Source organism: Hylemonella sp. W303a (assembly GCF_046452315.1).
Classification (GTDB): Bacteria; Pseudomonadota; Gammaproteobacteria; order Burkholderiales; family Burkholderiaceae_C; genus Hylemonella.
The window spans coordinates 113,947-170,002 of sequence record NZ_JBKFDG010000003.1 but is presented as its reverse complement, the minus strand read 5'-3'; the positions used below and the strand labels follow the sequence as shown (position 1 = coordinate 170,002).

Genomic DNA, 56,056 nt, shown 5'->3' with positions numbered 1-56,056 from the left:
CCAGGTCATCGCCACCGAACCCCTGACCGAGGATCTAGCGCGCAGCCTGCTGCCGCAGGACCATTGCGTGGAGGATTGCAATTACTTGCTGGACTATTTCCGCCTCTCCGCCAATGACCAGGGACGAGGCCGTCGACTGCTGTATGGCGGCGGCGTGGTGTACGGCGCGAGGGACCCAGCCAACATCGAGGCAACCATCCGGCCCAAGATGCTCAAGACCTTCCCGCAATTGCGAGGCGTGAAGATCGACTACGCCTGGACCGGCAACTTCCTGCTGACGTTGTCGCGTCTACCGCAGATGGGCCGACTGGGGGACAACATCTATTACTCCCAGGGCTGCAGCGGGCACGGCGTGACCTTCACGCACTTGGCTGGAAAGGTACTGGCCGAGGCCCTGCGCGGGCAGGCCGAACGCTTTGATGCTTTCGGGGCCCTACCGCACTACCCATTTCCAGGTGGACGGCTGTTCCGAGTGCCCCTCACCGCCTTGGGGGCGTGGTATTACAGCCTGCGCGACAAACTGGGCGTGTGAGCCTGATTGCATACTCCGGGCACAGCCACCACACTGGTCTCTTCAGATTTGGCCTTGCGTGAGCGACGCCAGCAGGCAAGGCGCAGCCAAAGTTCACGCATCAGCCAGCAGCACAACCACATCAGGGCGGCCGAGAACAGCACGTCGCTCAGGTAATGCCCGCCTTGCAGAATACGCCCGCCCCCAAGCACACCGCCCGCGAGCCAACCGATGCCGCGCCAACGGCGGCGCGTCGCGACCGAGCCCCACAGGCCCCAGGCCATGTAAACGAAGCCGCCGGCCGCGTGACCGCTGACGAAGGAGACGCATTCCTCGCACTGAACACCCGTGCCGAGCGTGGGAACGAAGGTGTAGCTGCCTCCGAAATTCTGAGTCTGGTTAGGGCGGGGACGGTTCGATAGCTCCTTCACGACGTCGTGCACCAGCCATCCGACGCCGAGTGCGGCTGCCAGCAGCAGCGCCAGACAACGTCGCCGCCAGGAGCGTGTCACACGCCAGCGCCCCGGTAAAAAGCGCCCGAAGAAGAGAACCAACAAAGCGGCCACGACGATCCACTGTCCCACTTTGGGGTAGTCATAGAGCGCCCGCACCCAAGCCCATTGCTTGGCAGGAAACTGACCATCGCCAGCATAAAACCAGCCACTGACTGTCAGATCCAAGGTCGGCCACAAGCCGAACAGCAGCGCCAAGGCCAGTACGAATCCGACCAGATGCAGCAGTTCCCGATGACGCGCACGGCGCATCCTCGGGAACATGGAGGAGAGAAACGTGACGCGCATTCTTTTCCCTAGCCGAATTCAGTTTTTGCTGCCAAACCAGCCCCGATTCTCCCCTACCTGTCTCGGGACAAAACAGGGCCAGCGGCCGATATTGTCCGGGTATTCCCGAGATATCGACGCATCCCGACACATCCAGAAACATTTCATCGAAAGAGAACCCGTGGCAGCGAAGGCACATGCCCCGGCTAGTCTTGGGATAAAGCCTGGCTCGGTGGGAGCTCATGCACGCCTCGTACCAAAGGCTTGCGGCAATCAGGCCGATTCCGCCAAAAAGTTCCGTTTTTTTGCAGAAATGCACGCTTTGTTTTGTGAACGCCGGTGCCTTGCAACTCAGGGCCGTGATTTGATTGGGTCCCAGCATGCCGGCCCCATCCAAGACTGCCGACTGACTGGCGCTTAAATCCCGCGGAGTGGCTTTGAATCATCCTGCGTAGGGGGCATCGTGACCGCATGCACAAGGCCTCTGCCAAAACGGCAACGGCAATTGGTGTGGGTGCTGCTGACCATCGGCATGGTCACGATGTCGCATGCGGAGCCTGTCCTGCGCGTCGTTACCGACAACAACTATCCCCCTTATGTCGTCTTGCGCGCGGACGGTCAGGCCGAGGGCTACATCGTTGATCTCTGGCGCCTGTGGGAAAGCAAGACCGGGGTCCGCGTGGACTTGCGGGCCATGGAGTGGTCGCAGGCACAGCGGGCCATCCGCGACCGTGAGGCCGACGTGATCGACATGATGTTCCGCACCCCGGTGCGCGAGCAGCTCTACGACTTCTCCCAGCCCTATGCCACGCTGCCCGTCAGCATCTATGTCGACAGCTCCATCCAGGGCATCCATGACGCAGCCTCACTCGGTGGATTCACGATCGGGGTGCAACGCGGCGACGCCTGCGTGGACGCGCTGACGAGTCGAGGGGTGTCTGACCTGGCCGCGTACCCGAACTACCAGAGCATCCTGGCAGCGGCGAAAGCTGGACAGATCAAGATGTTCTGCATGGACGATGAGCCCGCCAACTACTATCTCTACCTGCATCGAGAGCAGTTGAATTTTGGCCGGGCGTTCAAGCTGTACGAGGGCCAGTTCCACTGGGCAGTCAACCGAGGCGACGTCGCGACCTTCGAGCTCGTCGAGCGGGGCATGCGCCTGATCAGCCCTGAAGAGCGCGCGCTGCTGCGCGACAAATGGTTCAGCCAGCCTTTTCAGTACCGCCCCTATTTACGCATCGCGATGATGGCCGTGCTGTTGGTGCTGGGCTTGGGCGCAGCGGGCGGTCTCTGGATTCGAATGCTGCGGCGTTCGGTCAAGCACCGGACGGCGGAGATCCAATACAAGCACCACCAGTTGGAGGCGGCGGCGCAGCAACTGCGCGTGGAACGGGCGCTGTTGCGCGCCATCATCGAAAGCAGCCCGGACGCCATGATGCTCAAGAGCCCGGCAGGGATCTACCTGGACTGCAACGCTGGCGCGCTTGAGTTGCTCAAGCTGGAGCGCCAGGAGCTGTTGGGCAAGACCGACGAGCAATTGCTTGATGACCCCGACTTCGTGCAGGTCATCCGCGGCCATGATCAAGAAGTTCTGCACGGCGGCAAGCCTCTGCAGTACGAGAGCACTTTCAAAGCCCAGGACGGGAGCACGCGCGACCTTGAGATGGTCAAGGTGCTGGTGCACGATGCCCAAGGCGCGCCCGCGGGCATTCTGACCATAGGGCGCGACATCACCGAGCGGCGGCGCGCGGAGCGTGAATTGCGGATCGCCTCGGTGGCGTTTGAAAGTCACGACGGCATGATGATCGCGGACGCCAACGGCGTCATTGAACGCGTGAACTCGGCTTTCACCCGGATCAGTGGATACACGCCCGAGGAAGCGATCGGCAAGACCCCCAAGCTGCTGCAATCCGGCCTGCACGACGCGCCCTTCTACCAAGCACTCTGGGCGGGTCTGAAGCGAGATGGACATTGGCAAGGGGAAGTCGTGAACCGGCATCGGGAAGGCCGTCTTTACACGGCACGCCTGTCCATCACCGAAGTGACAGACAAAATGGGCCGAACCTTGCGTTACATCGGCAACCTTCAAGACATCACCGCAGAGCTTGATGCGCGGGCACTGGCAGAACGGCTGAGATTTTTCGACACCCTGACGAACCTGCCCAACCGGGTGCAAATCGAAGATCGCATGAGAAGTCACGCGGTCGATCCAAGCGGCGAATCCCTGGCCTACGACGCCGTGATGATGATTGACTTGGACTTGTTCCAGAAGGTCAACGATTCTCTGGGCCATGTGATTGGCGATCAGCTGCTGATCGAAATGGCGCGACGCATCAGCCAGATCGCACGCGAAGGCGACACCGTCGGACGCTTCAGCGGCGACAGCTTCGTGATCGTCGCGCAGGATCTGGACCCCCATCGGCAAGAAGCGGCGCAACGCGCCCAGGCGCTCGCCGAGGCGGTCCGGCGCGCCATCGAAGCCCCTGTGACGCTGGACGGTCATCGCCTCGTCTGCACTGCTTCGGTGGGCATTACCCTGTCATCCGGTCAGCGATCTGATCCAGGCACCCTGCTGCGCCAAGCCGAGCTGGCGATGTACAAGTGCAAGAAGGAGGGGCGCAACACCGTGCGCTTCTTCGAGGAGGCGATGCAGACCGAGATCAACCGTCGCCGCGATCTTGAGAATGAGCTGCGCGAAGCCATCGAGCGGGGGCAGCTCGTGCTCCATTACCAACTTCAGGTGGATGCGCAGGGACAAGCTCTGGGCGCGGAAGCGCTGGTGCGCTGGGCTCATCCGCGCCGTGGGCTCGTTCCGCCTTCGGACTTCATTCCCTTGGCCGAAGAGACCGGACTGATCGAGCCGATCGGTCAATGGGCGTTGTCCACGGCCTGCCATCAATTGGCCCGGTGGGCCGATCGACCCGAGACGCATCACCTGACCATGGCGGTCAACATCAGCCCGCGTCAGTTCAAGTCGCCGACTTTCGTGGAGGACGTGCTCTCGAAAATCCGAGGCGCGGGCATCTCGGCCGACAAGCTCAAGCTCGAGGTGACGGAGAGCACCGCCATCGACGAGTTCGATGTCTCCATGAGCAAGCTGCAGACCCTGCGCACCTGCGGCTTCATGATCTCTCTGGACGACTTCGGGACCGGCAACTCCTCGCTCAATTACCTGACCAAGCTGCCACTGACGCAGCTGAAGATCGACAAGTCCTTCATCGACGATTTGCCGGCCAGCCATCGTGACGCCATGGTGGCGCAGACCATCATCGCCATGGGCCGGGGCTTGGGACTGGACGTCATCGCCGAAGGGGTGGAAACGGAGGAACAGCACCACTTCCTGGTGGAACAAGGTTGCCAGGCTTTTCAGGGTTACCTGTTCGGACGACCGCAGGCCGTGGAGGCCTTTGAAGCCAGCCTGCTGGCGCAAGGCGGCAGAGGCCAGGAACACGCGCTGGAAGGACGCGCATGATCCGTCCCGCCGCGGTCTGGGCTGGTCTTGGTGCACTGCTGATGGGCCTGGTGTCGCCGCTGCACGGGCACGCCATCACCTTGGTGGTCGCGACGGTCAACAACGGGCACATGCTGCAGCTGGCCTCGCTGAGTCCGGAGTTCGAGCGCACTCACGCGGACATCAAGATCCGCTGGGTCACCCTGAGCGAAGCCCAATTGCGCAAGGCGGTCAGCAGCAACATCGCGACGCAGGGACGGCAGTTCGACGTCGTGACGGTGGGCATGTACGAAGTGCCGATCTGGGCCCGACGGGGCTGGTTGACGCCCATCCGCGCCACACCAGAACTGGACGCCCAGGATTTGCTGCCCAACATCCGGGAGGGTCTGTCACACAAAGGTCGGCTGTACGGAGCGCCGATCTATGGCGAAAGCTCCATGCTGTTTTACCGCAAGGACTTCTTCGTCCGCGCCGGTCTGACCATGCCCGCGCAACCCACTTGGTCGGACATCGCCGGTTTCGCGGCCCGGCTGCATGCCCCGCAGGACCAGGTTCATGGCATCTGTCTGCGTGCCAAGGCGGGCTGGGGAGAAAACATGGCCCTGCTCACCACGATCGCCAACACCCATGGGGCCCAGTGGTTCGACATGCAATGGCGGCCACAATTGCAAAGCCGGGCTTGGCACGAGGCGGCCAGCCTCTACGTGAACCTGCTGCGCCGCTTCGGCCCCGAGGATGCGATTCAGCGCGGCTACAACGAGAACCTGGCGCTGTTCCTGGCCGGACGGTGTGCGATCTGGGTCGATGCCACCGTGGCGGCGGGCTTCCTGGCCGACCCCGAGCAGAACCCGCACGCGCAGCAGGTTGGCTTCGCGCCAGCCCCCATCGGCACCACCCCCAAGGGCGCGCGCTGGCTCTGGGCCTGGGCCCTGGCCATTCCGGCCGACATCGACGCGGCGCACACGGAGGCAGCCCAGACCTTCGTGTCGTGGGCCGCGTCCCGCGCCTACATTGAACGGGTGGCAGCTCTGCGAGGCTGGGGCCTGGTGCCCTCGGGCACGCGAGCCTCAACCTACGCCAACCCACGCTTCCAGCGCGCCGCCCCCTGGGCCAGCCACGAGCTCGCGGCCATCCGCGGCGCCGACCCGCGCAACGCCACGCTACCACGCAGTCCCTATCTCGGTGTGCAGTTCGTCACCATTCCGGAATTCGCAGCGATCGGCGACGAGGTCGGTCAGCGGATCGGGGAAGCCGTGGCGGGCCGACTGAGTGTGGACGAGGCCCTTGCCCTCGGTCAGCGCGCCGCACAGCGGCGCATGCTGAGCGCGACACCGCCCTGAAACCCGGGATCAGGCCACTCATCCCGATCGGTGCACGAGGCACAGAGCCGTCATCCACCGCGCTGCCCCCGCCGCACCTGCAGGGCCGTTCAGTGGAAGTCCCGGCTCTGCGTGGCCAAGCGCCCGAGCCAGGGCGTCTGGTCTTCCAGATGCTTCGCGATCAAGTGGCAGACCGCGCCCTGGCGCTGCCAGGTGCCCTGCACGACCATCAGGCGAGCGGACAGCAACACCTCACGCTGCTGGTCGCGCAAGGCCTTCCACACGATGACCTGCACCGCGCCGGTTTCGTCCTCCAAGGTGACGAAGACCACGCCCTTGGCCGTGCCCGGCTGTTGCCGCGCCATGACCAGGCCGCAGGCCCGGGCGGGCCGTCCGTTGGGCCAGGCCAGCAGGTCTTGCGCGGTCTGCACGCCCAGGCTTGATAGGCGCGGGCGCAGCAGCGCCAGCGGATGTCGCCGCAGCGTGAGGCCGGTGGCGGCGTAGTCGAACACAATCTCCTCGCCCTCGGGCGCGGCGGGCAGGGCCAGCGTCGGTTCATGCACCGGGGCTTCGCGCAGCAAGGCCGGCGCCGCGTGCAAGGCCGAGGCGTCCCAGACCTGCTGGCGCCTGTGGCCTGACAGCCCCGCCAAGGCATCGGCGCTGGCCAGCGCATTCAAATCCGAGGCATCGAGCCGCGCGCGCAGGGCGAGGTTTTCGGTGCTGAGAAACAGCCCCTGCGCGCGTGCTTCGACGATGCGATGGGCGCTCTCTTTCTTCAACCCCGCCACCAAGCACAAGCCCAGCCGGACGGCCGCTGGCGTGGCGGGGCGATGTTCAAGCTCCCCGTCGTCCCGCGGCTCCAGCGTGCAATCCCAATCGCTGTGGCACACGTCCACGGGCCGCACGGTGACGCCATGGCGCTGCGCGTCCTGCACCAGTTGCGAGGGGCCGTAAAAGCCCATGGGCAAGGAATTGAGCAATCCCGCCAGGAAAGCCGCGGGCTCGTGGCGCTTGAGCCAGGCACTGGCATAGACCAGCAGTGCGAAGCTGGCTGCATGGCTTTCAGGAAAGCCGTATTCACCAAAGCCCTCGATCTGCCGAAAGATGGCCTCGGCGAATTCGCGCTCGTACCCGCGCGCCGTCATGCCTTCGATCAAGCGCTGCTGGAACTTGTCCACGCCGCCCCTGCGCCGCCACGCCGCCATGGCACGGCGCAATTGATCGGCCTCGCCGGGCGTGAAGCCCGCGGCGAGGATGGCGATCTGCATCACCTGCTCCTGGAAGATGGGCACGCCCAGGGTGCGCGCCAACGCCGGGCGCAGTGCTTCGTTCGGCAAGGACAGAGGTTCACCGCGCCGCTGGCGCTCGCGTTGCTCCAGGAAGGGGTGGACCATGCCACCCTGGATGGGGCCGGGGCGCACGATGGCAACCTCGATCACCAGGTCATAGAAGCAACGCGGTCGCAGGCGCGGCAGCATGCTCATCTGCGCGCGGCTCTCGATCTGGAACACGCCCACCACGTCGGCGCGGCAAACCATCTCGTAGGTCTCGGGGTCCTCGGGCGGAATGTCTTGCAAGCGAAACGGTTGGCCGCGCCACTGGCTCACGAAATCCAGCGTGCGGCGGATGGCGCTGAGCATGCCCAAGGCGAGCACGTCCACCTTGAGCAGGCCCAGCGCGTCGATGTCGTCCTTGTCCCACTCGATGGTGGTGCGCCCTTGCATGGCTGCCGGCACCACGGGCACCGTGCGCGTGAGCTTGTCGCCGGTGAGCACGAAACCACCGCTGTGTTGTGACAGGTGGCGCGGAAAACCAAGCAGCGGACGCGTGAGCTCGAGCAGCAGGCGAATTGGGCGGCTGCCGACATCCACGCCCAGCGCGCGCAAGCGCTCGTGGTTCACCTCGCGCCCGTCCCACCACTGATGCGCCTTGGCCAGTGCGTCGATCACGTCCTCGTCCAGGCCCAGGGCCTTGCCCACGTCGCGGATCGCCCCGCGTGCGTGGTAGGTGTGCACGGCCGCCGTCAGCGCAGCGCGGTCGCGACCGTATTTCTTGTAAAGGTATTGGATGACCTCTTCGCGCCGCTGGTGCTCGAAATCCACGTCGATGTCGGGCGGCTCGTTGCGCTCCTTGCTGATGAAGCGCTCGAACAGCACGCTGGTGCGCGCCGGGTCCACCTCGGTCACGCCCAGACAGTAGCAGACGGCCGAATTGGCGGCGGAGCCACGGCCCTGGCAGAGAATTTTCTTGTCGCGCGCGAAACGCACGATGTCGTAGACCGTGAGGAAGTATTTCTCGTAGCGCAGCTCGCTGATCAGCGCCAGCTCGTGCTCGATCTGCTGGCGCACGGTCGTTGGCATGCCTTGTGGGTAACGCAGCTCTGCGCCTTCCAGCGTGGCGCGGCGCAGGTAAGAAGCCGGTGTCTCACCCTGCGGCACCACTTCTTCGGGGTACTCGTACTTCAGCTCGTCCAGGCTGAAGTGGCAGAGCCCGGCCAGGCGCACCGTTTCGGCCAGCAGCGCCGCCGGGTACAGCGCGGCCAGGCGCTGGCGCGAGCGCAGATGGGCCTCGGCATTGGGCTGCAGCGCGAAGCCGCATTCGGCCACGGGCCGCCCGAGGCGGATGGCCGTCATCACGTCCTGCAGCGGCTTGCGCGAGCGCAGATGCATGTGCACCCCACCCGTCGCCACCAGGGACACGCCGCAACGCGCGCCTGCCGCTTGCAGCTCGCGCAGCCAGCACTCGTCGTCCAGGCCGTGCAGCCGTTCCACCGCCAGCCAAGCCCCGTGCGCAAAGTGCTCCCGCAACCAACGCAGTTGCGCGTCCAGGTGGGCCGCGAAGTCCACCGACTCGGGCGGCAAGCCGTCGCGCTGGGGCAATAGCAGCGCCAGCACCTCACGGCTGTCCAGGTCCGAGGGGTGCCAGCCGTCCACGGGCCAGCCCTCCCTGCGCAAGCGGTACCGCAGGCCGCGCTCCCGCTCGCGCGGCGTCACCGTGTGGCTGCACGCCTGCGTGATCAGCTCGCACAACTGCCCATAACCCGCGCGGCTGCGCGCCAGCAGCACCAGCGTGAAGTGCGTCTCGTCGTTGACGTCCACCCGCAACTCGGTGCCGATCAGCAGGTTCAGGCCCAGCCGCTTGGCCTCGCTGTGCGCGCGCACCACGCCCGCCATGCTGCATTCGTCCGTGATCGCCAGCGCGCTGTAGCCCAAGGCATGCGCGCGCGCCACCAGCTCTTGCGGACTCGATGCGCCACGCTGGAAACTGAAGTGGCTCAAGGCATGCAGCTCGGCGTAGGCAGGCAAGGTCGAAAGGGCCGTGGCCATGGGCCGGAGACCGTCAACGCGGCTATCCATACACGCCTTGCAGAAACCACGCGGGCTCCCCCGCACTGCGGCGCCGGTACACCCACAGCAACCCCGCTTGTGGGCTGTGGGCGACGTAGTAATCGCGCAAGGCCAGCGCCTCGCCCTCCCGTTCGGCCGCGGCGGAGAAACTCCACCAGCCGGTCTCCAGTCGTTCGGGGCCAGCCAGCATGCGCAAGGGCCCTTGGTAGTACGGGCGGTCGCCCTGCATTTCCAGGCGCAACGGTTCGCGCAAAACCCAGGGCGGGTGCAGGCGCAGATGGGGAGGCAGGTGCCGCAGCAGTGCAGGCGCGGTTGCCTGCGCCATAGGCTCGCTCGCCGCGAACCAGGCCTGCATGTGCTGCGGCCGGTGGTCGGCCAGGACACGGCCGCGCAGCACGCGGTGCGGGCCCAGGCGCGCCGATAGCCGCTCGATGAGTTGTGCCAGCGGCTCGCCCTCCTTCAGCTCCTCGGGCAGCAGGCTGCTGTTGTCGGACTGGAAGGCTTCGGTTTCGGTGGCATCGAGGCGGATGGCCTGCACCGGCGCGGGCAGTTGGACGCGGGCCAGGTGCTCGCCCAACAGCCGGGCCAGGTGGCGCGTGTCGCGCGTGGCAGCGCCGGTGCGCAAGTCCAAGTGGCCGTTGCTCAGCTCACCGCGGCGCACCAGGTCATGCTCCCAATGCAGCGTCAGCGCCAGCACACCCCGCTGCCGCGCTTGCAGCCAGCCGGCCAGTTGCCCCAGCAGGCGCCGCGCGCCGAAGAGCAGGCCTTCCGCCGTCTCGACGCGCCCGGTGAACTCCAGCCTGGCGCTGAAGCGCTCGGGCAGCACGACCCAATCCTGCGTGTCGGGCCGCTGACCATAGGCGCGGTCCAGCGCCTCCAGCAAGGCCGCGCCAAAACGGCGCGAGACACCGTCGCGCGGCAAGGCCCGCAACTGCCCCAGGGTGCGACAGCCCAATCGCGCGAGCACGGGCGCATGCGCGCGCGCCGCGCTCAGGTGCGTGAGCGGCAAGGCATCGAGCATGGGAATGAGCTGGCGTGTGGCACACACCGCAACCGGAATCGATTCAGGAACGATCTGCGCATCGGGCGCGGCGTCTGGCGTGGCGTCTCCCGCAGCATGGGGCTGCGGCAAGCTGCGCAGCAAGGCCAGCGCGGCCAGCGCGGTGGGGGCCACGGCCAGGCCCGTGCCCCCGGCCTGCGGCAAGGCCGCGTGCACCTGCCACAGCAGCGCGCGTCGGCCCCCGAAGAGCCGCTGGCTGGCCTCTGCCTCCAGCAGCACCGCGTCTTCCACCAGGCAGACCCGAGGGCTGAACTGCAAGGCCCACCAAGCCAGGGCTTGCTGTTCAGGACCGGGCTGGGGTTCACGCGGTGACGGGCTGGGCACGCTACCCGAGGCGATGCGTGGACGCAGGGCGCACCACAGCATGAGCGGCTTCCTCCAGAAGATGACGCTGGCGCAGCACCGCCGTGACGGGCAGGGGCGCGGCGAGCGTGAGGGGATGATCCAGGGTCGGACCGCGGCGCTTGAGCAAGGCCACGCTGAGCCCAGGCGCCTCACCTGGCACCGAGCCGACCTTGAGCAAGGGCTTGGCGCTTGGCACGCTCTGCAAGGCCAGGCGCAGCGGCGCAGGTGACGATTCGTGCCGTGCGACCCACGGACGAAAGGCGAACACCAGCGCCTGCGTGGCCGTGCTGGCCAGTTGCAAGCGGCGCAACTGCTCGGACCGGGCCTGCGGCAACCAACACAGCAAGGCCCCCAGCTCGCGACCGCGCAGCACCTGTTCGGTGGCCCAGAGGCGTTCGGCCGCGGAGTGGGCATCCACGCGCAGCACCTGCCGGGCAGGGATGCCGAGCAAGCTCAAGGCGGGGAGGTTCGGCAACCGAGGTGCCCCCACCAGCACCAGGGGACCTTGCGCCACGGCCTGGCGCAAGGCAGGCAGCAGCAGCCGCCATTCATGCAAACCCGGCTGGGCCTGGAGGATTTCGGTCAACTGGCCCAGGGGCCAGCCTTGGCCGGGCAGTTCGGGGTCCAACTCGCCATGACCGCTGGGCACGTAGCTCTGCCGCATGCGGGCCAGTTCGTCCGCGCGCCACACCCCGTCCAGCGTGTCCAGACGAGGAGGCGCCAAGGAGTGGAACGATGCGGCGAGGGCCATGGATTTGAGCTGAATCAATACTGTATTTATATACAGTATAAATCCATCGAACCCGGATGCGTCAAGGCCCCGTGGTCAGGCACCTTGGACAGGGGCCGTGGACAGAAATTCCAAGCCCCAGCCCTTTCGACCGCACCTCAAGCGGGCAGCTTGGCGATCACCTTGATCTCGAACTGGAAGCCGTACGGCCGAGTCCCGCCGGGAGGGAAAGAGCGTAGTCAGTCAAGGCTGCGCGACCTTGAGCAAGGCACGTGCAAAGGCCTGTGGTTGACTCAAAAAGGGCAGATGCGCGGTGTTCAAGGTCTCTTTGCGATCCACGAACTCACCGCGTGACACCATCCATAGCTGCGCTTCATACCCCAGAGCCTTGTCATCACGGGTGAAGATGTAGGACTTGGGAACTTTGCCGAAGCGCTCCGCGCTCAGAGTCACGACATCGGCGAAAGGCTTCATCGGCTCGATCCGGTCGTTCCCTGCGAGGGCGTCTTGAATCTCGGGAGGGCAATCGGCACAAATGGCCAAAACACGTCCGCCAGGACGAATGCCTGCGCTGGCGTGATCGCTCGATACATTCAGGTAACGCCCGAGGATGGATTGCTTGTCATGCTTGAGTAGCGACAGCGCATTGTCTCCATTGCGCGGCAGAAAGGCCGCAACGTACACAAGACGCGCAACCTTGTCCGGGCGGTTCTGAGCGACTTGACTGATCGACATGCCGGCCAGGCTATGGCCGACCAGAACCACGCGGCCGCTGAGTTTCTCCAGCTCTTTTTCAATCGCTTGGACATGCGTGCCCAGCCCAATGTCCGAGACTGCAGTGTGGTCCCGACCCTGACCAGGCAGGTTGATGGTTTTGACCTCGTGCCCTTGATTTTCCAGTTGCGCTTTGACCAGGCCCCACACCTGGGCATCGGCCCAAGCGCCGTGGACCAGGACATAGGAGTCAGCTTGAGCCATGGCGCTGCCAAACAAGCTCAGGGAAATGATGATGCGGCGGACAGTGTGTTTCATTGAGTACTCTGTTTGTGTGTATCAAAACCAAAACTTCAGGCGTTCACCGCAGGAAAGTCCACTTCCGTCTGCGCAGCCAGATTGATGAAATTGGTGAATACGTTGGCGCTGATGACAGCCATGACTTCCACCATGTGGCCCTCGTCAAAGCCAGCCTGGGCAAAAGACTGCAGATCAGCATCGCTGAGGCGGCCCCGCTGCTCCAAGACGGCGTGGACAAAGCGCGCCAAGGCCTGATCGCGAGGTTCACTGGCCGCCCCCTGCAGCCAGGCCACGGCCTGCGCCTTCGATACGCCGGCCTTGCCAGCGGCGTACACGTGGTAGGCGCTGCAATAGGGACAACCATGAAATCCGGCCTGCGTCAGAGCGATCAGTTCGCGTTGTTCCGTGGACAGACGGGTGGCGCCCAGCGCTCCATTAAAAGCGGCAAAGGCACGCCCCATCGCCGGTGCATGGGCAATCGTGCGGAAGAAATTGGGCGTTGCGTTGAACTTGCCCTGGATAGCGGCAAGAAAGTCTTGAGCATCACCTTGGGCTTGCTGTGGATCGATGGCAGAAATGCGTGGCATGGAATGTTCCTGAAAATTTAAAAAAAGGGGATCGAGTTCGCTTGATTCAAAAGCCTTCGAGCACGAGTTTTCCTCGGGTATGTCCTGCTTCAACCAAGGCGTGTGCGCGGCGCAGGTTGGTGGCGTCGATGCGTCCCAGGTGTTCGCCCACGGTTGTTCGCAACCGTCCCGCGTCCACCAACAGGGCGACTTGCGTCAGCAACTCATGCTGGGCTTGCATGTCTGTCGTGCCAAACATCGAGCGCGTGAACATCAGTTCCCAATGAACCGAGACGCTCTTTTTCTTGAGCGGACCGATGTCCAGAACATCTGGGTCATCGATCAGCCCAAAGCGTCCTTGCGGTGCAATCAGTTCAGTGATCTGCGGCAGGTAGGCGTCACTGTGAGTCAAACTGACCACATACTGCGGCGCCTCCAGACCTTGCGCCTTCAGTCCTTGTGCCAACGGCTGACCATGGTCGATCACGTGGTGCGCTCCCAGTTCCTGCACCCAACTCGATGTTTCAGGACGAGAGGCCGTACCGATCACATTCAGCTTCGTGAGTTGTCGTGCCAGTTGCACCAGAATAGATCCGACGCCACCCGCAGCGCCGATGACCAACAGCGATTCGCCCGCGTGCGCGCCCTGGCGCAGTCGCAACCGATCGAACATCAACTCCCACGCGGTGATGGTGGTCAGGGGCATGGCAGCCGCCTGTGCATGGTCCAGTGTGTACGGGGCGTGACCCACAAGGCGCTCGTCCACCACGTGCAGTTCGCTGTTGCTGCCCGGGCGCCGAATGTCACCTGCATACCAAACGCGATCACCAGGCTTGAAGAGTCTGACTTCCCCGCCGACGTCGCGGACGATGCCACTGGCATCCCAACCCAGCACTCGCCACTGACCGGGCTCAGGCTGAGCTCCAGCGCGCATCTTTGTGTCTACCGGGTTGACCGAAATTGCCTTGACCTCAACCAACAAGTCACGGGGACCTGGCATGGGTTCAGGCAAATCTCGATCTTGTAGGGCAAGCTCATTCTGGATAGGCAATGCATGCTGATAGGCAATTGCTTTCAAGGAACGTCCTTTCAAAAAGTGTTGATGAAGGACGTCACTATCGAGATTCAGAGCTCGTCTTTGAAGTAGATAATCAATGAATCAGTTTCAAATGAAAATTGAAAATGAGCCTCTTAGAAGACATCGATTTTTTCGTCCAGGCGGGACGTGCCAATAGCCTGTCGGAAGTGGCGCGTCGACTTGACGTCAGCCCCGCAGCGGCCAGCGCCAGCCTCAAGCGCCTGGAGGCCGAACTGGGCACCAAGCTCATGGTGCGATCCACCCGAAATCTACGGCTCACGCACGACGGCGAACTGTTTCTGGCCCAATGCGCACAAGGCCTGGAATTGATACAGAGCGCACGAGAAAGCCTGTTGGCAGGCCGAGACATCATTGGCGGGCAAGTGCAACTGTCACTGCCCTCGGATCTGGGCAGGCAACTCGTGCTTCCTTGGTTGCATGCATTCCGCCAAAAGTATCCTGGCGTTCATCTGCGTCTGCAGTTGTCGGATCGGCTGGCGGGCATCTACCGTGAGCACGTGGACGTGGTGCTTCGCTACGGCGAGCCTTCTGATTCATCCTTGATCAGTTTGCCGGTCGCCCCAAAAAATAGGCGTGTTTTGTGCGCCTCCCCCTCGTATGTGCGCCAGCACGGGGCACCGCGCACGCCGGAGGAATTACGTCACCATGCCTGTTTATGCTTTCAGCTCAGCGACCGCATCCATAACCGCTGGCAGTTTGAACGAAGAGGTCTGGCGACCACGGTTGAAGTAACCGGCCCCATCGTCAGCGACGATGGTGATGCCGTGCGTCAACTGGCCCTCCTGGGGGAGGGCATCGTCTACAAATCCAACTTGGACGTGGCTCATGATCTGAGCAAGGGGCGATTGGTCGCACTCTGCACCGACTGGCGCGGGGAGCCTGCCCCCCTCTACCTAGCTTGCGCCGACCGCAGTCAGTTGAGGCCGGTTGTCAAACTGCTGCGCGAGTTCCTAATTGAGCGTCTTCAAACCTTGACCTGAATGCCGCCCTTCATCGAGTTGGCACGGCTTGTCCAGATCAGTCCGGCAGCTTGGCGATCACCTTGATCTCGAACTGGAAGCCGTAGAGCCAGGTCACGCCGATACCGGTCAGCGTGGGGTGCGGCGCCTCGCCCCAGTACTCGGGCCAGATGCGCCAGACGCGCTCGAAGTTCTGCTCCGGGTTGACGATGAAGACGGTCACATCCACCACGTCGTCGAAGCTGCAATCGGCCGCGCTCAACACCGCATTCAGGTTGTCGAAGGCACGGCGCACCTGGGCCTCCAGTTCCGGCTCGGGTGAGCCATCCTCGCGGCTACCGACCTGGCCCGAAACGAACAGAAAGCCGTTCGACCGCACGGCCGGTGAGTAACGGTTGCGCTCGTAGAGGGCCTGGCGGCCAGCGGGGAAAACAACATCGCGTGGGGTCATCACATGCCTTTCATTGCGTGCAGCGTTGAGTGAAGCAGGCACTGTAGGCAAGCTTATCGTTTGAATAAACAGGATTGTTTGTCCAAGACTGTTTGCATAATCCACACAATCCAGTCCCAGACCCGTCCCACCCATGGACCGTTTTGATGCCATGCAGGCTTTTGCCCGCGTCGTGGAGACCCGCAGCTTCACCCAGGCGGCGCAGACGCTGCACATGAGCAAGACCACCGTGACCCAACTGGTGCAGCAGTTGGAGGCGCGCCTGCGGGTCAAGCTGTTGAATCGCACCACCCGCCAGGTGAACGTGACGGCCGACGGCGCCGCCTATTACGAACGCGTCGTGCGCTTGCTTGCCGACCTGCAGGAGACCGAAACCAGCCTGAGCAGCGCCTCCGCCGCGCCGCGCGGCCACCTGCGGGTGGACGTGCCCAGCCCGCTGGCGCGCCTGATCCTGGTGCCGGCCTTCCCGGACTTCCACGCGCGCTACCCCGACATCCAGCTGCACCTGGGCGTGAGCGACCGGGTGGTGGACCTGATCGGCGAGAACGTGGATTGCGTGGTGCGTGGCGGCGAACCAGGTGACCCCTCGCTGGTGGCGCGGCACGTGGGCGATCTGGCCATCCGGCTGTACGCGGCCCCGTCCTACCTGGCGCGTGCTGGCATGCCCACGCACCCCAGCGACCTGGAGGCGCCACCCCATCAGATCGTAGGCTTTTTGTGGTCAAGCACCGGGCGCATCCTGCCCTGCAGCTTGCAGCGCGGCGACGAACGCGTGGAGGTGCGGGGCCGCTACGCCCTCGCGGTCGACGATGGCAACGCCTACCTGGCGGCGGGCGTGGCGGGCCTGGGCGCGCTGTGGTTGCCGCATTACCTGGCGGCGCCTCATCTGGCGCGGGGCGAGCTGGTGCCGCTGTTCGAGGACTGGGCCATCGCCCCCATGCCGCTGTACCTGGCCTATCCGCCCAACCGCCACGTGGGCGCCCGGCTGCGCGTCTTCATCGACTGGGTGGTCGAGTTGATGGCCCTCCACGCGCCACCGTCACCCCGGGGCCGATGAGCCGCAACGGCCCCTCGCCCCGTCCGACGCTGATCACTGGCAACGGAAGCTGGACGCCTTCTCCACATCGCCGCCCTGGTAGCGGGCCACGGTCGGGTAAGGACAGAGCGGTCGGGTCCGGTTGGGCGCCCAGTCTGCGGGCAGTTCCTTGTTGACGCCGCCGGGGTTGGCGGCCCCACGCGCGCTGGCCTCGATGCGCTCGGGCGCCTGGCCCTGCTCCACCCAGCGCACCAATGGGGAGATGGCGTCGAACTGATCGGTGGACGCGCCATCGCGGCAATGCCCCATGCCCGGCACGCGGAAGAAGCGCGCGTAATCCGCTGTCTGCGCGCCGTCGCGCGCTTGCACGCGGCGGTACCAGGCTTCGGTGTCGTTGACCGAGAAGATCGCGTCGCTCACGCCGTGGTAGACCAGCATGCGCGCGCCTCGCGAGCGCAGCTTCGAGAGGTCGCTGTCATTGGGCGGCGTCATGAATTCCATCGCCGATTGGGTGTACACACCCCCTCGCGCCTGAACCGAGGCGAGCATCGCATCCACATTACCCTCCAGCACGAAGTCATTCGCCTGGAAGGTCTTCGGGTCTTGCGGCGGTGTCCCGAAGATGAAGCCCACCGCGCCCGAGTCCCGCGTCAGCGGCGCGTTGAATTCCCAACTCGCGACATCGGCGCTGGCCAGACCGGCGTCGAAGGGGAAGCTGGCGTAGAAGCGTTGACCGTTCTGGGTGGTCGCGCCACTGAAGATCGATCCAATCGCACGCTTTTGCTCGGCCGAGAGGCAAGTGCCATCGCGCGCGGCCTTGCAAGTGGGCACGTCACGCGCCAGGTCAAAGGCCGCCGCGCAGGCATTCGTGTCCTGGATCATCCCATCGCGCACGCCATCCAGCCGGTCGCACTGGCCCAGCACGGCGTTCACCACGGTCTGGCGTTCGGCCTGGGTGAAAGCGGTGGACAGATCCTTCGGATCGGTGGCCACGCGTTTGTACTGCTGCGCCCCATAGATGTTGGCCACGGCGGCCAGCGGCAAACGGTAGCCGGGTGAACCGACCAGGTAGCCGTCGAACATCTCGGGGTGACGCGCCGCGGCCACCAAGGCGTGGCGCCCGCCGTTCGAACAACCGCCGATGTAGGAGCGGTCCGGCGGGCGGCCATAGGCCTGCGCGATCAGCGCCTTGGCCATGGGCGTGAGCGCGGCCACGGCGTTGTAGCCATAGTCGAGGCGAGCCTGCGGATCGAGACCGAAACCGGGGCCGCGCGTCACGCGGTTGTCGTGCCCCGCGTCGGAGCTGATGACGGCGAAGCCTTGGCTCAGGGCCGAGGTCACGGGACCACCCCCCGCTTGCCCCATGGCGGGAACCACGCTGCCATCGATGCCGCCGTTGGCCTGGTACCAGAAACGCCCGTTCCACTGCCTGGGCAGGCGCATCTCAAAGCCGATGGCATAAGCGAGGCCGTCGATGCCCACGCGCTCGTTCATCGCGCCTCGCACGAGGCAGTGCTCCGCCACCGGGGCGCCGCCCACGCTCAACGCCCCCGCAGGCGTGATGGCGGCCGAGGTGAGCCGCGTCCCCGCGTACGAGAAAAGGCCCGCCAAGGTGTCGCACTGCTGGAGCGGGCCGGGGCGGGCCGCCTCCATCACGGGGGCCGACGCTGGGCCGGACGAGGACAAAGGCGACAAGCCACACGCTGCAAGCAAGACACTGGGCCACACCCAGAGCAGGCGAGCCGGGCGATGCACGAGCAGCGGAGATGGGCGTGAATCTTTCATGAGAGCACCTGGAGCAAGGACTGAATCCAAAAAACCTAACAACCGTTAGGTTGTCTTGGCTTGCACTCTACGCAGTTGGGGGACGCCTCAAAATCGGGGGGAACCCAGGCCACGGGTAAGCTCGGATTCATGGCCACTCGCTCCCCTGCCCCCCTCCCCACGGACACCCCGCCCCCGCCGGGCCATCGCCGCGACAACGTGCTGCTGGCCGGGGCCCAGGTGTTTTCGGAATACGGCTACAAGGGCGCCACCCTGCGCCAGATCGCGGACGCGGCGGGCTTGCTCGCGGGATCGATCTACCACCACTTTGAATCCAAGGAGGCGTTGTACGAAGCCGTGCACGCCGAGGGCTACCGGCGCATGCAGCGCGTGGTGGAAGAGGCCATCGCCCCCCATACCGACCCCTGGACCGCACTCGAAGCGGCGTGTTGCGCGCACCTGACCGAAATGCTGACCGGCGGCCCCATCGCGCGGCTCACCGGCATGGGCCTGGTCGGGCTGCGCGAAGGCAAGGTCAGCCCCGCGATGCAGTCGGCGCGCGACGGCTACGAAGCCTTGCTGGCCCGCCTGATCGCAGACCTGCCCTTGCGCCCCGAACTGGATCGCACGCTCTTTCGACTGCAGTTGCTGGGCGCCTTGAACTGGACCCTCATCTGGTACCGGCCCGAGGGCGCGCGCTCACCGGCGCAAATTGCCCAGCACCTCATCGCCGCGCTGCGATGAAGGCAAGCGCCCGCCCTCCGTGGATGCAGTCTGGCACGTGATTTGACAGGCCGCCCCCTGAGTTCAGCCTTGTCGAGCGCACAAGGCCGAGCATGGGGCCGTGGCGAGGCCCCGATGCTCAGGAAACGCGTTGCGGGGCCGCTCCACCCTCGGGAGGGCGAGCGGTCCGAGGTCCCAGGGACTGGCGAGGGCTTGCTCACTCGGGCAGCAGGCCGATTTCCTTGGCCACACTGCCCCAGCGCTCATGCTCGACGCCGAGGAAGGTCGCCAATTGCCGGGGCGTGCCCAGTGCCTCGGCCAACGGCCCCAGGGTCGCCATGCGCTGCGCCACCTCGGCATCGGCCAGGAGCGCATTGATCTCCTTGTTGAGGCGCTGCACCGCAGCCGCAGGGGTACCGGTGGGCGCGACCACGGCGAACCAGCCCACCATCTCGAAACCGGGCAGCAGCTCGGACAAGGCGGGCACGGACTCCCAGCCGGGCACGCGCTTGGCCGAGGTCACCGCCAGCAGGCGCAGGCGGCCTTGGCGCACGAGCTGAGCCGTCGAAGCCAGATCGGCCACCACGGCGTCGGCATGGCCGCCGATCACGTCCTGGACCGCCACGCCCACCGAGGTGTAACCCACGAGATTGATCTGCATCTGGGTGCGTGCGTTGATCAGGCGCGCGATGATGCCGCCAAAGGTACGCCCGCCCTCGTTGGCCAGGGCCAAGGTGCCGGGTTGGGCCTTGGAGCGCGCGATCAGATCCGGCATGGACTGGATGGGCGACTCGGCCTTGACCAACACGGCGAACGGACTCTTGGCGACGAAAGCCACGGGCGTGAAGTCCTTCTGCGCGTCGTAAGGCAGGGTCTTGAACAAGTACTTGTTCGACACCAAAGCCGCCGTGGTCGCGAAGTAGAAGGTGTAGCCGTCAGGCGTGGCCTGGGCGGCCGTCTGCGCCCCGATCACGTTCTGCCCTCCAGGTTTGTTCTCAATCACGATGGGTTGGCCCAGCGAGCGGCTGAGCCTGTCGCCGAGCAAACGCGCCACGTTGTCGGGACCTGAGCCCGGCGGCTGCGAGAGCACGAACTTGATGGGTTTGTCGGGCCATGCGCCAAGGCCTTGAGCCCAGGCCCCAGGCATGGCGGACACCGCCGCGGCCAGCACGATGGCCTGGATGTAGTTTCTGCGTTTCATTCTTTGTCTCCTCGTGGTTATGGTGGTCGAACTCAGCACACTCTCACTACAGCCGCAAGGCGGCCAGCTGTTCACTCAGCGCCATGGCGTTGGCTGCGACGCCATAGACGTAGTGGTCCGGTCGCACAAGCGCCGCGCGCACGCCATGGCGCTGGAACCATGCCGCGAGCACGCCATCGCGCTCGGTGAATTCGGGCGTGCCGAGCTGCACGGTGCGCAGCCCCGGCAACCCAGCCGTGCGCGCGGCCGCCTGCAGCGCGGCATCGGCGTCGGCGGCCAGCACGAGACGCCAGCCGCAGCCCAAGGTGTCGTCCATCCGCACCGGATCGGCGCCCTCCTTGTGCAACCAAGGTTGGGGAAAGATGGTGCCGCGCGCGGCGTGCGCATCGGCGGCGAGCAAGCCCGACTGCAGCGCGGGCTGCACATCTTGCCGAGGCGTGGGCCTGACCACGCCGCCGCACTCGGCCAGCAGGCGTGCATCCCGCTCGCGAGCGCGAACGGGATCGCGCTCGCCGATGATCTTTCCAATCGCCTTGATGCGCGTCGTCAGCTCGGTGACGTGGGCTTTGCGTTCCACGCCATAGCTGTCGAGCACGGCGTCCCCCGCGTCGCCACGCAACACACTCCCGAGCTTCCAGCAGAGATTGGCCGCGTCGCGCGCACCTTGGCACATGCCCTGGCCTAAAAAGGGTGGCTGCTGGTGCGCGGCGTCGCCCGCGACAAAGACACGACCCTTGCGCCATTCGTCCGCCACGAGCGCATGGAACCGGTAGCTGGCCTGACGCCAGAGCGTTCCATCGTCCGGCGTGAGCCAGGGCGCGAGCAAGCGCCAAGCGCCTTCGGGCGTCGCAAGTTCCTTGGGGTCCTCGCCAGGGTTGATGGAAATTTCCCAGCGGCGGTGCTTGCCCGGACAGATCAGGAAGGAACTGGGCCGCTCGGGATTGCAGTACTGCACACTGGTGGTCGGCAGCTTGGCCAGGCCCTGCTCGTTGACCAGCACGTCCACCACCAGCCAGGGCTCGTCAAAGTCCAGATCTTCCAGGGTGATGCCGACTTGCCCCCGCACGACGCTTGACGCGCCGTCGCAGGCGATCACGTAGCGCGCCCGCACGCTGGAGGAACGTCCATCGTCGCCCCGCAGCGCGAGCAGCGCGCCATCCTCGTCCTGCGTCACCTGCGTCAAGGTCAAACCGAGCTCGACCTTCACGCTGGGAAAGGACTGCGCATGCGCGCGCAAGATCCGCTCCACGGGCGGTTGCGTGAAAACGACCGAGGGCGCGTGACTCAAGGGATACGGCGGCGCCACGGTGGACATGCGCTTGATGACTTGTCCATCCACCCCGTAATAGACCGAATCGGTGAAGGGCTCGAGATGGGGCTTGATCTTCTGGGCCACGCCCATCTGCTGGAACAGGCGCGTGATCTCGTGGTCCAGCGCGATCGCACGCGGCTTGTCATAGACATCGTGCAACTTGTCGCAGACATAAGTGGACACACCTTGCGCGCCCAACAAGCCCGCGGCGATGGCGCCCGTGGGGCCAAAGCCGACAATCGCGACGTCATAGACCCCCGCGTCACGCGCGGTCAGCCCGGCCTTGCTCTGTGCGCTCATGTTCAAGCCGCCTCGTCCTCGATGGTGTTGCGCAGCAGGCCTACGCGCTCGATCTCAATCTCGATCTTGTCGCCGTGCTTCATCCAAACGGGCGGAGTGCGCGCTTGGCCCACGCCCGCGGGCGTGCCCATCACGATGAGGTCACCCGGCTCCAGCGTCATGCACTCGCTGAGCAATTGGATCGTTTCGGCCACGCCCCAGATCATGTCGCGGGTGTTGGCGTCTTGCATGACTTGCCCATTGAGACGGGCCTGGATGCGCAGGTCGACCGCGCCGGGCGGCAGCTCGTCGGCCGTGACCAGCGTGGGGCCCAAGGGGCCTGTGCGGTCGAAGTTCTTGCCGATGGTCCACTGCGGCGTCTTCTTCTGGTAATCACGCACCGAAATGTCGTTGAACACCGTGTAACCGAAGACCGCGTCGAGCGCGTTCTCCATCGTGCAATGCTTGACGGTCTTGCCAATCACCACGGCGAGTTCGGCTTCCCAGTCCAGACGCTCGGACACCTTGGGACGCAGGGCCGGCTTGCCGTGGGCCAGCAGCGACGTGGCGCAGCGCAGGAAAAACCAAGGGTAGACCGGCTTCTCACGGCCTCCCTCCTTGGCGTGGTCGTAGTAATTCAGGCCCAGGCAGACGATCTTGCCCGGCTCAGGCAGCAGGGGCGCGAGTTCCAAGTCCTCCAGCTTTCTGCGCGGCGCGGCGGAGGCGATGGCGGCCTTGGCGGCCGCGTCCAGGTTCTGACCGGACTTGAGCGCGGTGCGCAGGTCGGCGCTGATGTGCGGTTGCGCGCGGTTCAGGTCGATGACCTCGTTGTTGTGAACCACGCCAAGACGCGGTTCGCCGTGATCGATGTATGTGGTGTAGCGCATGGTGCTCCTTGGAAAATCTCAGGGATTCGTCGCGAAAAAAATGGCTTTTTGAGCCTGCTTGAGTTGGGTGGTCGGCGAAACACCGATGCCCCACTGGTCGATGCGCCCAGGCGGCCAAGTCCAGTCCGATGGCCCCCCGGCTTGGTAGCTGTCGTCGATCTGTTCGACCTCCGCCGTGTATTCAATGACCACGTCAAAGGGACCCACGAAATAGTTGAACGCGTTGTCGCCGGGGCCGTGGCGCCCTGGACCCCACTGGATGCCGTAGCCTGCGTCCTTCATGCGGCCGCCGCCGCGCATGACCGAGTCCAGGTCGGGCATGAGGAAGGCGATGTGATTGAGGGCGTCGTTGTCGGTGTCGCCCAGCGCGATGCTGTGGTGGTCATTGCCGCAGCGCATGAAGGCCATGATGCGCGTGCGGTCCGACAGAGAGAAGTCCAGGACTTGCTCCAGGAAGGCCCGCGTGGTCTCGACGTCGTGGCAGTTGAGCACCGCGTGGGCCAGGCGCACGGGGCGGTCTTTCTCCTCGCGTGCGTCGGCGTGGCGTGCATCGTCCCAAACCAGGCGGAAGGCACGGCCGTCGGCATCCGCCACGGCCACAGCGATGCCCCCGCCGGGCTCATCGACGGTACCGACCGGGGACAGCACGCGGCCACCTTGCTGCGGCGCCCGTCGGGCCACCTCGTCAAGCGCCTCTCGACTGCGCGCGCGCAGCGTCACATGGCGGATGCGCGCGGCTCCCGCAGCGTGATGCAATGCCAACACATGGTGGTCCGCCCCGGTCGCCCGGAGGTACAAGCCCTCCGAGGTGCGTGCCGCGACGGCCAGATGCCAGATTTCGGTGTAAAACTTCTCGGCCAGCGCGAGGTCGGGAACATTCAGCGCAACGCTGCGCAGGCCGCTGACAAGGGACGAGGCGTGGGTCATGGGAGGGTTCCTTTCGTGAGCCCAAGGAAGCGGCGGGCATTGGTGTGCGTCAGTTGATCGATGACGGCATCGTCAAAGTTGGCCGCGTGGAAACGCTCCAGCGGACGCGCGTCGTGGAAATTGAAGGGGTAATCGGTGCCCACCATGAGTTGTGAGGCGCCGAAGGTCCGCACCAAATGCTGCAGCGTCGGTGCATCGAACACCAAGGTGTCGTAATAGAGTTCGCGCGCCTGCTCGACAGGGGACTTCAGCACACTGTCTTTCAGCGACGGGAAAACACCGATCGCCTGCTGCAGCCGAGGTAGCAGCATGGCCAGCGTGCCGCCACCGTGACTGAAGGCCAGGCGCAGGCCGGGCACACGGGACATCAAATTGCCGGTCAGCACGGAAGCCGCGGCCAAGCCCACGTCGGAGGGATAGGCCAGCACCTGCTGCAAGGGCGGCGGGCCGACCAAGCGGTCCATGCCGACTGGACGCAGCGCGTGCACGAACACCGACAGGTCCAGCGCGGCGCAGGCTTCGAAGAAGGGAAACCAGCGCGGGTCCCCCATGACCACGCCATTGATGTTGCTGCCGATCTCCACCCCCTTCAAGCCAAGCGAGGTTTTGATGTAGCTCAATTCGCGGATGGCCAGATCCAGGTCCGGCAGGGGCACGGTGCCCAGGCCCACCAGCTTGCCCGAAGATTCGGCCACCATGCCCGCGATCTGTTCATTGAGGTAACGCACCAACTGCGCGGCGGCGCTAGTGGGCATCCAATAGGACAGCAACTCGGGCATGGGCGAAATCGCCTGCAAGGCCAGGCCCATTTCCTCGAAATCCGCCAGGCGGCGCGAGGGGGTCCAACTCTTGTCGGACACCGTGCGGTAGTTCTTGCCGTCGATCATCACGTTGCGGTGCTGGCAGTCCTGTGCAGGCGCCATCGACGGCCAGCCCGCGGGCGCGCCGCTGGCGGCACCCAGGTACGCGGGAAATTCGCGTGGAACGACATGGGCGTGCACATCCACGCCTAAGCAGCCGCAAGCGGTCATTGCGTCTCGCCCACGCGAGTCAGCGCATCGAAACCGTAGCGGTTCATGCTGCCGAACACCGGCATCGAGGGATGCGGAACAAAACGGGTACGGCAGTCCAACACCGCAGGCAAGCCCGAAGCCAAGGCGCGCTCCAAGGCGCTGGCGACGGCATCGGCGCGTGTCACGACCTCGCCGTGGCACCCGAAACCGCGTGCGATGGCGGCATAGTCGGTGTCTTCCAGTCCTGTTCCCAGTTCGAAATCAAACTGCTTCTTTTGCCCGATGCGGATGACACCCCAAGCCGCGTTGTTGTGAATGATGGTGACGACGGGAAGGCCATGGCGCCGCGCGGTGTCCAACTCCTGGAGCGTGAAACCGAAGGAGCCATCACCTGTGATGTTGAACACGCGCCGTTGTGGCTGCTGGAGTTGCAGCGCCAGCGCGTAGGGCAAGCCAAAGCCCAGGTGCGACATGCCCGACTCGTGGAAGCGCGTGCGCACCTCGTGCACGGGCGTGATGTCATTGCTCCAGAAAGTGGTGTGCCCCCCGTCGTAGACCGCCAGCGCATCGGACGGGAGCGCTCGCGCCACCGCCTGTGCCAACGCCGCGGGGTGCATGATGGGCTCCCCATCGTCTCGAGCCATCGCGGCCAAGCGGGCCTCGTAGTCCGCCCGCAGCGCGCGCAGCTGCTCCAACCAGCCAGCCTGGACAGCCAGCACCGGTTGATCTCCCAAGGCCAAGAGCAGATCTTGCAAGGTCAGGTGGGCATCGGCGACCAGGCCGATTTCGTGCAGCACGCTCAGACCCAAGGCGCAGGCATCGGTGTTGATGTTGATGTGGTGCCGATCGCGCCGCGCCAAGGCACCTTGTTCATCCCACATCCATGAGGAATACCTGCACCCGAGAGACAGGATGGTGTCGGCCTGCTCGAAGGCCGACTTCACCGCGTCGCCCGCGATGATGCCCCCATGGCCTATCCAGTTCGGTGAATCCGTCGCCACCGCGCCCAGCGCCATCTGCGTTGGCACCACGGGCGCCTGCAGCAGCGCCGCGAGGCGGCGCAGCGCCCCCTGAGCCCCACTTGCCACGACGCCACCACCTGCCACGATCAGCGGACGCCGCGCCGCGCGCAGCAAGGTGGCCGCGCGCTCGATGTCGGCTGCCGCGGGACGCGCGCCGCCAACAGCACGGTAACGCGATGGCGGCAAGTCGAATTCATCATCGGCAAAGCTGCATGCGGCGCTCAAGACATCCTGTGGAATGTCCAGATGCACGGGGCCGGGACGCGGGCCCAGCGCTTCGCGAAAAGCCCGGCGCACCAACTCCGGAATTCGCCGTGGATCGTGCACGACGGCGCTCCAGCGCGTGATCGGTGCCAGCAGGGCACGCGTGTCCAGGTCCATGAACATCCCGTTGTGCGGGTAGGCGGCGGCACGATGCTGGTTGCTGGTGATGGCCAACAAGGGCAAGTGGTTGTTGTACGCCACCCCCAGGCCCGAGGCGAGATTCAGGCTGCCGGGTCCCATCTCCCCCAGGGCCACGGCCACCTGGCCCGAGGCAGCTTGCACGGCCGCGGCCATCATGGGGGCCGCGGCCTCGTGACGCACGCCGACGAAGCGCATGCCCTGCTGCTGCGAAATCGCGTGCAGCACCGGCGCGAGCTTGCCGCCCACGATGCCGAAAACCAAGGTGATCTGCTCGGCCGCCAGTGCGCGCACCAGCGCTTGCGCGCCCGTCATGTGCAGAGCCATCAATCCTCCGCCGTGAAGCCCGTGGCCTTGACGATGCCCGCCCAGCGCGCATGGTCACGGCGCACGAGCTGGACGAATTCCTCAGGTGATTGAGTCAAGGGCTGCAGGCAATTGCGCGCCAGGGACACCCCCAACTCGGGAGCCTGCATGCTCTCGCGCACCAGCGCATTGAGGCGAGCCACAGTATCGGTGGGCGTCTTGGCGGGCACGAACCAGCCCAGCCATTCCTGCACCGCGATGTCCTTGAAACCCAGCTCCACCAGCGTGGGCACACTCGGTAGAAAAGGAGAACGCTGCGGCGTGGTGACGGCCAACGATCGCAGTTTTCCGGACTTGATGTGCGGCTCCACCTCGCCCAGCACATTGATGGCGATCGGAATTTGTCCGCCCAGCAAATCAGCCAGCAGGGGGGCTCCACCGCGGTATGCCACGCTCGTGAGGTCGATGCCGGCGGCACGCGCCAGCATCATCCCCACGAAATGCAATGCGGAGCCATTGGCCGGAACGCCGTAGCTCGCCTGTTTGGGGTTGGCCTTGGCCCATTGCAGGTAATCGCTCAGCGTCTTGATCTCCGCGGGCAGACCCGGTCCGGCGGTGATCGAGAAACCGTAAGTCACCGTCGTGCTGACGGGAATGAAATCCTCCATCGGGTCGTAACTCAGCTTTTTGTAAGTGCTGGGGTAGAGAACGATGGGGGAACTCGGGATCTGCAGAATGGTCATCCCATCGGGCGCGGCCCGCTTGACGTATTCGATGGCCACACGCCCACCGGCACCGGTGCGGGACTCCACCACCACGGTGGCCGCGTAGCGGCCTCGCAGCCGTTCGGCCAGCGGTCGCGCGACATGGTCACCCATGCCACCGGCAGGAAAGCCAGAGACGATGGAGGCCGTGCCCGCGGTCTGGGCACGGGCTGGCGGGAACAGGCTTGCGGTGCAAGCCAGCAGGATGGAACGGCGATCAATCATGGTTGTCTCCTCTGTCGTTGTGTTGTCGCGTGCGGACCGGTCGTGCGCCGGACCCAGGCATCAGTCATGCCGCAGCCCAGCGGACTTGACCCCTGCCATGCAAATCGCCTCGTCCTGGTCACCGGTGCCACCACTCGCACCGACCGCGCCAAGCAACAGCCCCGTGGCGCTCTTGATGAGAACGGCGCCTGTCTGGGGCAAAAAGCGCCCCCCCGATGTCGACGACAGGGAAACAAAGAAGTTCGGGTTTTCCTTGGCACGCTCGCCCAGCACACGGCTGGAAACCCCCATGCCCACCGAACCCCAGGCCTTGGCGCGGGCAATGTCGAAGCGAAACATGCTCGCGCCATCCTCGCCAGCGTATGCCTTGAGATGGCCTGCGGCGTCCAGCACGGCGATGGCCATGGGTTGGTAGCCGGCTGCGTGTGAATGGGCCAATGCGCCAGCAATGATCTGCTGCGCCTGCTCCAGCGTCAGTGTTTCCAAGTAGGTCTCCTCTTTATGTCTGATCGGCGTGGACGCAGATCAGTTCTTTGATCGGCGCAGTCTAGGGAGAGCCCTTCTATTCATCTAGTCGATTTTTTGAATAAATAGAATCCACGCCATGGATATACGTTCCGTCGACCTGAACCTGCTGGTTGTTTTCGAGGCCATGCGCCAGCACCGCAGCGTGACGCGCGCGGCGGAAGCGTTGGGACTGAGCCAGCCCGCCATGAGCGCCGCCCTGGCGCGCCTGCGCACGCTGTTCGACGATGCCCTGTTCGTGCGATCGGGCGCGCAGATGAGCCCAACCCCGCGCGCGGAGAGCCTGGGTAGTGCGATACACCGCGTCGTGCAGGCGATCGAATCAGACATCCTGCTGCCGACGATGTTCGATCCAGCGACAAGCACGCGCACCTTCACGCTGCTCACGCCCGACATCGCCGAGATGAATTTCTTGCCGCGCCTGCTGGCGCATTTGTCGGAACTGGCGCCTGGCGTGAACCTCAAGACCTTGGCCATGCCACGCCACATGGCGGCATCGGCGCTTGAATCAGGCGCGGCCGAACTGGCCATCGGTTACTTCCCCGACCTGCACCGGGCGGGCTTTTACCAACAACGCCTGTTTCGCAGCTCACATGTCTGTCTGCTGCGCAAGCAGCACGGCAGCATCGGCAAGAAGCTGAGCATGAAGCAGTTTCTCTCCGCCTCGCACGCCGTGGTTCACCCCGACGGTCGCGAGCATGTGTTCGAGCGCTTCATCCAGGAAAAGGGCATCCAGCGCCGCGTGGTCGTCGAGTTGTCGCACTTCATGAGCCTGCTGCCCATCGTCGAGAACTCCGACATCATCGCCACCGTGCCCAAGGACCTGGCCGATTTCTTCGTCCACCACGGCGAAGTGCGCTACGTGGACGCGCCCGTCAAGCCCCCCGTCATCGACGTGCATCTGTTCTGGCACCAGCGCTACCAGAAGGACATGGCCCACACCTGGCTGCGCAAGCTGGTCTACGAGAGGTTCCGGAAAGACAAGGTGAGCTGAACCGCGCCGGGCCGCCTCGTCACGACGAACCCCCCGCATTTTTTGACCGCGCGCCGCGTATCCTTCTACAAGGATACGGCAGCGATCCCGCTGCCGAGTCACCAAAAGTCAAAGGCAAGGTCTTGCCGGGGTACCGAGGTCGCAGAAGACTGGAAACTGTCTTTCCTTACAGCGCCTGACTTCTCTGAGACCGTGCAACGGCACGGAGACCATCTCGCAATGCCGCGCACGCTTGCGCGTCACACAACGCATCGCAACACAGTGAGGATGTCCCCGCGGTCGGAGGAGTCCGCCCCCCATAGACAAGGCGGACCAGGCCGAACAAGATCCATCCCCATGCCGATAAGCTGGCCAATTGGCTAGGAAGCGAGGCAAAAAATCGTGAGAACAGCGGGGCAGTCTGAATTGGATCTGCACAGCAACAGACCGTCCTCTATGCGCTCAACGACTTGTCTTCTGCCCATAGCACCACGGCTGTCACTGGTGCAAGTATCAGCAGGCCGAACAACCAAGCTGCGGGGGCAGTCAGGTCCGTCGCGTCAGTCTTTGTTGTCAGGCCGATCAGGTAGCCGCCTGCGGCGGCGCTCATCGTGGTCGCAATCAGCTGCACGGTCATGATGGCACCGGATGCCAAATCGGCCTCTGAGGGCGGTGCAACGTTCAATATGGTGTTCGCTAGTTGCGGCCATGCGAGGCCGACTCCTAGACCGAGCACGATCAGCGCCAGGGCGATGGTCAAGGTGAAACCAAACGATGGCGCTGCACTGGGTTGCGACATGGTGAAGCAAAGTAGCGCCAGAGCCAACGCACACAGCCACGGAGATGATCGAGCAAAGCGGTGCGCGAAGTCAGGCGTCATCGATGCGCTGGACAGTGCCCCGATCGTCCACCCCGCCGATGCCGCAGCCGCGATATAGCCTGCTGCCAGTGGAGAGTAGCCCTGGTTGCGCTGTAGGAACAAGGGAATGAACAGCTCGGTGCAGGTGACCGTGATGGCCATCAGCGCCGAGACCAGGTACAGCGAACCGAGCGCGCTTGCGCGCCCGTAGGCCGCGCGCGGCAACAAACTGGTGGACGCGGATCGATCACGACGGCCCATGACAACCAGCAATGCCAGGGCGCCGACCAGCCCGAGCAGGCCGGCAGACGCTGAGCTGGCCAAGGTGCTGCTAGACGCCGCCAGCGCTGCAGCCACCAGGAGAGCGAGCTGATGGATCGGAGGCGCTGTCGCTGCTGCCTCGAACTTCATGCCCCTGAACACCAAACCCGCCCCGATGGAAAGCAGGAGTGCCACGGGAATAAGCGCACCGAACGCAAGGCGCCAACTGGCGTACTGCGCCAATGCGCCACCCACCGCAGGGCCGAGCAAGGTGGCAACCCCCCACATGCCGGAAAACAGCGCCAGTGCGCGAGGCCACAAGGGCTGCGGCAAGGTCTGCTGAACCAGCACGTAGGGCAGCGCCAGCAACAAACCGCCCGCAAGCCCCTGGAGCAGGCGCCCCAACAACATCACATGCATGCTCGGGGCAAGAGCACATGCCGCGCTACCAGCGGCAAAGCTCACACCCGCAACGATGTAGGCCAAGCATGGACCTGTGCGTTGCAGCACCTGCACGGCCACCGCGGCTCCGACGATGGCCGCTACCACGAACACCGTGGTGTTCCAGGCGTACAGCGGCATGCCACCGATGTTCGCCACCACTGTTGGAAGGATGCTGGTCGTGATGTAGAGGCTGATCGAGTGCAGGGCAATGCCACCTGCCAGCACTGCCATGCGCAGCGCAGCATCGCCTGAGAACAGATCGCGCCAACGCGCACCTGTTGCCACAGACAATGACTGCAGGCCTGTTCGGGTGTCGTTGGCGCCGCTGCTCATTTCAGACCCGCCTTGTCCAACCCGTACGGACGGTCCAGCGAACCCGGTGTCCTGCGAAAAGCGATGTTCAGGCGATTCCAACCGTTGATGGCCATTACTCGAAACGTCAGCTCGACCAGCTCCAGTTCAGAGAAGCATTCACAGACCTGTCGGTAGTCGGCATCGGTCACCCCTTCTACACCCAGACGGGTGAGCACTTCGGCCCAAGCGAGCGCGGCGCGTTCTTTCGGGCTGAACAGCGGCGATTCACGCCAGATGGCCACATGGTGTAGACGCAGTTCACGCTCCCCAGCGATGCGGGCTTGCTTGACGTGCATGTCCAGGCAGAACGCACAACCATTGAGTTGCGAGGCGCGAATGTCCACCAGGAGAGCAAGGCCCTCGTTCAGCGTGAATGTGGTTGCGAAGTCCAAGTACTTCTTGAACAACGCGGGAGCGATGGCGCCGGGGTCTAGGCGCGGTTGCAGGTCAGTTGAGGTCATGGGAATTTCCTTGCTTGATGTGATTGCACCCAGCACCGTGCCGGGTACAACGTCAAGACGGACTGCCATGACCGGTTGTGACATACCCGAGCTTGTCGGGATTGCGCTGCACGTAGACGGCGCCGATACGCCCCATCTCGGTGGAGGACGGTGCCAATGCGATGGTCTGCACCAGTCGACCTCCATCGTGGTCGTTGAAGATCAGGCAGCCTGGCAATCCGTTGACCCGCGCCGCTTGGAGTCGCCAGCCGCTACTGCCGGGCAGTCGGGCAAAACCAATGAAGACACTGGCCACCTGTTCTCGTCCATGCAGCGGCTCCGGCACGGCGGTGACCTTGCCACCGCCGTCTGCCAGCAGAACGACGTCGTCGGCCAGAACCTGGGCAAGCGCGCCGACATCGCGACTGCGCACGGCGTCCGCGAATGCTTCGAATAGTCGCTGCCGCTCCTCCTCGGTAACTTCTCGACGCGCATAGTCTTCCTTGACACGTTTGCGCGCTCGGCTGATCAGCTGGCGACAAGTGGCTTCATTGCGGTCAAGGTGGCGCGCGATCTCGTCGTAGCCAAGATCGAAAACGTCGTGCAACAGGAACCCCGCTCGCTCTAAAGGTGACAGCCGCTCCAGCGCGAGCATGAACGCGATGGAAACGTCCTGCGCGAACTCGGCCTGCTGCTCCGGTCCAGGTGTGTCATCGACGGCGGTCGCGTCATCCAGAAACGGCTCAGGTAACCAAACGCCGATGTACTGCTCGCGCTGCACGGAGATTGAACGAAACCGGTCCAGGCACAGGTGCGTGACCACACGCGACAGGTAGGCCCCCACGTTGACCACTGCGCTTTCATCGACCTCGGCCCAGCGCAGCCAGGCTTCCTGAACGATGTCTTCCGCCTCGGCCCGCGAACCGAGCATGCGATAGGCTAGTGCCCGCAGCTTGCGTGCGTGTTCAGCATCGAACCGCCGCGCCCGCTCGACAGGGCTGAAATTTTGGGACAAATTGTCAAGTGGTGTCATGGCCTCTGTATACGAGTTTGGTGCATGACGAACAACCAGCCTTGTTTGTGACATGCCTTTTCTTCCTCGGTGGTTTTTGGCGCGACCGCACGCGGAGATGCAGCTTGTCGGACAACCTCGAGATGCGGGAAGCGGAATCGGGTTTCAGCGGCGGCCGAGCTGCGTCTGTGATGAGGGCCCATGGACCTGCTCCTTCTTTGAAGGAGCGGCTAGAGTATCCGGTCATCCTCACCCCTTGGCCCAGTCTGAAGTGCTCACCTCGAAACTCACTGAAACTGTCAAATTTCACAGAAAGCTGACCTCGGTTTTTTTCAAAATCAATGAGTTAGAGACGAGACGCCAGATCAAAACTGATCTCGTTTTTCACCTAACTTTGAATTTCCGGTGTTGAACTCCGCCAGCGAGATCTCCAAGCAAACAGGTCTGACTCGCAACACGGTGAAGAAGTACCTGCGGTCGGAGGAGTCCCCCCATAGACAAGGCGGACCAAACCGAACTAGCTCCATCCCCATGCCGAGAAGCTGGTCACCTGGCTAGGAGTCCAGGCAACCCCATCGCATTCACAGTGGCGCCACCTGAAGCCGATCTGCGCACGCTGGCGTGGCTAGAACCGCTCGCCCGCTGGCAGATAACGCCACTGCCCCAGCGGTAGGCCCGCCATGGCGATGCGCCCGATGCGGATGCGCCGCAGCGCGCGCAGCTCAAGGCCGACCTGCGCGCACATCCACGCGGTCCATTCCGGGGCGATGCCTTTCAGCGCGAAGCGCAGGCGCGTCTCGCTCTGCCAGCTCACGCGCGCTGGCGGCAGCGGCCGCCCGTCCCGCGACAGGCCATGGCCAAGGCGCGCCAAGCCATCGGGCGCGATCACGCCTTGCACTTCGGCGACGAGTTCCTGCTCTACGAAGGCTGCGTCTTCGGTGAGCTTGCGCACCACGCGAAAGTCCTGGCTGAAGACGCACAGGCCACTCGCCTCTACCGGCAAGGTCAGCAGCGTCTTGAGCCCGACATGATGGGCCTTGCTGCGGCGGATGCCCGAGGCATCCCCGCTCCAGTGAGCGCTCTCGACGAGCAGATCCATCGCCGCTTCGGTCGCCATGCCCGCCGGCTTGTGGACCAGGAAGGTCGCGGCCACAACGGGCTGCAGGCGCGCCTGCGGATCGATATCGACACGCTGGCTGGCGGTGACGCGCACCTGCGGCGAGTCGACACACTGCCCGTCCACGCGCACCCATCCTTCCACGATGTACTGCTCCGCCTCGCGGCGCGAACAGGGCACCAGCCCAGCGACCACCTTGGCAAGGCGCCGTGCATCACCAGCACCCGGCATTGGCTGACTCGAAGCGGGTGTGCCCATGCTATGCCCCGTCCGTCAGCAGCCGCGCCTTCACGGTACGGCCCTTGATGCGCCCGCTGTTCAGGCGCGCCACCGCTTCGTGCGCGATGCCGCGTTCCACCGCCACGTAGGTGGCGAACTCGTTGATGTCGATCTTGCCCACTTGCTCGCGCGTGTAGCCCAGGTCGGCGGTGAGCGCGCCCAGCACGTCGCCCGGACGTATCTTTTCCTTGCGCCCAGCCTGGATGTGCAAGGTCGCCATCGCCGGCAGCAAGCGCCCACCCGAGGCCGGCGTGAGTTCGGAGAGCGCATGCCAGACGGAAGGCCGGCCCTGCAGCTGTTCGATGTGCCCGACCGCCCCCATCTCGTCGAGGGACGCCAGGCTCAGCGCGAGCCCAGTCTCTCCGGCGCGACCGGTGCGGCCGATCCGGTGCACATGCGCTTGCGGATCGGGCGAAATGTCCACGTTGATGACGGCGGCAAGACCGGCAATGTCGAGGCCGCGCGCAGCGACGTCGGTGGCAACCAGCACCGAGCAGCTGCTGTTGGCGAAACGCACCAGTACCTGGTCGCGCTCGCGCTGCTCCAAGTCGCCGTGCAGCGCGAGCGCGCTGTAGCCCTGGGCCTGCAGCAGCTCGGCCAGTTCGCGGCAGCGCGCCTTGGTGTTGCAGAAGGCCAGGGTGCTGACCGGGCGAAAGTGCTCCAGCAGGCGCGCCACCGCGGGCAGCCGTTGGTCCTCGCGCACCTCGTACCAACGCTGCTCGATCTGCCCACTGCCGTGCTGCGCTTCCACCTTGACCGTGACGGGCTCGCGCAGGAACTGCGCGGCGAGCCTGGCAATGCCTTCCGGGTAAGTCGCCGAGAACAGCAGGGTCTGCCGCTACGCGGGGCAACGACGGGCCACCTTCACCATGTCCTCGGCGAAGCCCATGTCCAGCATGCGGTCGGCTTCGTCAAGCACCAGTGTCGCGAGCGAATCGAGGTCGAGATTGCCGCGTTCGAGATGGTCGATCACACGCCCGGGGGTGCCGACGACGACGTGGGCGCCGTGCTCCAGGCTGGAAGCCTGTCCACGCAGCGGCACGCCACCGGCGAGCGTGACGACTTTGATGTTGTCCTCGGCGCGCGCCAGCCGTCTGATCTCGGTCGTCACCTGGTCGGCCAGCTCACGGGTGGGGCACAGCACCAGGGACTGAACCGCGAAGCGACGCGCATCAAGCTTGGCCAGCAAGGCCAAGGCGAACGCCGCGGTCTTGCCGCTGCCCGTCTTGGCCTGGGCGATCAGGTCTCGGCCTTGCAGCGCAGCGGGCAGGCTGGCCGCCTGGATGGCCGTCATTTCGAGGTAGCCGAGTCGGCGAAGGTTCTCCTGAGCTGCGGCAGAAAGGGGAAGTGTGTCGAAACTGTTGGAGACTGAAGGAGAAAAGGTCATGCATGCATCTTACGCAGTAAGCCGGCCCACAGGCGTCGTGTCATATCACCAGAGCCCACTGCCGATGCAACCAGATGCTGGGGTGCCAAAGTGAAAGACGGCCACCGCTGCAAAGGAGAAATCGGTGCGTCATCTGGATGACGTGTGTCTAGCGTCGATGGTGACTACCTGCTCGTCTACTTTTCCCTGATTGCGGCGAGCCCTGCGCAGAGTCGACCGGAGTCCAAGGGCCTTGCTGCCAAGGCATACCGTCCTCCAAGAAGTTCGATGGGTCGGGAGGTTCGCGAAGGTGGGTGACGCATTCATGCGATTTCACTCGCGGGATTTTGCAAGTGTTTGCGCCAGCGTCACGGAGTTGAGGTTGGAAGCAGCTCGGTTTCAGCGGGCAGAACCGGCGTTGCTTTACGTTGTGCCTTTTCCTGCTTCTTCTTCAACTTCGCGGCCTCTCTCTGGCGCTTTTCGTATTGGTAGTTGGGTTTTGCCATCATGGACTCCTAGACAGTGAAGAATTCAATTTGCCGGTATGCACGCGGAGCGTAAAAAAAGCGGGCTCACGAGCCCGCTTCAGAGGAACAACCTTGTATCAGTACGAACGACGTTGTTCTCGTTGGCGGTCACCATAGCCCGAAATGGTCTCTTTGGGACGCGCGATATTGACGACGATTTCACGACCACCAACCGACATGCCATTGAGTCCATGGATGGCCGCTTGAGCTTGATCCGCGTTGTTCATTTCTACAAAGCCAAAGCCTTTGGAGCGGCCAGAGTCGCGGTCCTGCATGACCTTCGCGGAGGTGACGCTTCCGTACTCCGAGAAGTTTTGAACCAAGGAATCATCGTTGATCGAGTAAGGCAGATTGCCGACGTAAATTTTGTTGCTCATTGGAATGCTTTCAGAGAGTGCCTGCTCTAATGAGCCAGGCGAGCTGGCGCATGAATCGAATTCGGCCAGAAGATGCGCGTCGACCAGTCATGGTTGGGACGCAGGATTAGCGCGGCTTTAGGCTGCGGTGAGTCAGGCCGGTGTCGCCAAGCCGATGGACTCGTGATTGCCCATCGCCCGCGCATACAGCAGTGCCCCTTCAACGCTGGTGAATGTGGGCACATAGACGCTGACGCGGTCATGGGTGGAGAAACCTTGCCCTCGCTTGATCGACAGACCGGCTTTGTACCGGCCATCTTCTGCGAGGCGACAAAAAGGGGTGAATAGGAGTTTTCCGATGCGGAAAGACTCTTGTGTCTTAGACGACATGAATGCCAACTTTCTCGTGGTCACGCGCCAAACACCTGCCATCGTGCCCATTGAGCGGACGACGACTGCGGCAGTGAGGCGCACTACCTGTTGAGCTTGGATATGGGAGCGTGACCACCAGAACAACCCGTGCAAGTTGCCGGGTCGGTGGCTAAAAAGAGGACGGCTGATCAGTGCCGAGAGCTAAAGTCAAACTGCTTACAGACATCAAGCGGAATCTGCAAGCGGGCGGACTATAGCATCCATTTGGCGATCCCGGTCGATATGGCCCCTACCCGCTATCCGATTCGGGCAGAGGCGAAACCCGACAAAAAAGTCGACAACCAGCACGAAACCCGTCCTAAAAAGCGCCCACAAACCGTCCGCTCTCTCTTGAAACCCCAGCAAAAAGCCTTATGATTAGCACTCGCTGGAGATGAGTGCTAACAAGCTTGTCGGTGCTCATCGGCGTGCAGACGAATGCGCGCCCAGCCAAGTCAAAAGCGCCAACCCGTGCAACGGGAAAGCGCAGTTCGCTGTTCCTTTTTCTGTTTCAACTTTTAGGAGATTCCTGATGAAACTGCGTCCTCTGGCCGATCGCGTGATCGTCAAGCGCGTCGAAAACGAGACCAAGACCGCCTCCGGCATCGTCATCCCTGACAGCGCCGCCGAGAAGCCCGACCAGGGCGAGGTGCTGGCCGTGGGCCCGGGCAAGAAGAACGACAAGGGCGAACTGGCCACCATGAACGTCAAGGTCGGTGACCGCGTTCTGTTCGGCAAGTACAGCGGCCAGACCGTCAAGGTCGATGGCGACGAGCTGTTGGTCATGAAGGAAGACGATCTGTTTGCAGTCGTTGAGAAGTAATCACTTCTTCGCACGCAACCCATCCTCTCATTCGCACTTAATTCATTCGGAGAATTCAAATGGCAGCTAAAGACGTTGTTTTCGGTGGCGACGCACGCGCTCGCATGGTCGAAGGCGTGAACATCCTGGCCAACGCGGTCAAGGTGACCCTGGGCCCCAAGGGCCGCAACGTGGTGCTCGAGCGCTCCTTCGGCGCCCCCACCGTGACCAAGGACGGCGTGTCCGTGGCCAAGGAAATCGAACTCAAGGACAAGATCCAGAACATGGGCGCCCAGCTCGTGAAGGAAGTCGCGTCCAAGACCAGCGACAACGCCGGTGACGGCACCACCACCGCCACCGTGCTGGCCCAAGCCATCGTGCGCGAAGGCAGCAAGTACGTGGCCGCCGGTCTGAACCCCATGGACCTGAAGCGCGGCATCGACAAGGCCGTCGCCGCCCTGGTTGAGCAGCTGAAGAAGGCTTCCAAGCCCACCACCACCAGCAAGGAAATCGCGCAAGTTGGCTCCATCTCCGCCAACAGCGACGAGTCCATCGGCAAGATCATTGCCGACGCCATGGACAAGGTCGGCAAGGAAGGCGTGATCACCGTGGAAGACGGCAAGAGCCTGAACAATGAACTCGACGTTGTCGAGGGCATGCAGTTCGACCGCGGCTACCTGTCGCCCTACTTCATCAACAACCCCGACAAGCAAGTTGCCCTGCTGGACAACCCCTTCGTGCTGCTGTTCGACAAAAAGATCAGCAACATCCGTGACCTGCTGCCCACGCTGGAGCAAGTCGCGAAGTCGGGCCGTCCGCTGCTGATCATCGCCGAAGAAGTCGAAGGCGAAGCCCTGGCGACCCTGGTGGTCAACACCATCCGCGGCATCCTGAAGGTCGTGGCCGTCAAGGCTCCGGGCTTCGGTGACCGTCGCAAGGCCATGCTGGAAGACATCGCCATCCTGACGGGCGGCAAGGTGATCGCCGAGGAAGTCGGCCTGTCGCTGGAAAAAGTGACGCTGGCCGACCTGGGCCAAGCCAAGCGCATCGAAGTGGGCAAGGAAAACACCACCATCATCGACGGCAACGGCGCTGCCGCTGACATCGAAGCGCGCGTCAAGCAGATCCGCATCCAGATCGAAGAAGCCACCAGCGACTACGACCGCGAAAAGCTGCAAGAGCGCGTGGCCAAGCTGGCGGGCGGCGTGGCCGTCATCAAGGTCGGTGCCGCCACCGAAGTCGAGATGAAGGAAAAGAAGGCCCGCGTCGAAGACGCCCTGCACGCCACGCGTGCCGCGGTGGAAGAAGGCGTGGTCGCTGGTGGTGGCGTGGCCCTGCTGCGCGCCAAGCAAGCGATCGGCACCATCAAGGGTGACAACCCCGACCAAGACGCCGGCATCAAGCTGGTGCTCAAGGCCATCGAAGCGCCCCTGCGCGAAATCGTGTTCAACGCCGGTGGCGAAGCCTCCGTCGTGGTGAACAAGGTGCTGGAAGGCAAGGGCAACTTCGGCTTCAACGCCGCCAACGACACCTACGGCGACATGATCGAGATGGGCATTCTGGACCCGACCAAGGTCACGCGCACCGCGCTGCAGAACGCCGCTTCCGTGGCTTCGCTGCTGCTGACGACCGAAGCCATGGTCGCCGAAGCGCCGAAGGAAGACGCTCCCGCGATGCCCGGTGGTGGCATGGGCGGCATGGGTGGCATGGGCGACATGGGCATGTGATGCCCAGCCTCACGGCCTGAAACAAAAAACCCGCGGTGGTGACACCGCGGGTTTTTTTATGGGGCTTGATTGGGGGGGGGAATCAGGAAATCTGGAAAGAAGTCGTGCTGTTAACCTAAGCATCGTCAGCAATGACAAGCGCATAAATGGAGAGTGTCTTGAACAGATGTCCTCTCGGAGAGAAAAATGCCATTTGACGATGACGACGCAAAAATTCGGCGGAACTTGGTGGTCTATAGCACCATAGTCTTAGCACTTGCCTGGTTCGGACTACCAGCGGGGCTCTTATTAGAGGCAGCTCTACCAAAGTCTTTCATCAACCCTCCTGATTACAAGTTTTGGGCCTTTGGTTTTGCCATCCTCGCGTACCTAGGTATCCGTTATTCATTTTCTAAGGAAGGGAGCAGTTATCGCGACTCGATAGAACGAGACTACAAGAACCTGGAGTTCGAAAAATCCAAGAAGTTCGCCGAGTATGCAGCCCATCTGTACGCTCGGTTTGGCTTCCATTCAAGAATTTTTCAAAGCAATATTGAAGATTGTCTCAAGGATCTTTTAGGAAACGTAAGTTCTGCTGAACTCGCTGAAATGGGCCGACCGAGATTTTTTCCTGTGTTTTCAAGCGCAGAGAAAACTCCGTGGGAGTTTTATATACATCTAGATCCGAAGTGGGAAATGAGCGGCCATACGCGCATTTCGGTTAATGGCGGTAAAAGGATATTGGTTCAAATCAATGGAGTTCCAAAGCTTGTCGTTGTTTCGTGGGCCAAGGTGCATGCTTGGACTTACTCGAAAAGCTCCATTCAACACCTGATGCCAGCTTTGCTAGGAGTAGCAGCCTCATCTGTACTCTGGACTAGAGTCATGCAAGCCTACTGGGCAGTTTGGTAGGGCGGCAGGTGACATGGCGTAAATCGTCTATGGCCCTGTCGATTAGGATTAGTTCTCACAGCATCGCCGCCGTACGACGTATTTCGTGAACATCGGTTGTTTGCGATGGATCGATTGCAATCATTAACGAATTTATTCAGTGTTGAAATGAATCTGGCAGACCGAATTTTTGGGTGGCTCATGGTGATCAGCGCACTGCTGCATGGCTTCGGAAGCTTGCAGCTTTTGCCCTTGCTGTCTGAGCTGCAGATTTGGTCTCTTAGCGGCGCACTCGCTGCGTTGTTGCTCGGGGCATTGCATTTGATGCGCGTGGGACGTCCTCATGACCGCACGTTGACGCTCGTCGCGCTCGCAGGCTCTGTTACCTGGGTGATCATTGCGCTCAGTTTTGGCGTTGCCATCGGCAATGTTCTCGATCCGCGCGCTTTGACCCATGCCACCGTGGCATTTGTGCTTGGGGTGTTTGCAGTGCGCAGCCTCTGGGTGAGTCGTGCAGCGGGGACTTGATCACTCATAGAACGGGTCGATCCCTGCCAGCAGCTGAGATCGATCAGGCTGCCCACAGCCCAAATGCCCATGAAAAAACGCCACGGTCCCCCGTGGCGTTTTGCATGAGGTTGGCGAACTTCAGGCCACCGGCTTGAAGTCGTAGCCCTGGCCCAGGGCCTCGATGCGGCCGAAGGCCGGGAAGGGGAAGTGGAAGCCGCCCGCCAGGGTTTTGTCCTTCACAACCGCCTCGAACACGCGGCGGCGGGTCTGGCGTGCTTCCTCGGGGTTCATGTCGAACACCACGGCCCAGTCGGGGTTGCGGGCGAAGAGCTGGGGCACATTGGTCAGATCGGCGAGGTACATGAACTTCTGGCCCTTGCTCTGCGCGGTGACCGTGACCATGCCTGGCGTGTGGCCGTAGGCCGCGTCGGTGCGGATGCCGGGCAGCAGTTCTTGACCCGCCTGGAACTGGATCAGCTGATCCGGCCCCAGCCCGCCGAAGACACGGCGCACGTTCTGGAAGGCGCCCTTGGCCGCGGCCGGTGCAGCTTCCATCTTGGCGTCGTCCATCCAGAAGGCATGCTCCACGGCCGGGACCATGATCTTGGCCTTGGGAAAGACCAGTTGACCCGCCTTGTTGCGCAGGCCGTTGATGTGGTCACCATGGTGGTGGCTGATGAGCACCGTGTCGATGTCTTCGACCTTGAAACCCGCGTCGTTCAGGTTGGCGACCAGGCGTCCGGTGGTCGGCGGACCGTTGTCGGCAAAACCGGTGTCGATCAACACACGACGCCCGCCTGCCACGATCAGGAAGGCGGTGTACGGCACGTCCACATACTCGGTCGGCAGGTTTTGCGACTTCAGCAGTTCCTGCACTTCGGCCAGCGGCGCGTTGCGCACGAACTCGGCCTGCAGGGCGCGGCGCACCACGCCGTCGTTGAGGGCGATGATTTCCATGTCACCGACCTTCTGCTTGCGATAACCCACCTGAACCACGCTGGGCGCGCCGAAGTTCTGGGCCTGCACATGCAGGGGCAGCAGGGAGACACCGAGGTAGGTGGCCACGGAGGCCGCGGCGGCGGCGCCTCCTCCGACCAGCAGATCACGTCGATTCATCTTGATGGGCATGACTCCTGAACTCCTTGAGGTGGTTGAATGAAAACAAACCGCCGCATGCTGGGGCAAGAGCCGCCGCCGCGCAAGCTTCGCCCCCCCAAAGGCCCGCGCGGCGTGGGGAGACTTGGCTTGGGGCGGGCCCGTGAGTGGCAACAGCGTCCGCAGTTGCGCGTCGAGACGCTCGGGCTCGGTGCAATGGGTGGCCTCCCAGCACAGGCCAGCACAGGCCAGCACAGGCAGTGTTCCAGCCCCGGCGCTCAAGGCGCACGCACTGCACGCCGCCAGATGGGCCTTGCTAGACTGCGCGCCTTTTCAAGAGAGGTGCCATGCCCCTGCATTTGCGCTTGCTGTTCCCCACGCTCACGCTCGCCCTGGGCACCGGCCTGGGCTTCATACAGCCCATCGGCCTGCTGCTAGGCAGTGCATTCGTCATCGTCCTTCTGGCCGGACAACCGCGTCTGCCGAACTGGCTATGGCTGCCGCTGATCCTGCTCGGCGCAGTCGCCCTGGCAGCGCACCTCGTCCCCGGTTTCAGCCCCTGGCAACTGTGGGAGCCACGCCTGATCAGCGCGGATGCTCCGCCTTACGCTCTGCGCCTGTCCTGGGACAAGCTGCTGGTGGGCACGGCCCTGCTGGCCTGGTGGTTGGGGCAAGCACACAGGCCGGTCATTTCGCTGAAGAAGGCCGGGCTGGCCTGCATCGCCACCTTGCTGCTGATGCCTCTGCTCTCCATGGCGCTGGGCCTGGTCGCTTGGCAACCCAAATGGCCGCAAGGCCTGCTCCTGTGGCTGGCGGTCAATCTCGGCGTCACCGTGCTGGCGGAGGAATTGCTGTTTCGCGGTCTGTTGCAGACGGCCCTGATCAAGCGCCTGGGCGTCTGGCCTGGATTGCTGTTGGCGGCAGGCCTGTTCGGTGCGGCGCACCTGCCTTTCAGCCCCCTATTCGCCGTGGTGGCGACCTGCGCCGGCCTCGGTTATGGCGTGGCCTTGCACTACAGCGGCCGTCTGAGTTTGGCCATCGGGCTGCATGCGGCGGTCAATCTTCTGCACATCGTGCTGCTGAGCTATCCGCTGCGCCTGGCGTGACGGCGATGCGCTAAGGCGCTAAGGCGCTGAGGCGTCCAGCCTCACACCGATGGCCCAGCGTCAAGAGAGAGAGAAAGATACAGCCCGCGACGCCCCTCGCGGGCATCCGCTAAGGCAGCAAGGACTGCAATTGCGCACCGAGAAGGTCGGGCGCCGTGCAATGGATGGCCTGCCAGCCCAGGCCACGCGCGGCCTCGACGTTGGCGGGCATGTCGTCGATGAAGACGGTGCGGGCGGGCTCCAGGCCGTAGCGGGTTTCCAGCAGGCGGTAGATCTCCGGCTGCGGCTTGGCCAGTTGCACGTCGCCCGAGAAAATGCCGCCGTCGAACCAGCCGATGAAGTCGTGCCGCTGTTCCAACACCCGCGCGTAGGGCGCGGGCATGTTCGACAGAAAGTACAGCCGCAAGTCGCCCTGGGCGTCGCGTTGTTCGCGCAGGCGCGCCAGCAACGCCACCGTGGCGTCGATGGGAGCCAGTCGCTCGCCGATGGGCGCCAGCAGTTCATGCAGCGCGTCACCCGGCAGGGACAGACGCGTCGCGATGCGTGCGATGGCTTCATCCAGCGCGTGGTCGCCGCGGTCAAAGCCCTGCCAGTCTTCGTGATGGAACAGATCGCGCGCCAGCTGCTCTGCGGCCTGTGCCGTGGGCGTAAGGTGCGGAAACTGGCGCCGCACCAGTTCGGCCGGCTGCCAAGTGAACAGCACGGCGCCGAAATCGAAGACGACGTTCATGCGCGCAACCGCGCCAGCAAGCCCGCGGTGGAGCCATCCAACCCGCTCGCGTCGCCGCTGGCCAAGCGCGGTTCGATGTCCAGGGCCAGCACCTTGCCCAGCTCGACGCCGTACTGGTCGAAGCTGTTGATGCCCCAGAGCGCGCCCGCCGCGAACACGCGGTGTTCGTACAGCGCGATCAAGGCGCCCAGACTTTCCGGCGTCAGCGACTCCAGCAGCAGGAAGGTGCTGGGCCGATTGCCCGGCATGTGGCGGTGACCATCCTCGGTGCGGCGGCCCTGCATGAAGGCTTGCGCTTGCGCCAAGGCGTTGGCCAGCAACTTGACGTGGTGGCCCGGCAGGTCATGCAAGGCGTGCTTGACGGCCACGAACTCCATCGGGATCACGTCGCTGCCCTGGTGCAGCATCTGGAAATAGGCGTGCTGGCCGTTGGCCGCGGGCTCGCCCCAGACCACGGGCGCGGTGGCGTAAGGCAGGGTCTGCCCGGCCATGTCCACGCGCTTGCCATTGCTCTCCATCGCCAATTGCTGCAGGTAGGCGGGCAGGCGGCGCAGGCCGCTGTGGTACGGCGCGATGTTGCGGCTGCCGAAGCCATGGAAGTTGCGGTGCCAGACATCTAGCAAGGCCATGCGCACCGGCAAATTGCTCTCAAGCGGCGCCTCGCGAAAGTGCTGGTCCATGGCATGCGCGCCCGCCAGCAAGGCGCGGAAGCGCTCGGCACCGACGGCGATGGCGATCATCAGGCCGATGGACGACCACATGGAATAACGCCCGCCCACCCAGTCCCAGAAGGGGAAGGTGCGCGTGGCGCCGAACTCCGCCGCCGCCGCCGCGTTGCTGGTCAGGGCGCAGAAGTGACGCTCCATGTAGCGCGCGACGTCGGCCGGGTTGCGCGGCTCGTCGTGGTAACCGATCTTGCTCAGGAACCAGTCTCGCGCCGTGCAGGCGTTGGTCAGGGTCTCCATGGTCGTGAAGGTCTTGGACGCCACGAGGAACAGCGTGCGCTCGGGCCGCAGGCCGCGCAACACGGCGCTCAACTCATGCCCGTCCACGCTGGAGACGAAGTGGTAACGCTTGCGGTGGTCGACATACGGGTCCAGCGCCTGCACGGCCAGCAGGGGGCCGAGGTCCGAGCCGCCGATGCCGATGTTCACCACGTCGGTGATGTCGGCGTCGGTGCGCACCGTCTCGGCGTAGGCCAGCATGGCGTCCAGCACGGTGTGCACCTCGGCCAGGGCGGGTTGCAGGCTGGCGGGCAAGGCCGAGGCGGCGCCACGGGGGTAACGCAGCAGCCAGTGCATGGCGGCGCGGTCCTCGGTGCGGTTGACATGCTCCCCAGTGAACATGGCGTCGCGCTGGGCTTCGAGCCCACATTGGCGCGCGAGCAAGGTCAGCGCGTCGTTGATCTCGACGTCCACCAGGTTCTTGGACAGATCGGCGAAAACCTGGGGCGCCTGCAGGCTGAAGCGGTCGAAACGCCCCGCGTCGCGGGCGAAGGCGTCACGCAGATCCAGGGCGCGGCCCCGGCGTTCGTACAGGTCTTGCAGCAGGCTCCAGGCGGGCGCTTGGTCACAGCGCGGGGTGTGCGTCGTCAATGCGAAGTCCCTTCTCTCGTTCTTGCGTCAATCCGTCTTGCTTCAAACGGCCTGGATCAGTTGCTCGAGCTTCACCGCGTCAACGGCGAAGGCGCGGATGCCCTCGGCCAGTTTCTCCGTGGCCATCGCGTCGTCGTTGAGCGCATAGCGGAAACCCGCTTCGTCGTACTGCACGGGCGGCAGGTCCATGGCCTGGGCTACCGTCGCGTCGAGCTGGCGGGTCACCGGGGCCTGGCTGGCCGCGAGTTGCGCCAGCAGCTCGGGCGCGATGGTCAGCAGGTCACACCCGGCCAGCGCCGTGATCTGGCCGACATTGCGAAAGCTCGCGCCCATGATCTCGGTGGCGATGCCGAAGCGCTTGTAGTGCTCGAAGATGCGGCGCACCGAGCGCACGCCGGGATCGTTGGGCCCCGCGTTCGCCGCCTCGTCCCAAGCAGTGCCAGCGCTCTTCTTGTACCAGTCGTAGATGCGCCCCACAAAGGGCGAGATCAGCCGCACGCCGGCCTGCCCGCAGGCCACGGCCTGGGCGAAGGAAAACAGCAGGGTCAGGTTGGTATGGACGCCCTCGCGCTCCAGCGCGGCGGCGGCCTGGATGCCTTCCCAAGTGGCGGCGACCTTGATCAGCACCCGCCGCGTGTCCACGCCCTCGGCGCGGTACAGGGCGAGGATGCGCTGGGCACGGGCCACGGTGGCGGCGGCGTCAAAGCTGAGGCGGGCGTCCACCTCGGTCGACACCCGGCCCGGGATCAGGGCCAGGATTTCCCGCCCGAAGCGCACCAACAGGCGATCGACGATCTCGTCCATCGGCCGACCGGGGTGCCGCGTCACGGTGTCCTTGAGCAGCGGCGCGTAGTCAGGCTTTTGCACCGCCTTGAGGATGAGGGAGGGGTTGGTGGTCGCGTCCTGGGGCGCGTAGGCGGCGAGCTGGCGGAAGTCTCCGGTGTCGGCCACCACCACGGTGTACTGTCGCAGGGCTTCGAGTTGGTTCATGGCGGGGCTCATTATGGCCTCGGCGCGTGACCCTTGGACACGGGCATGGTTCCCTCGCTGCTCCCAGAAACGAAAACAGGCGCCCCATGGGCCACGGGGCGCCCGTTCGGGGGATGGCATGCGGGCCATCCCAGCTTCATGCGTTCAGGCTCTCAGGCCGTCTTCAGCGCGGTGGCACCCCTGCTCACGGCGCCACCGCTGTGCTGCACGACCTCGGCCACCATGTCGGCCGTCACGGCGCAGAGGGTCCAACCCAGGTGACCGTGGCCTGTGTTGTAGAACACATTGGCGCGGCGGCCGCGGCCCACGCGGGGCATCATGTCCGGCATCATGGGACGCAGACCGGCCCAGGGCGTGACCTGGCGCGTGCTGACGCCGGGGAAGCATTGGTTCACCCAGTCCACCAGCGGACGGATGCGATCGGCGCGGATGTCCTTGTTGTAGCCGTTGTACTCGGCCGTGCCCGCCACGCGCAGGCGGTCCGCACCCAGACGGCTGGTCACCAGCTTGGCAGCGTCGTCCAACAGACTGACGTTGGGCGCGGCGGCCTGGCTCGCTGCGTCCTGCAGGTTCACGGTGATAGAGTAACCCTTGACCGGGTAGATGTTGACCCGGTCGCCCAGTTGAGCAGCGAAGGCGCGGCTCTTGACGCCCGCGCACACCACCAAGCTGTCAAAGGTCAAGGTTTCCTGGCCCTCGCCCGCGCGCACCGTCACGCGAGCCCGCTGTCCGTCGCTGTCCAGGCGCAGCACTTCCTGGCCGTAGAGGGTCTTCACCCCCCGGCGCTCGGCGGCGGCGGCCAGGCCGTTGGTGAACTTGTGAATGTCACCCGTGGAGTCACTCTCGGTGAAGTAGCCACCGTGGTAGTCACCCGCGAGCGTGGGCTCGATGGCGCGCATTTCCTCGGGGGTCACGGGGCGGCGTTCCAGCCCACCGGCAGCCAACAGCTTGGACACCTTGGCCGCGTTGTCGAATTCCTTCTTGCTGCGGTAGATGTGCAGGATGCCTTGTTTCTTCAGGTCGAAGTCCAGGCCCTCGGCTTCGGCCCAGGCGAACATGTGCTGGCGCGCGGCGATGGCCAGGCGCGTCGTTTCGATCGTGTTCTGTTGGTACTTGCCCAGGTTGAAGAGGAACTCGGCGAACCAGCTGAACTTGTGCCAGCTCGGCTTGGGATTGACCAGCAGGGGCGCGTCGGCCTTGAGCATCCACTTCAACCCCTTGAGGATGGTCGAAGGATGGTTCCACACCTCGGCGTTGGAGGCAGAGAGCTGCCCGCCGTTGGCGTAGGACGTCTCCATGGCCGCGTAGCGGTTTTGTTCGAACAGGGTGACTGAGTAGCCACGCAGCGACAGGGCGTAGGCGGTGGTGACGCCGGTGATGCCGGCGCCAATGACGGCGATGGTTTTCATGGAATGCACTCCAAACGTCGTTGAGAAAGGCGCCGACACATGCCCATGCTTGGAACGCATGCGCCATGCGCGCCCCCTCTGTTTGGAACCTGAGAGATTCACGCCGCCTGGCGTTCAAGGACGCTGGGGCGCTTGCTCCTGCGGTGCACCGCGTTGACGAAACGCGGTGGCTCTTCAGAGTGCGAAAAATACCGGACCGGTCCTTTTGCCTGAGAGTTTCCGGGGCGGTTGCTCCTTCGGCGCCGTCGCACGATGTGGCGACAGTCTCTCCCGATCAAGTGCGCCGCGGGTGCGGCTGGGGCGAATTCTAGCCTCAAAGCCCCCATCGATGCCGCGATCGGGCACTTAATTCGCGCTTAAGGCACGGCCGCCAACATCACGCCATCCCAACAACGCGCCTTGCGCGAAGGATTGCACATGCTGGCCCAGGCTTCCCACCCCCCGTTCACCGGTCTCTCGGTCGCCGCCCTGCCCCCGGGCCGCCGCCACCTCGCCGTCCATCCGGTGGACGACGAGGAACGCCCGCAGGTCGAGCGCTTCATCCATGACGTCTATCGGGATCGTTATGGCGCCCGCGTCCAGCATTTCGCGCCCACGCTGATCAGCCTGCGCGACGAGGCCGGCGAGATCAGCGCCGCCGCGGGTTACCGCGTCGCGGACAGCGGCCCCTTGTTCCTGGAACGCTACCTGTCCGAGCCGGTGGAAGCACTGCTGGGCCGGGATGCCTGCGCAAGCGTCTCGCGCGCGCGCATCGTCGAGGTGGGTCACCTCTCGGCCGTGCAGCCCGGCGCCGGCAAGCGCCTGATCCACCTGATGGGGCCGCACTTGGCCAGCCTGGACCTCGAATGGGTGGTGAGCACCCTCACGCAGGAACTGCAGCACCTCTTCGTGCGCCTGGGCATCACGCCGCTGGCCCTGGGGCTGGCCGATCCGGCCCTGCTGGGCGCGGACGCCGCCGATTGGGGCAGCTACTACGACCACCGCCCGGTGGTCGTGGCAGGCCGCCTGGACCTGGGCCTGCGCGCGCTCGCGCGCCGCTGGAGCCTGTCATGAATGGCATCGTTCTTCATGACGGCCAGCGCGCCTGGAGCGCTGGCGAGCTGAGCACGGCCGTGCGCACGACACAGCTGGCGCTGCGCTACACCGGCACCCGGGTGCTGGCCACGCTGCTGGACAACGGCGCCGCCGTCACAGTGCTGGACGAAGCCGCCGCAGGGGCGGGCATCGTGCACGTGCCGCTACCGCCCTTCTTCACGCCCGAGCAAATCCGGCACGCGCTGCAAACCGCCGGGGTGGACACCCTGGTGGCTGCGCCCGCCGCGGCCGCGGCGTGGCCCGTCCTGCCTTGGCAGGACATGGAGGTGGCTGGCTCATCCTTGAACGTGGCGCACTTGCCCGCGCACGGCCTGCCCATGCCCACAGGCACGGCCAAGATCACCTACACCTCGGGCAGCACTGGCGCGCCCAAGGGCGTCTGTCTGCGCCTGGCCGCCATGGAACGCGTGGCCGATGGCGTGGTTCAGGCTCTGGGCCCGCTGGGCATCACGCGCCACTTGAGCGTGCTGCCCTTCGCCGTGCTGCTGGAAAACGTGGCGGGCCAGATGGCGGCGCGCCGCCAAGGGGCGCTGTTGATCACGCCACCGCTGGCCGAGCTGGGCTGGCAAGGCTCCTCGCAGTTCGATGTGGCGACCTTCCACGCGTCGGTGCTGCGCCACGCGCCCGACAGCATGATCTTGCTGCCGCAGATGCTGCGGGCCTGGGTCGGCTTGCTGCGCCAGACCGGCCAGCGCGCGCCCGCCAACCTGAAGTTCGTCGCCGTGGGCGGTGCCGCTGTCGGCGCCCCCCTGATCGCCGCCGCCCAGGCCCTGGGCATCCCCGCCTACGAGGGCTATGGCCTGTCCGAAGGCGCGTCGGTGCAAACCTTGAATCTGCCCGGTGCCCAGGAAGCGGGCAGCGTGGGCCGCCCCCTGCCCCATGCGCGGCTGCGCGTGGCCGCCGACGGCGAGATCGAAGTCGCGGGCAGCCTGTTCGCGGGTTACCTGGGTGATGCCCATCCGGCGCCCGAGTGGTGGCCCAGCGGCGACCTGGGCCACATCGACGCGAACGGCCACGTGCACATCCAGGGTCGCAAGAAGAACCTGCTGATCAGTGCCTACGGACGCAACATTTCCCCGGAGTGGGTGGAAACGGCGCTGGGCAGCCAGCCCGTGATCCGCCAAGCCGTGGTCTTTGGCGACGGCGAACCCAGCCTGTGGGCCTTGATTTGGCCACTGCAAGAAGACCTGCCGGACGCCGCGCTGCAGGCCGCGGTCGATGCGGCCAACGCCTCCTTGCCCGACTACGCGCGGGTGGCGCGCTGGACCCGGGGCCGTGGCGCCTTCAGCGCGCAAACCGGTTACGCCACCGCCAACGGACGCCCCCAACGCGCCGCCATCCTGAACGCGCATGGCGACATGCGCGCCCTCCATCCCGAAACCCTGACTTCCTGAGGACCTCCACCATGAGCTTTCACAACCGTCTCCTGAACGACACCGCCCACGCCCGCCTGGGTCTGCTGGCCGCCCCCATCATCCAGGGCGTGCTGCTGCGCGGCGAAGTATCCCTGGCCAGCTATATCGCCTTCCTGACCGAGGCCTACCACCACGTCAAGCACACCGTGCCGCTGCTGCGCGCGGCCAAGGCGGCCTTGCCCGCGCACCACGCCTGGCTCAACGACGCGATGGACGAATACATCGAGGAAGAAGTCGGCCACGACGAATGGATCCTCAACGACATCCGCGCCTGCGGCGGTGACGCCGAGGCAGTGCGCCACGGTCAACCCTCGCATGCCACGGAGGTGATGGTCGCCTACGCCTACGACACCATCGCGCGCCGCAATCCCCTGGGCTTCTTCGGCATGGTGCACGTGCTGGAAGGCACCAGCGTGGCCCTGGCGCTGCAAGCAGCCGACGCCATTCAGAAACCGCTGGGCCTGCCCGACAGTGCTTTCAGTTACCTGCGCTCGCACGGCACGCTGGATCAGGAGCACACGGCGCATTTCGCGCTGCTGATGGACCAGATCGAAGACCCGGCCGATCAAGCCGACATCGTGCACGCCGCACGGGCCTTCTTCAAACTCTACGGTGACGTGTTCCGCGGCCTGCCCCTGCCGCAAGCGGCGGCGGGCGCGGCCACCAAGACGGCGCAACACGCGCAAGGAGTGCTGGCATGAAGCTCCAGAATGCACGCGTGCTGCTGACCGGCGCCAGCGGCGGCATCGGCGCGACCATGGACCAAGCCTTGCGCCAAGCTGGCGCCCAAGTGCTGGGCGTGAGCCGCGCGCCGCAAGCCAGTGCCCCCGGTCAACACTGGGTCCGGGCGGACTTGAACGATCCGAGCGACATCGAACAGGTGGCCAAGCGCTGCGCAGCGCTCGACATCAACGTGGTCGTGCACGCAGCGGGCGAGGCGGGCTTCGGCGCGCTACGGACGCTGGACGCCACGCGCATGCAGCAGGTGCTGCAGACCAATCTGCTGGCGCCCATGCTGCTGACCCAGGCCTTGCTGCCGCAGTTGCAACGCCAGCCCCAGGCGCAAATCGTCTTCGTCGGCTCGGCCCTGGGCGCCATCGGTCTGCCGGGCTTCAGCCTCTACGGGACGAGCAAGGCTGGCGTGCACCGCTTCGCGGAATCGCTGCGGCGTGAGCTGTCGGACACCTCGGTCCGCGTCCAGTTGCTGGCCCCGCGCAGCACGCGCACGGCCTTCAACAGCGGCGAGGCCGAGGCCTACAACCGCGCGACCGGCACCGCCAGCGACAGCCCCGAGACTGTGGCGCAGGCCTTGATCAGACTGATCCGTGACGAGGCCGCCGAACGCTACATCGGCTGGCCCGAACGGCTGGCCGCGCGACTGAACGGCGCCGTCGGCCCCCTGCTCGACGGCAGCTTCGAGAAACACCGCCGACATCTCAATCAAACCCAGACCCAAACACAACCCATCCAAGGAGCCACCTCGTGAACACCCAACCGAACATGGAGCGCCTCGCCCCTCGCCTTGGCGTCAACCGCGCCGCGCTCGCGGCAGTCTTCTTCCCTCTGCTCGCGACCTTCGTGCTGCTGTTCCTGGGCACAGCGCGGGCGGCGACGGTGGACGAGGCCGTCGCCGACCTGCAACGTGACTGGGAAGTGATCCGCTACCAGACGCCGGTCTCGGAACGTGCCAAGCTTTTTGAGACTTTGGCCCAGAAAGCCCACCAAGTCAGTGCGAGCTTCGCCGGTCGCAGCGAACCGCTGATATGGGAAGGCATCATCGTGAGCTCGCTGGCCGGAGAAAAAGGCGGTCTGGGTGCGCTCAGCCTGGTCAAGCAGGCCAAAGCGCTCTACGAACAGGCCATCGCCATCGACGGACAAGTACTCGATGGCTCCGCCTACGGCAGCCTGGGCGTGCTGTACTACAAGGTGCCGGGCTGGCCCCTGGGTTTTGGTGACAAAGCCAAGGCCGAGACCCTGCTGAAGAAGGCCTTGGAAATCAACCCGACGGCCATCGACGCGAACTTCTTCTACGGTGAATTCCTCATCGAGAACAAGCGCAAGGTCGAGGGCATCAGCTATCTGGAGCGTGCCTTGCAGGCGCCGGCCCGCCCTGGCCGTCAGATTGCTGACACTGGCCGCCGCGAAGAAATCCGCGCCCTGATGATCAAGGCTCGGGCCAACTGACCCGAGGCGGGTTTGCTTCCCGCTCCGCCCTTGATCAGGCCTCATCCACCCTGGTGGTCGGTGGTCCACCTCAAGTCCGGGCCAGCACGACCTCCACGCCGGTGCCATCGGCAAGCGCGCCGTAGCTCAGGGTCAAGCCATGCAGCTCAGCGATGCGCCGGGCGATCGAGACGCCCAGCCCACTGCCACTCTCGGCCTGACCCTCGGGACGATGGAAACGTTCGCCCAGGCGGGCCAGCAGCTCGTGCGACAGCGCCGGACCTGCGTTGCTCACGCGCAGCCGGTCCACTTCAAAGCCCAGGCTGACCGTGCTGCCTTGCGGGGCATACCGGGTGGCGTTGTCCAACAGATTGCGCAGCAGCACAGTCATCAGGTTCGGATCGCCTGGCCAGCTCGGCGGCTCTTGGGGGGGCTCGGGCCACAAGCAATCGAGTTGAATTTGTCTGCGTTCGGCCAAGGGCAGCACTTCGCTCATGGCCTGACGCGCGATCTCCGGCCAATCCAACTCACCTGAGTGCGGCAAGCCCTGGGCGGCCTCCAGCCTCGACAGCCGCAAGAGCTGATCCACCAAGCGAGCCATGCGGTCGATGCCGGCGCGCAAAGCATGCATGGCGTATTCGCGCTCATCGCTTTCACGCGCACCGCGCAAACGATCCCACTGAGCGCTGAGCACGGCCAGAGGCGTGCGCAATTCGTGCGCGGCGTCGGCCGTGAAGCGGCGCTCGCGCGCCAAGGTCGCGGTGATGCGCTCGAACAGGCCATTCATGGCCTCCAGCATCGGACGCAGCTCCACGGGCGCGTCCCGCGCGGGCAAGGGCTTCAGTTCGTCGGCGCCGCGCCGTCCCAGCTCGTCGGTCAAGGCGCGCACGGGCGCCAGCGCCTGGCGCACGGCCCAGCCCATGGCCACCAAGAGAATGGGCAGCATCACCAGCCAAGGCAGCAACTGGCTACCGATCAGGCCATAGACCAACTCATCGCGCTCGTGCAGGCTCTGGCCCGCAGCCACCAGCCAGCGGCCGTCCGCCGACTGCAAGTAATACGCTCGCCACGCTTCCTGGTTCAGCTCCAGATCAATGAACCCCGCGCCGTCGGGCCGCAAGGGCAATTGCGCGCCCTCGCGATCGGCCAGCAAGACTTGACCGTCACGGTCCCAGACCACGATGGCCAGGGAATCCAAATCCGCTTGTCCGCGCACGGGCGAATCCGGCATGGTCCCCGTGCCCCCACTGGCGTTGACACCGATCAAGGTGAGCTGCACCTGCCGCGTGAAACGGATCAACTCGGTGTCATAGAGTTCGTTGACTTCGCTGCGGGCCTGCAAGAACGACGCCGTCAGCGCAAGCAGCCATACCACGGGCGCGCAAATCAGCAAGTAAAGCAGCAGGCGACGGCGCAGACTCATGCCTCACCCTCCGCGGCGCCCAAGGCGTAGCCGAGACCCCGAACGGTGCGCACCACGCCGGGCGCGATCTTGCGGCGCAGGTGGTGGATGTGCACCTCCAAGGCATTGCTCTCGGGTTCACCGCCGCCCCAGTCGTAGAGTTGCTCCAGCAACTGGTTCTTGGACAGCACGCGCTGCGGGTTCTTGAGCAGCACTTCCAGCAGCGCGATCTCACGGCCCGTCAGTTCAACGGGCTTGTCTTTCCAGCGCACCTGCTTGCTGGCGGGGTCGTAGCGCAAATCACCATGCACCCATTCAGCCTGGGTGGCGCGACCGGTGGCGCGGCGCAGCATGGCGCGCAAGCGCGCAGCCAATTCGTCGAGCGCGATCGGCTTGATGAGGTAATCGTCCGCGCCCAGATCCAGTCCTTCGATGCGTTGCTCCAGCGTGTCGCGCGCGGTCAGCACCAACACGGGAAGGGCCAAGCCGCCCTGGCGCCAGCGGCGCAGCCACACCAGGCCATCGGTGCCAGGAAGCCCCAAGTCCAGCACCAGGGCGTCGTAGGCCGTGTCGCGCAAGGCCGCGTCGGCGGGCGGACCGGAGGTGAACCAGTCCACCACGTGGCCCTGCTGACGCAAGCCGCCGCTGAGGGCCTCGCCCAATTGAGGATCGTCTTCCAGAATGAGCAGACGCACGGTCAACCTTTCGGAGGGTTCAGGTCGGCGTTGCGCCGGTCGGAGGCTGGGACCGCAGGCGCCGTAGATCGGCCACCACCTGGGCCGAATGCTGTTCGGCATCGACCGTGCGGTAGATGCGGGCGATGCGCCCCTGGGGGTCGATGATGAAGGTTTGACGCTTGGCCATCTTGACGACCATCCAGTCGGACAGCGCGCCGTAGCGGGCCGCGACCTCGCCGCGCGCATCGGCGAGCAAGGGGAACGGCAGCTTGTACTTCTGCGCGAAGGCCGCGTGCGAGGCGCTGGTGTCCACGCTCACCCCCACGACCTGGGCGCCCAGCTCTTGCAGCTGCAGCCAATCGTCACGGAAGTTGCAGGCCTCCGTGGTGCAACCCGGCGTGTCGTTCTTGGGGTAGAAGTACAGCACCAGCCATTTGCCGCGCCACTCCGCCAGGCGGCGGGTCTGACCGTCCTGGTCTGGCAAGGAGAAATCCGGCGCCGGCTGACCGGGGGCCAAGGTGTCGGCTGCTGTGGCGGCGCGCGCCAGCAGCAGGGACGGCGCAGCGAAACAGAGGCTGCGACGCAGTCGTGAGTTCATGGTGGCGCTCCTTCGGCCTGGGACCGGTTGGTCCGCTTTATACCGGAGCGCAAGACACTGGGCACACAGCCCGCTGCGCTTACCTTCGCTGCACGAAGTGAGCCTGCACTGAAATCATCAACGCTCTGTCGGCGCAAGCACCGACACTCCGCCCATGTAAGGGCGGAGTGCGTCCGGCACCTCGACGGTGCCGTCTGGATGGGGGGTTTTAGTTCCGGCCCGCTGCGCTTCACTTCGCTGCGCGAAGTGAGCCTGCACTGAAATCATCAACGCTCTGTCGGTGCAAGCACCGACACTCCGCCCATGTAAGGGCGGAGTGCGTCCGGCACCTCGACGGTGCCGTCCGCGCGTTGATAATTTTCCAGGACGGCGACGAGGGCGCGGCCAACGGCGAGGCCAGAGCCGTTGAGGGTGTGCAAGAGCTCGTTCTTGCCCTGGGCGTTTTTGTAGCGGGCCTGCAGGCGACGGGCCTGGAAGGCTTCGCAGTTGGAAACCGAGCTGATCTCGCGGTAGGTGTTCTGCGCGGGCAACCACACTTCCAAGTCATAGGTCTTGGCAGCGCCAAAGCCCATGTCGCCCGTGCACAGGCTCATCACGCGGTAGGGCAGGCCCAGCTTTTGCAGGATGGCCTCGGCATGGCGGGTCATTTCTTCCAGCGCTTCATAGCTCTTGTCGGGATGCACGATCTGCACCATCTCGACCTTGTCGAACTGGTGCTGGCGGATCATGCCGCGGGTGTCGCGGCCATAGCTGCCCGCTTCCGAGCGGAAGCAAGGGGTGTGGGCGGTCAGCTTGATGGGCAGGTCCGCCTCGGCCACGATCTCGTCGCGCACGAAGTTGGTCAGCGTCACTTCGCTGGTGGGGATGAGGTAGAGCGACACGTTCTCGGCCTCGCCCTCCTGCCCGCCTTTCTTGGCGGCGAAGAGGTCTTCCTCGAACTTGGGCAACTGGCCCGTGCCGCGCAGCGTGTCGCCGTTGACGATGTAAGGCGTGTAGCACTCCGTATAGCCGTGCTGCTGCGTCTGCACGTCGAGCATGAACTGAGCGAGCGCGCGGTGCAAGCGGGCGATCTGGCCTTTCATGACCGTGAAGCGCGCGCCAGTCAGCTTGGCGCCCGTGTCGAAGTCCAGGCCCAGCGGTTCACCCAGGTCCACGTGGTCCTTGACGGCGAAGTCGTACTTCTTCGGTTCGCCCCAAGTGCGCACGACCACATTGCCGTGCTCGTCGGAACCCACGGGCACGCTCTCGTGCGGCAGGTTGGGCACGGCCAGCAGCAGGGCCTGCATCTGTTCCTGGATCTGTTCCAGCCGCGCGGCGGAGGTGTCAAGCTCGCCCTTGAGCGCGTTGACCTCGGCCTTCGCAGCCTCGGCCTCGTCCTTCTTGCCCTGCCCCATGAGGGCGCCGATCTGCTTGCTCAGGCTGTTGCGCTTGCCTTGCAGTTCCTCGGTGCGGG

Annotated in this window: 50 protein-coding genes, 1 pseudogene and 1 riboswitch (2 of these 52 running past the window's edge); of the genes and pseudogenes, 17 read left to right on the top strand and 34 right to left on the bottom strand. The window is 64.7% G+C overall.

Annotated features, from left to right (window positions below; all coding sequences use genetic code 11):
- Window positions 1-532, top strand: the final stretch of a protein-coding gene (locus ACLBKS_RS06995) for an NAD(P)/FAD-dependent oxidoreductase (RefSeq protein ID WP_410192080.1). 773 nt of this gene lie to the left of the window's left edge; 532 of the gene's 1,305 nt are visible here — the last part of the coding sequence; the start codon falls outside the window, past its left edge; it ends in the stop codon at window positions 530-532.
- On the opposite strand, the gene ACLBKS_RS06990 is transcribed toward ACLBKS_RS06995, so the two are convergent.
- Complete coding sequence (locus ACLBKS_RS06990; RefSeq protein WP_410192079.1) at window positions 502-1,287, bottom strand: phosphatase PAP2 family protein; 786 nt, start codon at window positions 1,285-1,287, stop codon at window positions 502-504. The genes ACLBKS_RS06995 and ACLBKS_RS06990 overlap by 31 nt on opposite strands.
- A gap of 517 nt (window positions 1,288-1,804) precedes the next feature.
- Here ACLBKS_RS06990 and ACLBKS_RS06985 point away from each other — a divergent pair.
- Together ACLBKS_RS06985 and ACLBKS_RS06980 are read left to right on the top strand one after the other, a co-directional pair.
- Window positions 1,805-4,765, top strand: a complete 2,961-nt coding sequence (locus ACLBKS_RS06985; RefSeq protein WP_410192078.1) for an EAL domain-containing protein — start codon at window positions 1,805-1,807, stop codon at window positions 4,763-4,765.
- Window positions 4,762-6,084, top strand: coding sequence for an ABC transporter substrate-binding protein (locus tag ACLBKS_RS06980; protein ID WP_410192077.1), 1,323 nt, complete (start codon window positions 4,762-4,764; stop codon window positions 6,082-6,084). Before ACLBKS_RS06985 ends, ACLBKS_RS06980 begins: the two co-directional genes overlap by 4 nt.
- A gap of 89 nt (window positions 6,085-6,173) precedes the next feature.
- Here the strand turns inward: ACLBKS_RS06980 and ACLBKS_RS06975 are convergent, their stop codons facing one another.
- From ACLBKS_RS06975 to ACLBKS_RS06950, 6 genes are all read right to left on the bottom strand, one after another.
- Complete coding sequence (locus tag ACLBKS_RS06975; protein ID WP_410192076.1) at window positions 6,174-9,389, bottom strand: error-prone DNA polymerase; 3,216 nt, start codon at window positions 9,387-9,389, stop codon at window positions 6,174-6,176.
- A 22-nt stretch (window positions 9,390-9,411) separates the two neighbouring features.
- Complete coding sequence (locus ACLBKS_RS06970; RefSeq protein WP_410192075.1) at window positions 9,412-10,836, bottom strand: Y-family DNA polymerase; 1,425 nt, start codon at window positions 10,834-10,836, stop codon at window positions 9,412-9,414.
- Window positions 10,796-11,566: a translesion DNA synthesis-associated protein ImuA gene (imuA, locus tag ACLBKS_RS06965; RefSeq protein ID WP_410192074.1), complete on the bottom strand. Its 771-nt coding sequence runs from the start codon at window positions 11,564-11,566 to the stop codon at window positions 10,796-10,798. Before imuA ends, ACLBKS_RS06970 begins: the two co-directional genes overlap by 41 nt.
- A gap of 222 nt (window positions 11,567-11,788) precedes the next feature.
- Window positions 11,789-12,577 carry an alpha/beta fold hydrolase gene (locus ACLBKS_RS06960; RefSeq protein ID WP_410192073.1) on the bottom strand — a complete coding sequence of 263 codons (789 nt, stop codon included), beginning with the start codon at window positions 12,575-12,577 and terminating at the stop codon, window positions 11,789-11,791.
- Window positions 12,578-12,612: 35 nt separating this feature from the next.
- Window positions 12,613-13,239 carry a carboxymuconolactone decarboxylase family protein gene (locus ACLBKS_RS06955; protein ID WP_410192072.1) on the bottom strand — a complete coding sequence of 209 codons (627 nt, stop codon included), beginning with the start codon at window positions 13,237-13,239 and terminating at the stop codon, window positions 12,613-12,615.
- The gene (locus ACLBKS_RS06950) at window positions 13,193-14,203 is read right to left on the bottom strand and encodes a zinc-binding alcohol dehydrogenase family protein (protein ID WP_410192071.1); all 1,011 of its coding nucleotides are present in this window, start codon (window positions 14,201-14,203) and stop codon (window positions 13,193-13,195) included. The genes ACLBKS_RS06955 and ACLBKS_RS06950 overlap by 47 nt, the downstream gene beginning before the upstream one ends.
- Window positions 14,204-14,307: 104 nt before the next feature.
- Here ACLBKS_RS06950 and ACLBKS_RS06945 point away from each other — a divergent pair, with 104 nt between their 5' ends.
- Window positions 14,308-15,204 carry a LysR family transcriptional regulator gene (locus ACLBKS_RS06945; protein ID WP_410192070.1) on the top strand — a complete coding sequence of 299 codons (897 nt, stop codon included), beginning with the start codon at window positions 14,308-14,310 and terminating at the stop codon, window positions 15,202-15,204.
- Window positions 15,205-15,241: 37 nt separating this feature from the next.
- On the opposite strand, the gene ACLBKS_RS06940 is transcribed toward ACLBKS_RS06945, so the two are convergent.
- Window positions 15,242-15,634 carry a RidA family protein gene (locus ACLBKS_RS06940; protein WP_410192069.1) on the bottom strand — a complete coding sequence of 131 codons (393 nt, stop codon included), beginning with the start codon at window positions 15,632-15,634 and terminating at the stop codon, window positions 15,242-15,244.
- Between the two features lie 133 nt (window positions 15,635-15,767).
- Here ACLBKS_RS06940 and ACLBKS_RS06935 point away from each other — a divergent pair, with 133 nt between their 5' ends.
- Window positions 15,768-16,691, top strand: a complete 924-nt coding sequence (locus tag ACLBKS_RS06935) for a LysR family transcriptional regulator (RefSeq protein ID WP_410192068.1) — start codon at window positions 15,768-15,770, stop codon at window positions 16,689-16,691.
- A 33-nt stretch (window positions 16,692-16,724) separates the two neighbouring features.
- On the opposite strand, the gene ACLBKS_RS06930 is transcribed toward ACLBKS_RS06935, so the two are convergent.
- On the bottom strand, window positions 16,725-18,455 hold the full coding sequence (locus ACLBKS_RS06930) for a tannase/feruloyl esterase family alpha/beta hydrolase (protein ID WP_410192067.1): 1,731 nt from the start codon (window positions 18,453-18,455) through the stop codon (window positions 16,725-16,727).
- Between the two features lie 129 nt (window positions 18,456-18,584).
- Here ACLBKS_RS06930 and ACLBKS_RS06925 point away from each other — a divergent pair, with 129 nt between their 5' ends.
- Window positions 18,585-19,178 (top strand): TetR/AcrR family transcriptional regulator, encoded by a 594-nt coding sequence (locus tag ACLBKS_RS06925; RefSeq protein ID WP_410192066.1) that lies wholly within the window; start codon window positions 18,585-18,587, stop codon window positions 19,176-19,178.
- A gap of 196 nt (window positions 19,179-19,374) precedes the next feature.
- On the opposite strand, the gene ACLBKS_RS06920 is transcribed toward ACLBKS_RS06925, so the two are convergent.
- The 8 genes from ACLBKS_RS06920 to ACLBKS_RS06885 are packed head-to-tail and all read right to left on the bottom strand — an operon-like array spanning window position 19,375 to window position 27,981.
- On the bottom strand, window positions 19,375-20,358 hold the full coding sequence (locus tag ACLBKS_RS06920; protein WP_410192065.1) for a Bug family tripartite tricarboxylate transporter substrate binding protein: 984 nt from the start codon (window positions 20,356-20,358) through the stop codon (window positions 19,375-19,377).
- A gap of 46 nt (window positions 20,359-20,404) precedes the next feature.
- Window positions 20,405-21,970 (bottom strand): bifunctional 3-(3-hydroxy-phenyl)propionate/3-hydroxycinnamic acid hydroxylase, encoded by a 1,566-nt coding sequence (locus ACLBKS_RS06915; RefSeq protein WP_410192064.1) that lies wholly within the window; start codon window positions 21,968-21,970, stop codon window positions 20,405-20,407.
- A 2-nt stretch (window positions 21,971-21,972) separates the two neighbouring features.
- The gene (locus ACLBKS_RS06910) at window positions 21,973-22,836 is read right to left on the bottom strand and encodes a fumarylacetoacetate hydrolase family protein (RefSeq protein WP_410192063.1); all 864 of its coding nucleotides are present in this window, start codon (window positions 22,834-22,836) and stop codon (window positions 21,973-21,975) included.
- An 18-nt stretch (window positions 22,837-22,854) separates the two neighbouring features.
- Window positions 22,855-23,763, bottom strand: a complete 909-nt coding sequence (locus ACLBKS_RS06905; RefSeq protein WP_410192062.1) for a VOC family protein — start codon at window positions 23,761-23,763, stop codon at window positions 22,855-22,857.
- Window positions 23,760-24,770, bottom strand: a complete 1,011-nt coding sequence (locus ACLBKS_RS06900; protein WP_410192061.1) for an amidohydrolase family protein — start codon at window positions 24,768-24,770, stop codon at window positions 23,760-23,762. Before ACLBKS_RS06900 ends, ACLBKS_RS06905 begins: the two co-directional genes overlap by 4 nt.
- A gap of 20 nt (window positions 24,771-24,790) precedes the next feature.
- Window positions 24,791-26,527, bottom strand: a complete 1,737-nt coding sequence (locus ACLBKS_RS06895; RefSeq protein ID WP_410192060.1) for a thiamine pyrophosphate-binding protein — start codon at window positions 26,525-26,527, stop codon at window positions 24,791-24,793.
- Window positions 26,527-27,495 (bottom strand): Bug family tripartite tricarboxylate transporter substrate binding protein, encoded by a 969-nt coding sequence (locus ACLBKS_RS06890; protein WP_410192059.1) that lies wholly within the window; start codon window positions 27,493-27,495, stop codon window positions 26,527-26,529. Before ACLBKS_RS06890 ends, ACLBKS_RS06895 begins: the two co-directional genes overlap by 1 nt.
- Before the next feature lie 60 nt (window positions 27,496-27,555).
- Entirely contained in the window at window positions 27,556-27,981 is a 426-nt protein-coding gene (locus tag ACLBKS_RS06885) for a GlcG/HbpS family heme-binding protein (RefSeq protein ID WP_410192058.1), read from the bottom strand.
- A gap of 118 nt (window positions 27,982-28,099) precedes the next feature.
- Here ACLBKS_RS06885 and ACLBKS_RS06880 point away from each other — a divergent pair, with 118 nt between their 5' ends.
- Window positions 28,100-29,014 (top strand): LysR family transcriptional regulator, encoded by a 915-nt coding sequence (locus ACLBKS_RS06880; RefSeq protein ID WP_410192057.1) that lies wholly within the window; start codon window positions 28,100-28,102, stop codon window positions 29,012-29,014.
- A 433-nt stretch (window positions 29,015-29,447) separates the two neighbouring features.
- Here the strand turns inward: ACLBKS_RS06880 and ACLBKS_RS06875 are convergent, their stop codons facing one another.
- The 8 genes and pseudogenes from ACLBKS_RS06875 to ACLBKS_RS06840 all read right to left on the bottom strand — a co-directional run bounded on the left by ACLBKS_RS06875 (window position 29,448) and on the right by ACLBKS_RS06840 (window position 36,398).
- Entirely contained in the window at window positions 29,448-30,890 is a 1,443-nt protein-coding gene (locus tag ACLBKS_RS06875) for an MFS transporter (protein WP_410192056.1), read from the bottom strand.
- Window positions 30,887-31,372, bottom strand: a complete 486-nt coding sequence (locus ACLBKS_RS06870; RefSeq protein WP_410192055.1) for a carboxymuconolactone decarboxylase family protein — start codon at window positions 31,370-31,372, stop codon at window positions 30,887-30,889. The genes ACLBKS_RS06875 and ACLBKS_RS06870 overlap by 4 nt, the downstream gene beginning before the upstream one ends.
- Window positions 31,373-31,424: 52 nt before the next feature.
- Window positions 31,425-32,438 (bottom strand): RNA polymerase sigma factor SigJ, encoded by a 1,014-nt coding sequence (gene sigJ, locus ACLBKS_RS06865; RefSeq protein ID WP_410192054.1) that lies wholly within the window; start codon window positions 32,436-32,438, stop codon window positions 31,425-31,427.
- A gap of 550 nt (window positions 32,439-32,988) precedes the next feature.
- Window positions 32,989-33,738 (bottom strand): RNA pseudouridine synthase, encoded by a 750-nt coding sequence (locus tag ACLBKS_RS06860; protein WP_410192053.1) that lies wholly within the window; start codon window positions 33,736-33,738, stop codon window positions 32,989-32,991.
- Window position 33,739: 1 nt separating this feature from the next.
- Window positions 33,740-35,146: pseudogene (gene dbpA / locus ACLBKS_RS06855) on the bottom strand (ATP-dependent RNA helicase DbpA).
- A gap of 347 nt (window positions 35,147-35,493) precedes the next feature.
- Window positions 35,494-35,631 carry a hypothetical protein gene (locus ACLBKS_RS06850; RefSeq protein ID WP_410192052.1) on the bottom strand — a complete coding sequence of 46 codons (138 nt, stop codon included), beginning with the start codon at window positions 35,629-35,631 and terminating at the stop codon, window positions 35,494-35,496.
- Window positions 35,632-35,729: 98 nt separating this feature from the next.
- Window positions 35,730-36,029, bottom strand: coding sequence for an RNA recognition motif domain-containing protein (locus ACLBKS_RS06845; RefSeq protein WP_410192051.1), 300 nt, complete (start codon window positions 36,027-36,029; stop codon window positions 35,730-35,732).
- 132 nt (window positions 36,030-36,161) lie between these two features.
- Window positions 36,162-36,398: a hypothetical protein gene (locus ACLBKS_RS06840; RefSeq protein WP_410192050.1), complete on the bottom strand. Its 237-nt coding sequence runs from the start codon at window positions 36,396-36,398 to the stop codon at window positions 36,162-36,164.
- Between the two features lie 553 nt (window positions 36,399-36,951).
- Between ACLBKS_RS06840 and groES the strand changes: the two genes are divergently transcribed.
- From groES to ACLBKS_RS06820, 4 genes are all read left to right on the top strand, one after another.
- Window positions 36,952-37,242, top strand: coding sequence for a co-chaperone GroES (gene groES, locus ACLBKS_RS06835; RefSeq protein WP_410192049.1), 291 nt, complete (start codon window positions 36,952-36,954; stop codon window positions 37,240-37,242).
- Window positions 37,243-37,301: 59 nt separating this feature from the next.
- Window positions 37,302-38,948, top strand: coding sequence for a chaperonin GroEL (gene groL, locus ACLBKS_RS06830; RefSeq protein ID WP_410192048.1), 1,647 nt, complete (start codon window positions 37,302-37,304; stop codon window positions 38,946-38,948).
- 186 nt (window positions 38,949-39,134) lie between these two features.
- Complete coding sequence (locus ACLBKS_RS06825) at window positions 39,135-39,839, top strand: hypothetical protein (RefSeq protein WP_410192047.1); 705 nt, start codon at window positions 39,135-39,137, stop codon at window positions 39,837-39,839.
- Between the two features lie 105 nt (window positions 39,840-39,944).
- Complete coding sequence (locus ACLBKS_RS06820; RefSeq protein WP_410192046.1) at window positions 39,945-40,346, top strand: hypothetical protein; 402 nt, start codon at window positions 39,945-39,947, stop codon at window positions 40,344-40,346.
- Between the two features lie 120 nt (window positions 40,347-40,466).
- Here ACLBKS_RS06820 and ACLBKS_RS06815 read toward each other — a convergent pair whose 3' ends face one another.
- The gene (locus ACLBKS_RS06815) at window positions 40,467-41,456 is read right to left on the bottom strand and encodes an MBL fold metallo-hydrolase (RefSeq protein WP_410192045.1); all 990 of its coding nucleotides are present in this window, start codon (window positions 41,454-41,456) and stop codon (window positions 40,467-40,469) included.
- A 314-nt stretch (window positions 41,457-41,770) separates the two neighbouring features.
- On the opposite strand from ACLBKS_RS06815, the gene ACLBKS_RS06810 reads away from it, so the two are divergent.
- Window positions 41,771-42,529 (top strand): CPBP family intramembrane glutamic endopeptidase, encoded by a 759-nt coding sequence (locus ACLBKS_RS06810; protein ID WP_410192044.1) that lies wholly within the window; start codon window positions 41,771-41,773, stop codon window positions 42,527-42,529.
- Window positions 42,530-42,638: 109 nt separating this feature from the next.
- On the opposite strand, the gene ACLBKS_RS06805 is transcribed toward ACLBKS_RS06810, so the two are convergent.
- The 4 genes from ACLBKS_RS06805 to ACLBKS_RS06790 all read right to left on the bottom strand — a co-directional run bounded on the left by ACLBKS_RS06805 (window position 42,639) and on the right by ACLBKS_RS06790 (window position 47,253).
- Complete coding sequence (locus ACLBKS_RS06805) at window positions 42,639-43,259, bottom strand: HAD family hydrolase (protein ID WP_410192043.1); 621 nt, start codon at window positions 43,257-43,259, stop codon at window positions 42,639-42,641.
- Window positions 43,256-44,854, bottom strand: a complete 1,599-nt coding sequence (gene pgi / locus ACLBKS_RS06800; RefSeq protein ID WP_410192042.1) for a glucose-6-phosphate isomerase — start codon at window positions 44,852-44,854, stop codon at window positions 43,256-43,258. Before pgi ends, ACLBKS_RS06805 begins: the two co-directional genes overlap by 4 nt.
- Before the next feature lie 42 nt (window positions 44,855-44,896).
- Window positions 44,897-45,844, bottom strand: coding sequence for a transaldolase (gene tal / locus ACLBKS_RS06795; RefSeq protein WP_410192041.1), 948 nt, complete (start codon window positions 45,842-45,844; stop codon window positions 44,897-44,899).
- Between the two features lie 152 nt (window positions 45,845-45,996).
- On the bottom strand, window positions 45,997-47,253 hold the full coding sequence (locus tag ACLBKS_RS06790) for a D-amino acid dehydrogenase (protein ID WP_410192040.1): 1,257 nt from the start codon (window positions 47,251-47,253) through the stop codon (window positions 45,997-45,999).
- A gap of 187 nt (window positions 47,254-47,440) precedes the next feature.
- Window positions 47,441-47,536, bottom strand: a riboswitch (glycine riboswitch).
- A gap of 134 nt (window positions 47,537-47,670) precedes the next feature.
- Between ACLBKS_RS06790 and ACLBKS_RS06785 the strand changes: the two genes are divergently transcribed.
- From ACLBKS_RS06785 to ACLBKS_RS06765, 5 genes are read left to right on the top strand one after another with little or no spacing between them, the layout of a single operon-like run.
- Entirely contained in the window at window positions 47,671-48,306 is a 636-nt protein-coding gene (locus tag ACLBKS_RS06785; protein ID WP_410192039.1) for a thermostable hemolysin, read from the top strand.
- The gene (locus ACLBKS_RS06780) at window positions 48,303-49,742 is read left to right on the top strand and encodes an AMP-binding protein (RefSeq protein WP_410192038.1); all 1,440 of its coding nucleotides are present in this window, start codon (window positions 48,303-48,305) and stop codon (window positions 49,740-49,742) included. Before ACLBKS_RS06785 ends, ACLBKS_RS06780 begins: the two co-directional genes overlap by 4 nt.
- An 11-nt stretch (window positions 49,743-49,753) precedes the next feature.
- Window positions 49,754-50,464, top strand: coding sequence for a TenA family transcriptional regulator (locus ACLBKS_RS06775; RefSeq protein ID WP_410192037.1), 711 nt, complete (start codon window positions 49,754-49,756; stop codon window positions 50,462-50,464).
- Entirely contained in the window at window positions 50,461-51,249 is a 789-nt protein-coding gene (locus ACLBKS_RS06770) for an SDR family oxidoreductase (RefSeq protein ID WP_410192036.1), read from the top strand. Before ACLBKS_RS06775 ends, ACLBKS_RS06770 begins: the two co-directional genes overlap by 4 nt.
- Entirely contained in the window at window positions 51,246-51,947 is a 702-nt protein-coding gene (locus ACLBKS_RS06765) for a hypothetical protein (RefSeq protein WP_410192035.1), read from the top strand. The genes ACLBKS_RS06770 and ACLBKS_RS06765 overlap by 4 nt, the downstream gene beginning before the upstream one ends.
- Window positions 51,948-52,017: 70 nt before the next feature.
- On the opposite strand, the gene ACLBKS_RS06760 is transcribed toward ACLBKS_RS06765, so the two are convergent.
- The 4 genes from ACLBKS_RS06760 to serS all read right to left on the bottom strand — a co-directional run.
- A complete protein-coding gene (locus tag ACLBKS_RS06760; protein ID WP_410192034.1) occupies window positions 52,018-53,349 on the bottom strand; it encodes an ATP-binding protein in 1,332 nt (443 codons plus the stop codon).
- On the bottom strand, window positions 53,346-54,023 hold the full coding sequence (locus ACLBKS_RS06755; protein ID WP_410192033.1) for a response regulator: 678 nt from the start codon (window positions 54,021-54,023) through the stop codon (window positions 53,346-53,348). Before ACLBKS_RS06755 ends, ACLBKS_RS06760 begins: the two co-directional genes overlap by 4 nt.
- Window positions 54,024-54,042: 19 nt before the next feature.
- Complete coding sequence (locus ACLBKS_RS06750) at window positions 54,043-54,603, bottom strand: peroxiredoxin (protein WP_410192032.1); 561 nt, start codon at window positions 54,601-54,603, stop codon at window positions 54,043-54,045.
- A gap of 266 nt (window positions 54,604-54,869) precedes the next feature.
- Window positions 54,870-56,056, bottom strand: partial view of a serine--tRNA ligase gene (gene serS / locus ACLBKS_RS06745; RefSeq protein WP_410192031.1) — the 3' portion only. Its footprint extends 133 nt past the window's final position; the window shows 1,187 of its 1,320 coding nt (coding positions 134-1,320); the start codon falls outside the window, past its right edge; its stop codon occupies window positions 54,870-54,872.

What these genes read in the sequence shown, in the direction of transcription:
- ACLBKS_RS06990 (WP_410192079.1), bottom strand. Translation starts at nt 1,287, where the DNA reads ATGTTCCCGAGGATGCGCCGTGCGCGTCATCGGGAACTGCTGCATCTG.
- ACLBKS_RS06980 (WP_410192077.1), top strand. Translation starts at nt 4,762, where the DNA reads ATGATCCGTCCCGCCGCGGTCTGGGCTGGTCTTGGTGCACTGCTGATG.
- ACLBKS_RS06975 (WP_410192076.1), bottom strand. Translation starts at nt 9,389, where the DNA reads ATGGCCACGGCCCTTTCGACCTTGCCTGCCTACGCCGAGCTGCATGCC.
- ACLBKS_RS06970 (WP_410192075.1), bottom strand. Translation starts at nt 10,836, where the DNA reads ATGCTGTGGTGCGCCCTGCGTCCACGCATCGCCTCGGGTAGCGTGCCC.
- imuA (WP_410192074.1), bottom strand. Translation starts at nt 11,566, where the DNA reads ATGGCCCTCGCCGCATCGTTCCACTCCTTGGCGCCTCCTCGTCTGGAC.
- ACLBKS_RS06960 (WP_410192073.1), bottom strand. Translation starts at nt 12,577, where the DNA reads ATGAAACACACTGTCCGCCGCATCATCATTTCCCTGAGCTTGTTTGGC.
- ACLBKS_RS06945 (WP_410192070.1), top strand. Translation starts at nt 14,308, where the DNA reads ATGAGCCTCTTAGAAGACATCGATTTTTTCGTCCAGGCGGGACGTGCC.
- ACLBKS_RS06940 (WP_410192069.1), bottom strand. Translation starts at nt 15,634, where the DNA reads ATGACCCCACGCGATGTTGTTTTCCCCGCTGGCCGCCAGGCCCTCTAC.
- ACLBKS_RS06935 (WP_410192068.1), top strand. Translation starts at nt 15,768, where the DNA reads ATGGACCGTTTTGATGCCATGCAGGCTTTTGCCCGCGTCGTGGAGACC.
- ACLBKS_RS06930 (WP_410192067.1), bottom strand. Translation starts at nt 18,455, where the DNA reads ATGAAAGATTCACGCCCATCTCCGCTGCTCGTGCATCGCCCGGCTCGC.
- ACLBKS_RS06925 (WP_410192066.1), top strand. Translation starts at nt 18,585, where the DNA reads ATGGCCACTCGCTCCCCTGCCCCCCTCCCCACGGACACCCCGCCCCCG.
- ACLBKS_RS06920 (WP_410192065.1), bottom strand. Translation starts at nt 20,358, where the DNA reads ATGAAACGCAGAAACTACATCCAGGCCATCGTGCTGGCCGCGGCGGTG.
- ACLBKS_RS06915 (WP_410192064.1), bottom strand. Translation starts at nt 21,970, where the DNA reads ATGAGCGCACAGAGCAAGGCCGGGCTGACCGCGCGTGACGCGGGGGTC.
- ACLBKS_RS06910 (WP_410192063.1), bottom strand. Translation starts at nt 22,836, where the DNA reads ATGCGCTACACCACATACATCGATCACGGCGAACCGCGTCTTGGCGTG.
- ACLBKS_RS06905 (WP_410192062.1), bottom strand. Translation starts at nt 23,763, where the DNA reads ATGACCCACGCCTCGTCCCTTGTCAGCGGCCTGCGCAGCGTTGCGCTG.
- ACLBKS_RS06895 (WP_410192060.1), bottom strand. Translation starts at nt 26,527, where the DNA reads ATGGCTCTGCACATGACGGGCGCGCAAGCGCTGGTGCGCGCACTGGCG.
- ACLBKS_RS06890 (WP_410192059.1), bottom strand. Translation starts at nt 27,495, where the DNA reads ATGATTGATCGCCGTTCCATCCTGCTGGCTTGCACCGCAAGCCTGTTC.
- ACLBKS_RS06880 (WP_410192057.1), top strand. Translation starts at nt 28,100, where the DNA reads ATGGATATACGTTCCGTCGACCTGAACCTGCTGGTTGTTTTCGAGGCC.
- ACLBKS_RS06875 (WP_410192056.1), bottom strand. Translation starts at nt 30,890, where the DNA reads ATGAGCAGCGGCGCCAACGACACCCGAACAGGCCTGCAGTCATTGTCT.
- ACLBKS_RS06870 (WP_410192055.1), bottom strand. Translation starts at nt 31,372, where the DNA reads ATGACCTCAACTGACCTGCAACCGCGCCTAGACCCCGGCGCCATCGCT.
- sigJ (WP_410192054.1), bottom strand. Translation starts at nt 32,438, where the DNA reads ATGTCACAAACAAGGCTGGTTGTTCGTCATGCACCAAACTCGTATACA.
- ACLBKS_RS06860 (WP_410192053.1), bottom strand. Translation starts at nt 33,738, where the DNA reads ATGGGCACACCCGCTTCGAGTCAGCCAATGCCGGGTGCTGGTGATGCA.
- ACLBKS_RS06850 (WP_410192052.1), bottom strand. Translation starts at nt 35,631, where the DNA reads ATGGCAAAACCCAACTACCAATACGAAAAGCGCCAGAGAGAGGCCGCG.
- ACLBKS_RS06845 (WP_410192051.1), bottom strand. Translation starts at nt 36,029, where the DNA reads ATGAGCAACAAAATTTACGTCGGCAATCTGCCTTACTCGATCAACGAT.
- ACLBKS_RS06840 (WP_410192050.1), bottom strand. Translation starts at nt 36,398, where the DNA reads ATGTCGTCTAAGACACAAGAGTCTTTCCGCATCGGAAAACTCCTATTC.
- groES (WP_410192049.1), top strand. Translation starts at nt 36,952, where the DNA reads ATGAAACTGCGTCCTCTGGCCGATCGCGTGATCGTCAAGCGCGTCGAA.
- groL (WP_410192048.1), top strand. Translation starts at nt 37,302, where the DNA reads ATGGCAGCTAAAGACGTTGTTTTCGGTGGCGACGCACGCGCTCGCATG.
- ACLBKS_RS06825 (WP_410192047.1), top strand. Translation starts at nt 39,135, where the DNA reads ATGCCATTTGACGATGACGACGCAAAAATTCGGCGGAACTTGGTGGTC.
- ACLBKS_RS06820 (WP_410192046.1), top strand. Translation starts at nt 39,945, where the DNA reads ATGGATCGATTGCAATCATTAACGAATTTATTCAGTGTTGAAATGAAT.
- ACLBKS_RS06815 (WP_410192045.1), bottom strand. Translation starts at nt 41,456, where the DNA reads ATGCCCATCAAGATGAATCGACGTGATCTGCTGGTCGGAGGAGGCGCC.
- ACLBKS_RS06810 (WP_410192044.1), top strand. Translation starts at nt 41,771, where the DNA reads ATGCCCCTGCATTTGCGCTTGCTGTTCCCCACGCTCACGCTCGCCCTG.
- ACLBKS_RS06805 (WP_410192043.1), bottom strand. Translation starts at nt 43,259, where the DNA reads ATGAACGTCGTCTTCGATTTCGGCGCCGTGCTGTTCACTTGGCAGCCG.
- tal (WP_410192041.1), bottom strand. Translation starts at nt 45,844, where the DNA reads ATGAACCAACTCGAAGCCCTGCGACAGTACACCGTGGTGGTGGCCGAC.
- ACLBKS_RS06790 (WP_410192040.1), bottom strand. Translation starts at nt 47,253, where the DNA reads ATGAAAACCATCGCCGTCATTGGCGCCGGCATCACCGGCGTCACCACC.
- ACLBKS_RS06785 (WP_410192039.1), top strand. Translation starts at nt 47,671, where the DNA reads ATGCTGGCCCAGGCTTCCCACCCCCCGTTCACCGGTCTCTCGGTCGCC.
- ACLBKS_RS06780 (WP_410192038.1), top strand. Translation starts at nt 48,303, where the DNA reads ATGAATGGCATCGTTCTTCATGACGGCCAGCGCGCCTGGAGCGCTGGC.
- ACLBKS_RS06775 (WP_410192037.1), top strand. Translation starts at nt 49,754, where the DNA reads ATGAGCTTTCACAACCGTCTCCTGAACGACACCGCCCACGCCCGCCTG.
- ACLBKS_RS06770 (WP_410192036.1), top strand. Translation starts at nt 50,461, where the DNA reads ATGAAGCTCCAGAATGCACGCGTGCTGCTGACCGGCGCCAGCGGCGGC.
- ACLBKS_RS06760 (WP_410192034.1), bottom strand. Translation starts at nt 53,349, where the DNA reads ATGAGTCTGCGCCGTCGCCTGCTGCTTTACTTGCTGATTTGCGCGCCC.
- ACLBKS_RS06750 (WP_410192032.1), bottom strand. Translation starts at nt 54,603, where the DNA reads ATGAACTCACGACTGCGTCGCAGCCTCTGTTTCGCTGCGCCGTCCCTG.